Genomic DNA, 54,607 nt, shown 5'->3' on the forward strand with positions numbered 1-54,607 from the left:
AAGCAGCTTGCAGATCTTGCAGGGGCTGCGCGCGCAGATCCTTGCGGCGGGCTACCAGGTCTTGTTCGAATGCGAGACAGACGGCTGCGGCGGTTTTGATTTCCGTTTTGCCATGAAGCTTCTGCCCGAGCCGGAAATGCATGTGGATCTGGGCGATTTTCGCTATCTTGCGGCGGTGCATGGCGACGGGCCGGGGGCCGAGCATCTGGCGCTGGTGGTCAGCCGCTCGACCGCGTCGGGCTTCGTGCACCTGACGCAGGTCTATCCGGCGACCGGAGCGGCGGATGCGCCGGGCGGCACCGAGCCCATGACCGCGCCGGTCGAGGTTGGACCGCTGGCGCTGCTGGAAGGCGTGGAGGCCCCGACCGCCGAGGTCGCGGCACTTGCGGCGCGGCTGGAAACCTCGGGCAGCGCCGCGCTTGACGATCTTGCCTTCGAGACCGGCTCGGCGGTGCTGAGCCCCGGCGGCTACCCGTCGCTGGCCGTGCTTGCGGCGTATCTGGCGGCCAACCCTTCGCGGCGGGTGGCGCTGGTCGGGCATACCGATGCGGTGGGCGGGCTTGATGCCAATATCGCGCTGTCGCGCAAGCGGGCCGAGGCGGTGCGGGTGCGGCTGATCGAGGCGCATGGGGTGAACCCGGCGCAGATCAGCGCCGAGGGTGCCGGATGGCTTGCGCCGCGCGCCTCGAACCTGACCGCTGCGGGACGCGCGCTGAACAGAAGGGTCGAGGTGGTTCTCACCTCGACCTGAGTGGCTGCCCGAGGGGAGCGGGCAGCGGGGAGGATCGGTTGCCGGGGGCTACCAGTTGTCGGGGCCCTTGTCGGCGAAGGTCTGTGCCAGAAAGTCGATGAAGGCGCGCACCTTGGGCTGGGTAAAGCGGCCCGGTGGATAGACCGCGTAGATACCCAGTGTTTCCATCGGCAGGCCCGGCATTGCCTCTTCGACAAGGCCCTGTTTCATCGCTTCGGCATAAAGAAAGCTGGGCAGGTAGGCGATGCCCAGACCCGCAGCGGCGGCGTGCAGCAGGCTTTGGCCATCGTTGACCGTAAGCCAGCCCGCCGAGCGCACCTGCCGCCGCTCGCCCGAGGGCGCGGTGATCTTCCAGACGTTGCCGGCGGCCTGGTTCGAGTAATGCAGCAGCTTGTGAGTGTTCAGATCGTCGATCTTTTGCGGATGGCCGTATTTGGCGAAATAGGCAGGCGCGCCGATCATCCGCTTGGCGGTTTCTGTCAGCTTGCGGGCGCGCAGCGTGCTGTCTTCCAGCTCGCCGACCCGGATCGCCATGTCGAAACCTTCCGAGATGAGCTCCACATAGCGGTTGTTCAGCACCATGTTCACGGTGATGTCGGGAAATTCCTGCAAGAAGTTGCCAAGCACCGGCGAGAGCAGGTTGACGCCGAAATCGGTGGCCACCGAAATGCGCAAGAGCCCCGAGGGCGCGATCTGCATCGAGGTGACCAACGCATCGGCTTCGCCCGCGTCGTTGAGCACGCGGCGGGCGCGGTCGTAATAGGCCAGACCGATCTCGGTGGGGCTGACGCGCCGGGTGGTGCGGTTCAAGAGCCGCGCCCCGAGTCGCGCTTCCAGCGCCGAGACATGCTTGGACACGGCTGACTTCGAAATCCCCATTTTCTTCGCGGCATCGGTAAAGCCTCCCTGATCCACGACGGTGGCGAAGGCTTCCATTTCGGTCAGTCGATCCATTGTACACCCATTCGTAACAGTACGCGCTTGCCTCGGGTATCGACGCCAATTCGGGCGCAAATGGGGCTTGGGCGGGACAATGGCGGGGAATTTGGCGCATGACGGCGGGTCGCGCGCCTTCGCGGCGGTGCAGGGGGGCGCTGCCCCCCCGGCCCTGCGGGCCTCCCCCCGGGGTATTTTCGCGAAGGAGAATGCAGGGGCCGTGACGCCGCGTTGGGGGTGACAAGCAAGCGGGCACCGGGCAGGTTCGAAAGGAATTCGGGAGGACGCCATGAGCCCTTATGCGCAGATGCTTTCGCCGCTTGATCTTGGCCATGTCGTGTTGCCCAACCGCGTGCTGATGGGCAGCATGCACACCGGGCTGGAAGAAACCGGCGACTGGAACCGGGTGGCCGAATTCTACGCCGAGCGGGCGCGCGGCGGCGTTGGCCTGATGGTGACCGGGGGCATGGCACCAAACCGCGAGGGCGGGGTGTTTCCCGGTGCGGCCGGGCTGTTCACGCCCGCCGACATTGCCAACCACCGGCGGGTGACGGACCGGGTGCATGCAGCGGGCGGGCGCATTGCCATGCAGATCCTGCATGCCGGGCGCTATGCCTACGGGCCGGAATGTGTTTCCGCCTCGGCGGTGAAGTCGCCGATTTCACCGTTTCAGCCGCGTGCGCTGGACGAGACGGGGATCGAGAAACAGATATCCGACATCGTCACCGCCGCGGCCCGCGCCCGCGAGGCGGGCTATGACGGGGTCGAGGTGATGGGCTCCGAGGGTTATTTCCTCAACCAGTTTCTGGTGCGCCATGTGAACCGCCGCGACGACCGCTGGGGCGGGTCTTACGAAAACCGGATGCGACTGCCGGTCGAGGTGGTGGCGCGGGTGCGCGCCGCGGTGGGGCGTGATTTCATTCTGATCTACCGCATCAGCCTGATTGACCTCGTGCCCGATGGCTCCAGCTGGGCCGAGGTGGTGCAACTGGCGCGTGCCATCGAGGCGGCGGGGGCGAGTCTCTTGAACACCGGCATCGGCTGGCACGAGGCGCGGGTTCCCACCATTGCCACCTCGGTGCCGCGCGCAGCCTTCACCTGGCTGACCGCGCGGCTGCGCCCAGAGGTGGGGATTCCGGTGATCGCCTCGAACCGGATCAACACGCCCGAGCTGGCCGAGAGCATTCTGGCAAGCGGCCAGGCCGATATGGTTTCGATGGCGCGGCCGTTTCTGGCCGACCCCGATTTCGTCGCCAAGGCGGCGGCGGGGCGGGCGGACGAGATTGCCCCCTGCATCGCCTGCAATCAGGCCTGCCTTGACCATACCTTTTCGGGAAAGATTTCCTCGTGCCTCGTCAACCCGCGCGCCGGGCATGAAACCGAGTTACCCGTTACTCCCGCCGCCGTGCCCAAGGCAATTGCGGTGGTGGGGGCAGGCCCGGCGGGCATGGCGGCGGCGATCACCGCCGCCGGACGCGGCCACCGGGTGACCCTGTTCGAACGCGCCGCCGAGATCGGCGGCCAGTTGACGCTGGCCCGCGAGGTGCCGGGCAAAGAGGAGTTCCGCGGCCTGGTGGGCTGGTTTGCCACCATGATCGCGCGTTCCGGGGTCACGCTCCGGCTCGGCACCGAGGCGGTGCCCGCGGCGCTGGCGGGGTTTGACGAGGTCATCATTGCCACCGGCGTCAGTGCCCGCGACCCCGGCATTGCCACCGACCCCCGGGCCTCGGTACTTGGCTACGCCGAGGTGCTGCGCGGCGCCAGGGTGGGGGCGCGGGTTGCCATTGTCGGGGCTGGCGGGATCGGCTTTGACGTGGCGGAATACCTCACCCAATCGGGCGAAAGCGCCACGCTCCACCCGGCGGAATGGCGGCGCGAATGGGGTGTGGGCGATCCTGCGCTGAGCCCCGGCGGGCTGGCGGAGCCTGCGCCCGCGGCCCCGGCGCGCGCGGTCACCCTGTTGCAACGCAAGCCCGAGAAGCCGGGGCGCAAGCTTGGCAAGACCACCGGCTGGATCCACCGCGCGCAGCTGGCGGCGCGGGGGGTGAAGATGCTGGGTGGCGTGAACTACGAGCGGATTGCGCCCGAGGGGCTGCATGTCAGCTTCGGTGCTGCGCGCGAAAACCCGACGCTGATCGAGGCCGACGCCGTGGTGCTTTGCGCCGGTCAGACCTCGAACCGCGGCCTCGCCGAGGCGCTCGCAGCGCTCGGTCGCCCCTGCCATATCATCGGCGGGGCCGATGTGGCGGGCGAACTGGATGCAAAACGGGCCATCGACCAGGGCACCCGCCTCGCACTTTCGCTTTAGGCTTCTTCAACGCCCAAATACCCCACGGGGGTGCGGGGGTGTGAAACCCCCGCCGCGCCGGCCGATCAGCTGCCCGATTCGAGGCAATGGCGGCGGAAGGCGCGTTTGAGCATGTCTAGCTCGGCGCGCAAGAGGTCAATCTCGGTGCGCAGGTCATCTTCCAGCGGCACTCCGGCGATGATCGAGAAATGCGCCAGAACTTCGCCGCTCGGGGCGTCGGTCAGCAGAAAGGTCTGCACGCCATCGTTCAGCACCTCGGGCGGGATCGGCAGGCTGAGCCGCCAGCGACCGAGGCCGTCAGCCACCGCAACCAGACCTGGAAGCGATCGTTCCAGATGACTGACCGCAAGCCCGGCGGCATCGGGACCAAGCAGCAGCGCCTCCCAGCGACCGGCGCGGATGCGCTGCATTTCCAGCAAATAGCTCATGGCACCCCTCACAAATCGGCGCGCGGGCGGCGCGACAGGGTCAGATCACGAATCACGATCTGGTTCATTTCGGGGCCTTCGAAGATCAGGTCGATCCAGGCCTTGTCCACCCGCTTTTCGTTCATCTTGGTATAGGCGAGATCGAACTCGACCCAGGTATCTGCTTGCTGCAGCGGCAGCTCGCGCACCAGTTGTTCGGTGTTCGGGCCGCTGCGGATGTTGAGTCGGGCAAAGATTTCCAGTGGTTTCTCGACCTCGACCAGGCAGTCGAGCCGGATCAGGTGGTTGCGCCGCAGCCCCTGCACCGCCTCGGATGGCAGATCGAGCACCAGCGACAGGAACGAGCCATCGAAGTGGAACACATCGAGCCGCAGCCCATAGGGCGCAAGGTCGGTTTCGCGGCGGTTGCGAATCTGGTGCGCGGTCAGTTCGCTTGTCGTGCAGTCGTGGAATACGGTCGCTTCATCGCCAAGCATGGCGCGGCTGGCAAGGCCCGAATGCCCGACCGGCACCACCGGGCCGCGCCAAAGCGCGGGCCGCCAGGCCCAATCGGCACCAAGCGGGCGGCGGATCGCATCTGATCCGATCAGCGGCAGGGTCAGGCGCGCATCGGCCACATGCAGCAGCCGGTCGATCTCGCGGCGGGTCTGCACCGCATCGTCGCGCAGGCTGCGCAACAGGCCAAGCCGCATCTGGCTGGCAAGCCGCGATGCGCGGCGCCAGCGCGCCAGCGCGCGGCGTTGCAGCAGGCGGTCTAGGTAAGTCTGGCTTCTGGTATCCATGGTGGCCCGGTGAACGCGCAATCGTTACGCTTGCGGAAACAGTTAGCCCAAATCGTTTCAAATGCGCAAACAGCGCAAGAGGAAAATTGCCCATCCTTGTCGATCGGACCGAGGCAGGCGGCCTCAGCCGGACGCAGCCTGCGCATTTGCCGCCCTGAGCGCTGCGGCAAAGTCGGTTGCCAACATCTTCATCGTGGTGGAGTTGAGCGGCTCATCGGCAAGCCCGAGCACGGTCAGCGAGACGATTCGGCCGCGGATTTCCATCAATCCGCGCCAGGATCGCGCCTGCACCCGATTGGCACCCGAAGCTGCGGTGTCGGTCAACTCGATCAGCAGCACATCGCCCGCAATCTGGCTGCGCACCACCTTGACCGTCGCCGCGTTGCCGCTGCGCGAAAGTGCCGCACGCCCGGCTTCGGAGCGGAAGTAGGTTTCAAGCTGCTTGAATGATTTGGCCAGCGGCGCGGCACCCGGGGTTGCGGCGGTGACCGAAGCGGTCAACACCGCCTTGGCAGGCGGGCGCTCGGCCGTGGTGCTGTGCGAAAGCGAGGCGCAGCTGCCGAGCAGCACGAAGGCATCTGTTCCCGCCTCATGGCTTTGCGCGGTGTCGATGCAGAACCCGCGCGGTCCGGCAATGACCGGGCCGCCAGAGCTGAGCGCCAGCGTGGCGGGTGCCTGGCCGCCACCGAAGGACATTGCGCAGCCAGCGCCGGCAAGGCAAGCCGCGAGTGCCAGCGCCAGACGCACCTTACTGGTCCATGTAAACATGGGTTTCGGCTCTGGCACCCGGATGGGTGACCGCGCCAAAACGGGTCGGGCCGACAAGCTGCGCGTATTTCCAGACAGCGCCGGTGGCGTAATCGGTTTTGCGCGGGCCTTTCCAGTCTGCCTTGCGGGCAGCAAGTTCGGCATCGGACAGCGCCACCGATATTTCGCCCTTGATCGCGTCGATGGTGATGATGTCACCATCTTTCAGCAACGCGATCGGGCCGCCATGGGCCGCCTCGGGGCCGACATGGCCGACGCAGAAGCCGCGCGTGGCACCCGAAAAGCGGCCATCGGTGATGAGCGCCACCTTCTTGCCCATGCCCTGCCCGCTGAGCGCCGCCGTGGTGGAAAGCATTTCGCGCATGCCCGGCCCGCCTGCGGGGCCTTCGTTGCGGATGACCAGCACCTCGCCTTCCTTGTAGCTGCGCGCCTGCACCGCCTCGAAGGCGTCCTCTTCGCATTCATAGACCCGCGCGGGGCCGGTGAACACCTGTTGTGCGGGTGCCATGCCCGCGACCTTCACGATCGCGCCATCGGGGGCGATGTTGCCCTTGAGGCCGACCACACCGCCGGTAGCGGTGATCGGTGCCGAAACCGGGTAGATCACCTTGCCGTCAGGCTCGCCCCGGATCTGATCGAGTTCCTCGCCCATCGTGCGGCCCGAAGCGGTCATGCAATCGAGATGCATCAGCCCGGCCTTGGCGAGTTGCTTGAGCACCACCGGCACCCCGCCCGCTTCGTAAAGGTCCTTGGCCACATAATCGCCGCCGGGACGCAGGTTCACGAAATACGGGGTGTCGTGAAAAATGTCGCAGACATCGAAGAGGTCGAAATCGATGCCGATCTCGTTGGCGATGGCGGGAAGATGCAGCCCGGCATTGGTTGAACCGCCGGTTGCGGCAACCACGCGGGCGGCGTTTTCCAAAGCCTTGCGGGTAACGATATCGCGGGCGCGGATGTTCTTCTCGATCAGGTTCATCACCGCGACGCCGGTGGCATCGCAGAACTGATCGCGCGATTCGTAAGGTGCCGGGGCCCCTGACGAATTCAAAAGCGCAAGCCCGATCGCCTCGGATACGCAGGCCATGGTGTTGGCGGTGTACTGGCCGCCGCAGGCACCCGCCGAGGGGCAGGCCAGCTTTTCCAGAATCGCCAGTTCCGCATCGGACATCTTGCCTGCCGAATGCTGCCCGACCGCCTCGAACACATCCTGCACCACGATGTCGCGGCCATTGAGCCGACCCGGCAGGATCGAGCCACCGTAGATGAAGACCGAAGGCACGTTGAGCCGCACCATTGCCATCATCATGCCCGGCAGCGACTTGTCGCAGCCCGCGATCCCTACCAGAGCGTCGTAGCAATGCCCGCGCATGGTCAGTTCGACCGTATCGGCAATGGCATCGCGGCTGGGCAGCGACGAACGCATGCCCTCGTGCCCCATGGCAATACCGTCGGTGACGGTGATGGTGGTGAATTCGCGCGGCGTGCCGCCGCCCTTCTTGACACCCATCTTCACCGCCTGCGCCTGACGGTTGAGCGCGATGTTGCAGGGTGCCGCCTCGTTCCAGCAGGTGGCAACACCGACCCATGGCTGGTGAATTTCTTCCTCGGTGATGCCCATGGCGTAGAAATACGACCGGTGCGGCGCGCGCGAGGGGCCTTCGGTGACGTGGCGAGAGGGCAGGATTGATTTGTCGAAACGGCTGTTTTTCATCGGCTTGCTCCCGGAATTGCTTGCCCAAGGGCAATAATGCGCCGATGCGGGCGCGGCAAGGAAGATCGCATGGCAAAAGAATTGCTGGCCCGCTCTGGTGCGGTCGCGCCGCGAGAGGCGGCTTGCAGAGCGCGGGCGGCTGCAGCAGTCTGGCGGAATGCAAGAGGTGATCGGCAGAACCCGCGTCAGGCGCGACGACATCGATCCGGCCCGGGCAGAGGCGCTTGCGGCGCTGCTTGGGCGCGGGTTCGATGCGGCCGCGCCGCTGCCGCCCTTTGCGCATCAGCTGTATTTCTGGGACGCCCTTCCCGCAGCGGAACTGGGCCGCGATGGGCACCCGGCGCGGGGCGGGTTCATTCCCGACCTCGGGTTGCCACGGCGGATGTGGGCGGGTGGGCGGCTGGTGTTCGAGGCACCGCTTTATGCCGGGCAGCAGGCGGAAAAGACCACGGTGATCGAGGCGGTAACGCGCAAGCAGGGGCGAAGCGGGCAATTGGCTTTCGTGACCCTGCGCCACGCGATTGCGCAGCGGGGCAGGCTTTGCGTGACCGAGTGGCAGGATCTGGTTTACCGCGCCGATCCGCTGCCGGGGCAGGTGGTGCCCCCGGTGCCGCAGGCTCCCGCAGGCGGCGAAGTGATGCGTTTGCGGTTTTCGCCGGTGGAGCTTTTCCGCTATTCGGCGCTGACCCTGAACGGCCACCGCATTCACTATGACCGCGACTATGCGCGCGGGGTGGAGGGCTATGGCGGGCTGGTGGTGCACGGGCCGCTTCTGGCGCAATGGCTGATGCTGATCGCCGCCGAGGCGCTGGGCGGGTTGAAGCGGTTTTCCTTCCGGGGCGTTTCGGCGGCGCTCGAGGGCGAGGAGCTGCGCTTTTGCCGCGACGGTGGGCGGCTTTGGGTGGCCGCGCAGGACGGGCGGCTATGCATGACCGCCGAAGCGGAATAGGGGGCTTTCTGCCCCCTCTCGCGCGCCGGCGTGCGACCACCACCGAGGATATTTGGACCAGGGCAAGCGCAAAGGCTGTGCGTCTGGCGCGGCATCTGGACTTGCGCGCGCGGGGCGACTATCTCGGGGCGGTCATGGCAGAAAAATCTGATCCCAATTCCAAGACCATTGCCGAAAACCGCCGGGCGCGGTTCGACTATGCCATCGAGAGCGATCTTGAGGCGGGGATCATTCTGACCGGGTCCGAGGTGAAGTCGCTGCGGATCGGGCAGAGCAACATTGCCGAAAGCTATGCCTCGGTCGAGGGTGGCGAGCTGTGGCTGATCAACAGCTATATCGCGCCCTACATGCAGGCGGGGGTCTTTGGCCACGAGCCGAGGCGGCGGCGCAAGCTGCTGGTTTCGAAGCGGGAACTTTCGCGGCTCTGGAACGCGGTGGGGCGCGAAGGCATGACGATCGTGCCGATCGTGATGTATTTCAACGCGCGCGGCCGGGTAAAGCTGAAGCTCGGCATCGCCAAGGGCAAGAAGCTGGCCGACAAGCGCGCCACCGAGGCCAAGCGCGACTGGGACCGCCAGAAGGCGCGGATCATGAAGCGGGGCGGCTAGGGGCTCCGAGTCCCGGGGTTCCTCCGTGCAGGTTTTGCCGCTGCGACAATTTGTGAGATACTTTGCCCGCCAGCGGTCAGGGGCCACCCGTCGGCGCTGCAAAAAGGCCCCGTTGGGAAGGGACAAGGTTCATGGAACAACTCATAGTTTCTCTGGTTTCGGGCGCGGTGGGTGGCACTGCCGTTGGCGCGGTGCTGAAAAAGCTCAGCCTCGGCAGAATTGGCGACGCGGTCATCGGCATTGCGGGTGGCGGGATCGGTGCCTATCTGGCAAGCCTTGTCGGCGTGTCTGGTGAGCTGCTGCCGGGTGCGCTGGATCAGACGGCGGGAAACGGTTTCAACGATGTCATGATGTCGATCGCTTCGGGGGCCGTCGGCGGCGGCGTGCTGCTGGTGGTGGTCGGCGCGATCAAGGGCATGATGGCCAAGTGAGAAGGCCCGGGCGGGGGGCAAGACCGCCGCCGCCTGCCTCAGATCTCCGCCGGGCGCGGTTGCAGCGGCGGGGTGATGCCCGCAGGCAGCGGGCAGGTGTAGGGCGTCGCCGCGAGGCGTGCACGGTGTTCGGCCTGTGCCTCGGTCAGCAGGCCCGGGGTGGTCAGCAGCTTTTCGGCGCAGCGCGACATTGCCTTGGCGGCATGCACGAGACCCTTGTGCGCGGCGGGCGATTTGCCTTGCGCGGTTATCTGCCAGCTATGCCCCGGCGAGCCGATGGCGTGGGTGGCCACCAGCGCCTGCACCAGCGGCACCTTCCAGCTGACATCGGCGACATCGGTGGATCCGATCAGCACCTCGCCATGCGGATAAAGCGGCACGACGTAATCGCAGAGCGGTTCATCGAAGCGGGGCGGCATGGCGATGACCTTGTAGGGGGTGGCGATTTCCTCGCGGGTCAACGTGGCCTGAATGGCGCGCGCATAGGCGCGGTCGGCGGCGTCGAACGGAACGCCGCCAAGCTCTTCAAGCGCTGCCTGCATGGTGGTTTCCATCACCCGGTTGCCAAGCATGTTGGAGACCGCCGAGACCACCTGAATTTCAACCTCGGTGCCGGTCATCAGCGCGGCACCGCGGGCGACGTTCTTCACCCGTTCGACAATTGCCAGCATGTCATGCAGTTGCATCGCGCGCACCAGGTGGCGGACCTTGGCGCGGCCCTGCACCACGTTCGGCGCGGAGCCGCCCGCGTCGAGGTAGGCGTAATGCAGGCGCGCATCCTGCGGGACGTGTTCGCGCAGGTAATTGACCCCGACCGACATCAGCTCTGCCGCATCAAGCGCCGAGCGGCCGAGATGCGGGCTCATCGCGGCGTGGCTGGTGCGGCCGGTGAAGGTAAAGTCGAGCCGCATGTTGGCAAGGCTCAGCGGATCATCGACGCGGGTGACAGGGTTCGGGTGCCAGGTGATCGCGGCATCGACGCCGTCAAAGGCACCATCGCGGACCAGAAAAGTTTTCGCAGCACCCCCTTCTTCCGCCGGGCAGCCGAAATAGCGCACCCGGCCGGGGGTGCCGGTGGCGGCGAGCCAGTCCTTGAGCGCGCAGGCAGCGAGGAGCGCGGCGGAACCGAGCAGGTTGTGGCCGCAACCGTGGCCGTTGCCACCCGCCTCCAGTTCGCGCGGTTCGGCAAGCCCCGCGACCTGGCTGAGGCCGGGAAGCGCATCATATTCGCCGAGGATGGCGATGATCGGGCCGCCAGTGCCAGCCTCGCCCATGACCGCAGTGGGAATGCCCGCGAGGTTTTCGGTGACGCGAAAGCCTTTCTGGCGGAGCATTGCGTTGTGTTCCGCGCAGGATCTGTATTCGGCATAAAGCGTTTCCGGCGTGCCCCAGACCCTGTCGGAAAGGCCGATCAGGTCGGCGGCATGGGCTTCGACACAGTCCCAGATGGCTTCGCTGTTGCGCATGGTCTTTCCTTGGGCAGCTTCGGGTTGGCACGCACCAAACCCCGGCGTGCGGCAAAGTGCAACCGCCATTGCCGCGCCCGGAAACCGCCGCCGCCCTTGCCTCGCGCCGCCCTGCCGCGTAAGGCTTTGGGCCAGAAACAAGAGTGGGCATGGCCATGGATGAACCGAAAACCCTTGTCTCCACCGACTGGCTGGAAGCGCATCTGAAAGACCCCGATCTGCGCGTGCTGGATGCAAGCTGGTACTTGCCGACGGCCGGGCGCGATCCGAAGGCGGAATACGCCAAGGTCCATATTCCCGGCGCGCGGTTTTTCGATATCGACGATATTGCCGACAGCCGCTCGAGCTTGCCTCATATGGTGCCGACGCCAGAGAAGTTCATCAGCCGGATGCGGGCGATGGGCATTGGCGACGGGCATCAGGTAGTGGTTTACGACACCGCCGGGGTGTTTTCCGCGCCGCGGGTGTGGTGGACCTTTCGGCTGATGGGCAAGCACGACATCGCGGTGCTGGATGGCGGGTTTCCGAAATGGCTGGCCGAGGGGCACCCGGTTGAGGACATGCCGCCGATCCTGCGCGAGCGGCACATCACCGTGCAGCGCCATGCCGAACTGGTGAAGAATGTAACGCAGGTTGCCGCCGCCTCGAAGCTGGGCGATCACGAAATCATCGATGCCCGCGCGCCGGGGCGCTTTGCGGGGGTAGATCCGGAGCCGCGGCCCGGGCTGCGTATGGGCCATATTCCCGGCTCGAAAAACGTGCATTTTGCCACCCTGCTGAACCCCGACGGCACGATGAAATCGCCCGAGGCGCTGCGCGCGGTCTTCAAGGCGGCGGGGGTCGATCTCAGGAAACCGGCGATCACCACCTGCGGCTCGGGTGTCAATGCGGCGATGCTGGCACTGGCGCTGGAGCTGGTGGGGCACCGCAACCATGCCGTTTATGACGGATCATGGGCGGAATGGGGCATGTACAACGACCTGCGCGTGGCGACCGCGAAAGCGGCAAGCGAGGCATGATGCTGCACGGTCTCAAGCCGCAGGCGGCCGACAAGATACTGGCGCTGATGGGGATGCTGAAGGCCGATCCGCGGCCGGACAAGATCGACCTTGGCGTCGGGGTTTACAAGGATGCGAACGGGCTCACCCCGATCATGCGCGCGGTGAAGGCTGCCGAGCGGCGGCTTTGGGAAAGCGAGACCACGAAAACCTACACCGCACTGGCGGGCGAGCCTGCCTTTCACGCGGCGATGGCCGCAATGATACTCGGGCCGGGTTACCCCGAGCCGCGGGTGGCGGCGCTGGCCACGGTGGGCGGCACCGGTGCGGTGCGTCAGGCGCTGGAGCTGGTGCGGATGGCAGCGCCCGATGCCACGGTCTGGGTATCCGACCCGACCTGGCCGAACCACCTGACGATCTTGAGCTACCTTGGCATCAAGACGCGGGCCTACCGCTACTTTGACGGCGAAAGCCGCGGTGTCGATTTTGCCGGGATGATGGCGGATCTTGCGCAGGCGACGGCGGGCGATGTGGTGTTGCTGCACGGCTGCTGCCACAACCCGACCGGGGCCAACCTGACGCTGCCGGAATGGGCCGAGGTAGCGGCGCTTCTGGAACGCAGCGGGGCGCTGCCGCTGATCGACCTTGCCTATCAGGGCTTTGGCGACGGGCTGGAGGCAGACGCGGCGGGCACCCGGCTTCTGGCCGCGAGGCTGCCGCAGGTGCTGATTGCCGCGTCGTGCAGCAAGAACTTCGGCATTTACCGCGAACGCACCGGCATATTGCTGGCCGTGACGCCAGACCCCGCGACGCGCGACCTGGTGCAGGGCAATTTCGCCTTTCTCAACCGGCAGAACTATTCCTTTGCGCCCGACCACGGGTCACGCCTTGTAACGATGATCCTGACCGATGCGGGGCTGCGCGCCGACTGGCAGGCAGAGCTTGAGGAGGTGCGGCTGGGCATGCTGGCCTTGCGCGAGCAACTGGCGGCAGAGCTGCGCCGCCTTTCCGGCTCGGACCGGTTCGGCTTTCTGGGCCAGCACCGGGGCATGTTCTCGCGCCTGGGGGCGAGCCCCGAGCAGGTGGAAAAGATGCGGCTGGAAAATGCAATCTACATGGTCGGCGACAGCCGCCTCAACATCGCCGGGCTGAACGCGGCGACGGTGCCGGTGCTGGCAAAGGCGATTATCGCCGCCGGGGTCTGATACCGACTGGCCCGAATGCAATAAAGGCAGGGCTTGCGCCCTGCCTTTGGTCTTTCAGCGCCCCGCGAGGATCAGGCGTGGTAGGCGCTTTCGCCATGCGAGGTAAGATCGAGCCCCTGACGTTCGTCATCGGCGGGCACGCGCAACCCGGTGATCGCCTTGACGATGTAGAGCAGGACCAGTGAGCCGATGCCAGCCCAGGCGATGGTGACCAGCACCGCCTTGGCCTGGATCAACACCTGCGCCGCGATCGAGAAATCTGCGTCGCCGGTGCCACCAAGGCCGGGGGCCATCAGAATGCCGGTGCCGATGGCACCGACCATGCCGCCGATGCCGTGCACGCCGAACACATCGAGGCTGTCATCGTAGTTGAACATCGCCTTGACCTTGGTCACGAAGATGTAGGCGATGGGCGAGACCACGAGGCCAAGCGCGATCGCGCCAACCGGGCCGGTGGTGCCGCAGGCCGGGGTAATGGCGACAAGCCCGGCAACCATGCCCGATGCCGCGCCGAGACCCGAGGCCTTGCCGCGGAAGATCACCTCGACCACCGACCAGGAAACGATCGCGGCGGCGGTGGCGACGAAGGTGTTGAGCAGCGCCAGCGTGGCCCCCGAGGTAGCTTCGAGGTTGGAACCGGCGTTGAAGCCGAACCAGCCAACCCACAGCATCGCCGCGCCGACCATGGTCAGGGTCATCGAATGCGGTGCCATGTTGTCCTTGCGGTGGCCGATGCGCGGGCCGACGACGAAGGCCGCCACCAGCGCGGTGACGCCGGCGTTGATGTGGACCACGGTGCCGCCGGCAAAGTCCACTGCACCCCAGGTGAAGATCAGGCCCGAGGCATCCCAGACCATATGCGCGATCGGGAAGTAGATCACCGTTACCCACAGGATTGTGAACAGGATCACCGCCGAGAACTTGATGCGTTCAGCGAAGGCACCGATGAACAGCGCGGGGGTGATGGCCGCAAAGGTCATCTGGAAGGCGATGAACACATACTCGGGCAACATCACGCCATCGGTGAAGGTGGCTGCCAGCGAATCCGGTGTGACCCCGGAGAGGAAGACCTTGCCCAGGCCGCCCCAGTAGGGCGAAGTGCCGCCGCCGAAGGCGAAGGAATAACCGTAAAGCACCCAGATGATCATCACCACGGCGGTGATCATCGTGGTCTGCATCAGCACCGAAAGCATGTTCTTGGAGCGCACCAGGCCGCCGTAGAACAGCGCCAGGCCCGGAATGATCATGAACAGCACCAGAACCGATGCCATCATCATCCAGGCCACGTCGCCCTTGTCTACGATTGGTGCGGCGGCCTCGACCACCGCCTCGACCGCCGCTTCGGCGGCGGGTGCTGCGTCCTGCGCGAAGGCAGGCAGGGCCAGCGCTGCGAACGCAGCGGCAAGGCCCGGGAGTTTTGCAAATTTCATCATCTCTCTCATGTCCCTTGTTGCGGCTGCCTTTTAGAGCGCCTCGTCATTCACATCGCCGGTGCGCACGCGCACTGCCTGCGCCACGTCCAGCACGAAAATCTTGCCGTCGCCGATTTTCTGGGTGCGCGCGGTGCGGGCGATGGTTTCCACCACCTCGTCGGCCAGCGCATCGGGCACCACGATCTCGAGCTTGACCTTGGGCACGAAGTTCACGGCGTATTCGGCACCGCGGTAAATTTCGGTATGGCCTGACTGCGCGCCAAAACCCTTGATCTCGGATACCATCATGCCGCGCACGCCGATGGTGGTGAGCGCCTCGCGCACCTCCTCGAGCTTGAACGGTTTGATTGCTGCAATGATGAGTTTCACGTCGTCATCCCTTCCTCTGTCGCCCCAGATGCCGCAGGTTTGGGCATCACTGCTGCCAGAGGGCGCGATTTGCAGGTGCAGCACAAGATTTGCGGCAGGTGCAAACGGGTGGGAATCCGCGCAGATCGCACAAGTTTTGCACAAATGGTGGGCGATGCCTAAAATATAGGCAGTTGCAAAAGCGAATCACCCTGCAAAGCCACTCCACATCAGCGCTGTCGGCATGTAAGCTGGCGGGCAAGAAACGGGCGGTGGTGCAGGTAGCAGATGGCACAGATGGGCGGCAGGCGGCCCCTGGTTGCAGATAAACGGTATTCGGCGGCGCGGCCGCAACCCGCGAAGCCCGCGCCGAAACCGGCTGCGGCAAAGCCTTCGCGCGCCCCTGCCCGACGGCGGCGGCACCGCAACCCGCTGGTGGCCGGGGTGGCCTGGCTTTGGCGCGGCATCTGGAGGGTGATCTGGGGCATCGGCTGGCGGCTTGGGCTGGCCGCTGCGCTGATCCTTGCGGGCACGGTATTCTATTTCCAGAGCCAGTTGCCGGAACTGACCGCGCTGCTTGATGCGCGTCAGCGCGGCTCGGTGACAATGCTTGACCGCGACGGCAAGGTGTTCGCATGGCGCGGCGAGACCTTTGGCGGCCAGATCACCGCCGAAACCGTGTCGCCGCATTTGAAAAACGCCGTGATCGCGACCGAGGACAAGCGTTTTTACGGCCATTTCGGCATCAGCCCGCGCGGCATTGCCAGCGCCATCCGCATCAACCTCGCCGAGGGGCGCGGGCCGCTGGAGGGTAACGGCGGCTCGACCATCACCCAGCAGGTGGCCAAGCTTTTGTGCCTTGGCGTGGCCTTTGACCTGGCGAAATGGAAGACCGAGGCCGAATACGAGGCCGACTGCCGCCAGGGCAGTGTCTGGCGCAAGATCAAGGAGATCCCCTTCGCGGTTGCGCTGGAGTTGAAATACACCAAGGACGAGATCCTGACGATCTACCTCAACCGCTCCTACCTTGGTGCGGGGGCGCGCGGGTTCGAGGCGGCAAGCCAACGCTATTTCGGCATTTCGGCGGCCAATGTGACCCCGGCCGAGGCGGCAATGCTGGCAGGTCTGCTCAAGGCCCCTTCACGCTATGCGCCCACCGCCAACTTGCAGCGCGCCCAGGACCGGGGCGCGCTGGTGCTGGGGCTGATGCACGATCAGGGCTATCTGAAGGATGCCGATTACACCTATGCGATGGCGCACCCCGCGCAGCTTTCGCAAGCCGCTGCGGCGCGGGCGGGCGGGTTCTTTGCCGATTGGGTGATGGAGTCCGGCCCCTCGTTCCTGACCCGCGAAACCACCGAGGATGTGATCATTTCGACCACCTTCGACCAGCGCATCCAGACCGCGGCCGAGGCAGCCCTTGCGGCGGTGTTCGGGGCCAAGCTGCGCGAGGGCAGCGAAACCCAGGCGGCAATCGTGGTGATGTCGGCGGATGGCGCGGTGCGGGCCATGGTTGGCGGGCGGCGCACCCCGAACGCGGGCGATTTCAACCGCGCCACGCAAGCGCTGCGGCAGACCGGATCAACCTTCAAGCCGTTCGTCTATGCGGCGGCGCTCGATCTGGGCTACACCCCCGACAGCATCATTCTTGACGCGCCGCTGACCATCAACGTGCGCGGCTCTGGCCCCTGGTCGCCGGAGAATTACGGCAAGGAATATTACGGCGAGGTCACGCTGACCACGGCGCTGGCGCGGTCGCTCAATACTGCTGCGGTGCGGCTTTCCGAGGCGGTTGGGCGCGATGCGGTGCGCGCGGTGGCAAGCCAGTTCGGCTTTGCCTCGACGCTGGCCGATGGCCCGGCGCTGGCGCTTGGCGTTTCGGAATCGACCCTGCTGGAAATGACCGGTGCCTATGCGGGCATCCTGAATGGCGGCACCTCGGTGCGCCCCTACGGATTGATCGAGCTGCGTCTGCAAGGCGAGGATGCGCCGCTGATCGGGCAGGCGGGCGGAATGGGTGAGCGGGTCATCACCCGCGCCGCCGCCGCCGAACTGACCTGGATGATGACGCAGGTGATCGAAGCGGGCAGCGGCGGGCGGGCGCGTCTGCCCGACCGGCAGGCCGCTGGCAAGACCGGCACCACACAGGCGGCGCGCGATGCCTGGTTCATCGGCTTCACCGCCGATTATGTGGCGGGCGTCTGGATGGGCTACGACGACAACACGCCGCTTGCGGGGGTTACCGGTGCCGGGCTTCCGGCGGAAATCTGGCAGGCGGTCATGGTCAACGTGCACGAAGGCCTGCCCGCAACCCCGCTGCCAACGGCTTCGCCCGAAAGCTGGCGCGCTGCCCCCACGGCCCCGCCCGGGCAGGGTGGCAACCAGAACGAAGACCCGATCGGGCGGCTCCTGCGCGAAATCTTTGGTGCCCGCGGCAACTGAGCGGCGCGGCGTTCAGCCGCGCGCGCGCAGATCGGCAATCATCGCATCAAGATCGCCGCGGCGGCGGTCGAGCATGGCACCCATCTCGATGCGCTCGGAGTTGAGCAGATCGACGCCCTCGATCACGATGTTGAAGAAAAGATCGCGCCCGGACGCGCTGGAGACATACCAGAGCAACTCAAACGGGGCCTCGCCTTGCAGATAGGCGACCGAGCGCACCTCGTAGAAGCTTTTCAGCGGCCGCGAGCCGGTGACCTCGATTCGCGCGCCGATGAATTCGCGGAAACGGCGGCCGTATTTGTGCGACAGGTAGATGCCGAAGGCACGGGTGTAGGCGCTCATCTGCGCGGCGGTTGCCTGCCGCGCCGCCGCGCCCAGCGTGGTGCGGGCGATTGTGGTGACATCGGCGTAGCGGGTGAAGATGCCCTCGAAATCGGTCAGCATCCGCGCTTCGGAACGGCCCGAGTTGATGATTTCATGCACCTCGCCCACCGCGCGGTCGATCAGCGCGCGCGCGCTTGCATCATCCAGCGCCGCTGCCGCGCGCGGCAGGATTGCCAGCGCCATGGCACCCGCAAGTGCGCCGCCAAAGCTGCGGCGGGTGAGGCGGCTATTGGGCATAGGGGTCAAATACATCTTCATCGCTTGTTGCTCCCAGCGCGAAGCGGCGATTTTGCAGATAGATCAACCGCGCCTGCGCATAGCTGTCGGCGCTTTCGTTCAGTATTGCCGTTACCGAGCCCGCATAGCGAAGGTTGCCCGCGGTGTTTCCAGTCAGCCGGATCAGGCGCACCTTGTTGTGCTGATGCACCGTAAGCACCGCGCCAAGCGGGTCGATGAACACATCGATTACCCTGCCGAAGGCGTCGCGCTCGGTCGAGGGGCCGATGATGGGAAGCTCGATATAGGCACCTTCGCCGACGCCCCAGACATAGAGGGTTTCGCCAAAATCGGTGTAGTGCTCAGGCAGTCCGAACGAGGTGCCCGCCGCATCGAACAGCCCGCCAACCCCGAAGGTGGTGTTGACCAGCAGCCGGAGCGTGTTCATCACCGCTGGTTCGACGCGTCCCTGAAGCAGCGAGTTGAAGATCTTGTTGGGCAGGCCGAGGTTGCCGGCAAAGTTCGCCGCCACTTTCAGCACCGGTTCCGGCAAGGCAGAATCACCGCCCGCCGCACCTGCCAGCACACCGCTCAGCGCTACGTTGAAGGCATGGGTTTCACGGTTCGCGGTCTCGTAGGGGTCGAAAATACCGCTGGGCATTTCGCGCACGCCGCACCCGGCAAGCAGCAGCGCCGCAAGAAACGGCACCGAAACGCGCGGAATGAAAAGCAGGCGCGGCATCAATAGCCCTCCCTTGCGTGCACGGCTTGATGACAGGCAGAAGTCATCGCGCTGCACACCCCAGAATTGTAGCATATTCCGGCGATGAAAACCCCTCCTTGCCAAAAAAGTCTGGCATGCATGCGCCGGGCCGCTCATATCGAAGCACAAACTCGCGACATGCGCCCGCGGAATGCGCCGGATTCAAAGTTTGCGCAGCAGCTCCAGCGTCGGCCAGGCGTCGGCGGGAAGCCCAAGCCGCATCTGCTCTTTTTGCACCGCCGTACGGGTCATTGCCCCCAGAATGCCATCGACCTTGCCCACATCATGGCCGCGCGCCGCCAGCGCGCGTTGCAGCGCCTTCATGTCTTCAAGGCTCAGCAGCGGGTCGGGGGTGCCGGGCTGATAGGCCGGCGCGCCCAGCAGCCGCGTCGCGTAATAGGCGGCGGTGGTGACATAGGCAAAGCTCTGGTTCCACTCGAAAAGCACGCTAAAATTCGGGTAGGCGATGAAAGCCGGCCCCTTGCGCCCCATCGGCAGCACTACCGAGGCCTTCAGCCCGCGCGCCAGCGACCCTTCGCGCGCGCGCACGCCGCGTTCGGACCAGTCGGCGGTGGAAAGCTGGGTCTCCAGCCCGGTTTTCGACCAGTCGAGACCCTCCGGCACGATGACTTCCTGCAACCACGGCTCGCCTGCCCGCCAGCCGAGGCTCTGCAACATCCTGGCACCCGATAGCAACGCATCGGCGGGTGAGCTGCGCAGGTTCACATGACCGTCGCCATCACCATCAACCCCGTTTCGCTCGATGTCGATCGGCAGCATCTGCACCTGCCCGATTTCGCCCGCCCAGGCACCGACCCCGGCAATATCGAAATCGCCGCGCGCGAAAAGCCGGGCGGCGGCAAGGATTTGCGGGCGGAAAAGTTCGGGTCGGCGGCAATCGTGCGCCAATGTCACCAGCGCATCGCGGGTGTTGTAATCGCCCTGAAACGCCCCGAAATCGGTCTCCAGCCCCCAGAACGCGGTGAGCACACCGCGCGAAACACCGTATTCGGCCTCGGCCCGGTCGAAGATGGCGCGGTATTTCGCGAGGTTCGCGGCCCCGGCCTGCATGCGGTTCTGGCTGACCAGAAGCCGCGAAAATTCGATGAAATCCTTGCGAAAAAAGCTCTGCGCACGGTCGGCGCGCAGCACCCGCGCATCTTGCGTGACCCCGGCAAGGAACCCATCAACCTGCCGGGCGGTCAGCCCCTCGGCGCGGATCTCGGGCTTAAGCGCGGTGACAAAGGCCGAAAAATCGCCACCGCACTGGGCATGGGCGGGGGTGGTAAGCAGCAGCATCGCAAAAGCGGGCGAGAGAAATCGCATGGGAACCTCGTGAGGAAAAACCCGGCCAGACTATCACCCGGCGGTCATCTGGCAACCCGGCGCGCGTGGCCGCAAGGGCACGTTTGCGGCGAATTCGCACAGCGGGCGGGGCTGTTGCTTGATTTTTACAATGTTGGCCACATCGTCATGTGTATCCGCCCCGGAGTCTGACAATGGAAATCTTGCCGAAAGAGCTTCTGACCAAGCTGCGCGCGGCGCAGGACAAAGCCGAGCGTCGGCGTTCGCGGTTGCGGGTGGTGGCGGGCGGGCAGAGCTATACGGTTCTGCGGCGCTGGAAAGGCGGGCTGGCGCTTGACGCCGCGCAGGTTTCACAACTGCGCGGGCTGGTCGCCCTGCACGATGGTGGCCGCCATCTGGCAACCTGCCTGATCGTCGCCTCGGCGGTCGAGGACGGCGAGTTGATCTGCTCGATCAAAAGCGAAATCGCGGTGCGCGACCGTGCCGCGCTTGATTTCGTGCGCGACGAGGCGGCACCCGTGGGCTACCTGCCGCGCGCCTGAAAATTATTGCAGATCGGCAAAGGCCGCCTGCAACCGCGCTACAGCTTCGGACACCAGCTTGCGCGGCGTGGCCAAGTTGAAACGCAGAAAGCTCTCGCCGCCCCGTCCGAAGCTCGGCCCGTGGTTGGCGGCGATCCGCGCCAGCTTTTCGACGCGCCGGGTGAATTCGTCCACCTCCATGCCGGTGCCGGAAAAATCGACCCAGGCGAGATAGGTGGCTTCCAGCGGCATCGAGCGCAGGCCGGGAATGGCGTTCACGCCAGCGTCGAACAGTTGGCGGTTGCCATCGAGATAAAGCCTCAGCGCATCGAGCCAGGCGGCACCTTCGGGCGAATAGGCGGCGGTAGCCATGGCCATGCCGAAGGAATTCGGCGAAATGCCAAGTGCGGCCATCCGCGCGGCAAAGCGGGCGCGAAGCCCGGGGTCGGCGATGATGACATTGCCGATATGGGCACCGGCGATGTTGAAGGTCTTGGTGGTGGCGCTCAGCGTGACCAGCCGCGGGGCAATTTCCGGCGCGGCCAAGGCCATGACCGTGTGGTGCTGGCCGGGCATCAGCAGATCGTGGTGGATCTCGTCGGAGACCAGCACAAGGTCGTGGCGGGTGCAGAACTCGGCGACGCCACGCAGTTCCTCGACCGACCAGACCCGGCCGCCGGGATTATGCGGCGAGCAGAGGATGAGCATCTTTTCGCGCCCGGTCATCTGCGCATCCCAGGTAGCAAAATCCAATTCGTAACGGTTGCCGACCAGCGCCAGCGGGCATTCGACCACCTCGCGCCCGGCGGCGCGGATGACCCGGGCGAAGGCGTGATAGACCGGGGTCATCAGCACCACACTGTCGCCCGGTGCGCTGAAGGCATCAACCGCGATCGCGGTGCCGTTGACCAGGCCGTGGGTGGTAAAGACCCAGTCCGTTTCCACCGCCCAGCCATGGCGGTTCTGCATCCACCAGCGGATTGCGGCGTGATAGGCGGCGGCATCGCCAAAGTAGCCATAGATGCCATGCGCCAGCATCGATTCGAGCGCTTGTTGCACCGCCTGCGGCGGGCGAAAATCCATGTCGGCCACCCACATCGAAATGCCATCGGCGGCGGGCACGCCGAAGATCGGCTCCATTCCATCCCATTTCACCGAATGGGTGCCGAAACGGTTGATGACTTCGTCAAAGTCGGGGGTCTGGCGCATCCGGGGTTCCTTGCAGCGGGGGCTTTCGGTTTTTGGGTTATATCGGCTGTGACGGCGGCGGCAAATGCCGATTGCGCGGCACTTCCTGGCATTGCAAGGCCGCACAGCTTCGCCTAAATCAGCGGCCATGACCCTGCGCCCGATCCTGATTCATCCCGACCCGCGGCTGAAAAAGCTGTGCGACCCCGTGGCGGCAATTGACCGCGACCTGCGCAGGCTGGCCGATGACATGCTGGCGACCATGTATGAGGCCCCCGGCATCGGCCTTGCCGCGCCGCAGGTAGGGGTGCTCCGTCGGCTTTTCGTGATGGATTGCATCAAGGATCACGCTGCGGCACCGCAGCCCATGGTGCTGATCAACCCCGAGGTCACCTGGGTTTCCGAAGCTACGCGGACCTATGAGGAGGGGTGCCTTTCGGTGCCCGAGCAGTTTGCCGATGTCACCCGCCCCGCCGAGGTGCGGATGCGCTGGACCACGCTTGAGGGCAAGGTCGTGGAGGAGCAGTTCGACGGGCTTTGGGCGACCTGCGCGCAGCATGAATTCGACCATCTGAACGGCAAGTTGTTCCTTGACTACCTCGGTCCGCTCAAGCGCCAGATGATCACCCGCAAAATGGAAAAGCTGAAGCGCGAACGCGCCCGCGAGACGTTTTGAGCCTGCTTCCCATCCTCGAATGGCCCGACCCTCGGCTGGCGCAAGCCTGTGCGCCGGTAGCCGAGGTGACGCCAGGGCTGCGCGCGCTCGCCGCCGACATGCTGGAGACGATGTATGCTGCCCCCGGCCGTGGCCTCGCCGGGCCGCAGGTCGGGGCGATGCTGCGCATCTTCGTGATGGATGTGACCTGGAAAGAGGGGCGACCCGACCCGCAGGTGATCCTCAACCCGGTGATCGAGCCGCTGGGCGATGCAGTCTGCACCCGCGCCGAGGGGTGTCTGTCGATCCCCGGCATCTTGACCGATATCACCCGCCCGGCCCGGGTGCGGATGCGCTGGAGCGATCTGGAAGGCGTGGCACATGAGGCAGTGCTGGAGGATTTTGCTGCCGCCTGTGTGCAGCACGAGACCGACCACCTCGACGGCGTCGTGACGCTGATGCGGCTTGCCCCCGAGGCGCGGGCGCGGTCCGAGGCGGAGTATCGCGGGTGAGCGTGCGCGCCTGCCTGCCCTATGCCGACCGCCGCCTGCACCAGCCCGCCGCCCCGGTTGCCGCGATCACCGAAACCGTGCGGATGATCTGGGATGACATGATCGAGACCATGGAGGCGATGCCGGGCGTTGGCCTCGCAGCGCCGCAGATCGGCATCTTGCTGCGGCTGGTGGTGGTGGATGCTTCCGAGCGGCGCGGGCAGGCGGTGCGGATGGCCAACCCCGAGGTGCTGCATGCCTCGGCGCAGCTGCGCAGCCATGACGAGGCGAGCCCCAACCTGCCCGACGTTTCGGCACGGGTCGAGCGGCCGCGCGCGGTGACGGTGCGGTTCCTCAATGCCGCGGGCGAGGTGGAAGATCGCGATTTCGTCGGCCTCTGGGCGACTTCGGCGCAACACCAGATCGACCATCTGGATGGAAAGCTTTATGTAGATCACCTGAGCCCGCTGCGGCGCAAGATGCTGGTGGCGAAGTCGGCGAAACTGGCGCGTGGTTAGCGCCTGCGGCGCGCGCGCAAGGGGGGCCAGCCCCCCTCGGCCCGTGCCGGGCCTCACCCCCCGGGGTATTTTGGCGATGAAGATGGGGCTTGAGTTCCGCCTGCGGCGCATGGCGAAATGGACCGGGCCGCTGACAGGGGAAAACGGATGAAGATCGTGTTCATGGGGACGCCGGAATTTTCGGTGCCGGTGCTGGAGGCTGTGGCGGCGCGCCATGAGGTGGTTGCGGTCTATTGCCAGCCGCCGCGGCCTGCCGGGCGCGGCAAGGCACCGCGCTCCGCGCCGGTGCAACTGCGGGCCGAAGCTCTGGGTCTGGCGGTGCGGCATCCCGCCAGCCTGAAAGGTGCCGCAGAGCAGGTGGAGTTCGCGGCGTTCGGTGCCGATGTTGCGGTGGTGGTGGCTTATGGGCTGATCTTGCCGCGCGCGCTGCTGGAGGCACCGAAGTTCGGCTGTCTCAATATCCACGCCTCGCTGTTGCCGCGCTGGCGCGGGGCGGCACCGGTGCAACGCGCGATCATGGCGGGCGACGCCGAAACCGGGATCTGCATCATGCAGATGGAGGCGGGGCTGGATACCGGGCCGGTGCTGCTGCGCGAGGCAGTGGTGATCGGTGCCGAAGAGACAAGTGGCGAGCTGCATCAGCGGCTTTCGGCGCTCGGGGCGCGGCTGATCGTCGATGCGCTGGCGCATCTGCCCGATCTGGCAGCGGTGGCGCAGCCTGCCGAAGGGGTGAGCTATGCTGCCAAGATCGACAAGGCCGAGGCGCGGATCGACTGGACGCGGCCTGCCGAGGAAACCGCGCGCCAGATTCGCGCTCTCGCACCCTTTCCCGGCGCATGGTGCGATGTTGCCTGCGAGCGGGTGAAGATCTTGCGGGCGCGGGCGGTAGCGGGAAATGCTGCGCCGGGAAGCGTGCTTGGCGGCTTTACCGTGGCCTGCGGCGAGGCGGCGCTGGAAGTGCTGGAGGCGCAGCGCGAGGGCAGGCGGGCGATGACCGCGGCAGAGCTGCTCATGGGGCTGGAATTGCCGGAGCGGCTTGGTTGAGAGGGCTTGATATGCCTGCATCCGCGCCCCCATATCTGGCAAAGCTTTGCAGCGAGGCTTTGCCATGCCGATCATCGCCCTCATCATCATCGGTGCCGCCGCCGGGTTGATTGCCACCCGCACCATGCGGCTTGAGACCGACCTTTTCGCCACCATCGGCATTGGCGTGCTGGGCGCTCTCTTGGGCGGTCTGGTGCTGCGTATCTTGTTGACCATTACCGGCTGGATGGCGGGGTTCGTGGGGGCCGTGCTGGGGGCGATGGCGCTGATCTGGCTCTGGCGCAGCTACGGGCCGCGGCGCTGACATGGCATCAATCCGCGGCATGATGGCCGCCTCGCTCGATGGGTTTGCCGCTGATGCCTCGGGCGGGGTCGGGTGGCTTGCACCCTTCGAAGCTGTCGATTGGGGCTACGCGGGGTTCCTGGCAGAGATCGGCACCGTGGTGATGGGGCGGCGGACCTATGCACAGGCGCTGGAGCTTTCAGCCGAATGGCCCTACCCCGGCAAACGCGCGATTGTCGTGAGCCGCACCCTCAGCCAGCCGCTTGCAGGTGGGGCAGAGCTTTGGTCGGGCGGGCTGCCCGCGCTCGCCGCGCATCTGGGTGCCTCCGGGGGTGGCGATGTCTGGGTGGTCGGCGGGCCGATGCTGCAATCGGCGCTGATCGGCCTCGGGGCGCTGGATCGGCTGGAGCTTGCCGTGGTGCCGCGGCTTCTTGGCGCGGGGGTTCCGGCCTTTGCCAGAGGCGCGCGGCCCGGGCGGCAGCCGCGCCTTGCGGGGCTGCGGCAATTGCCGCTCGGCATGGTGATGCTCGATTACCGCTTCGGCGAACCGGGGCGGGGCGGGCGCGCCTTGTAATCGGGAAGCGACCAGCCAAAGGCGAGGCCGCCCGCGCGCATCGCGAAGGTCACCCCCGCGCAGGCCAGAAGCGCAGGCAGGCCGGGCCAACCGAGCGCGCCCGAAATCAGTGCTGCGGCAGCACCGCAAAACGCCGCAGTCAGGTAGAATTCACCCTTGCGCAGGATCAGCGGCACCTCGTTGCAAACCACATCGCGCATCAGGCCGCCGAAAGACCCGGTCGCCACCCCCATGATCAGCACGATTACCGGGCCGTGGCCGAGGCCGATCGTCACCCCTACGCCCGCAGGCACCGCCACCGCCAGCGCACAGGCATCAAGCCACAGAAGCGCGCGGTAGCGGCTTTCCAGAAGATGCGCGGTAAAGAATACCGCCACCGCCGCCAATGCTGCGATGACCACGAATTCCGGGCGGGCGACCCAGAACACCGGGTCACGGCCCAAAAGCAGATCGCGCAACGTGCCGCCGCCGACTGCGGTCAGGCAGGCGATGAAGATGAAGCCCACAAGGTCAAGCTGCGCCCGGCTGGCGACCAGCGCCCCGGTCAGCGCAAAGACCAGAACAGAGGCGTATTCGAGGGCTACAAGCGGGGTCATGCCACGCGGCCCTTGTAGGGGGCCATTCCGGCGCGCGCCAATTCGTCGGCGCGTTCGTTCTCGGGGTGCCCGGCGTGACCCTTGATCCACATCCAGTTCACCTTGTGGCGGGCTTGCGCGGCATCGAGCCGCTGCCAGAGATCGACATTCTTCACCGGTTTGCGATCGGCGGTTTTCCAGCCGTTCCTTTTCCAGCCGGCCATCCAGGTGGTGATGCCGTTCTTCACATAGGCCGAATCGGTTGTAAGGGTGATTTCGCTGGCGCGCGCCAGCACCTCCAGCGCCGCTATCGCCGCCATCAGTTCCATCCGGTTGTTGGTGGTCATCGCCTCGCCGCCCGAAAGCGTGCGTTCCTTGCGCACCGTGCCGCCGTCGAGCGCGCGGACCAGCACCCCCCAGCCCCCCGGTCCGGGGTTGCCGCTGCAGGCGCCGTCGGTCCAGGCAAAAAGCTCGGTCATGGGTTCTTCAACGTGTAAATACCCTCGGGGGGTGCGGGGGGCAGAAGGCCCCCCGCCTGCTCAGGCGTGCTCGAGTGCAAGGCGCACCCCCAGCGCGGCGAACGAGGCGGCGAAGGCGCGGCGCAGCCATGCCATGACCTGCGGGCGGCTGAGCACCGTTTGCCTTCCCGTTGCGGCAAGCGCGGCGTAGCCCACGAAGGTCGCGAAGGTCAGCGCGGCAAATGCCGCCCCGAGTTCGGCCATCACCATCGGCCCATCGGTCGGTGCCATGAACTGCGGCAGGAAGGCGATGAAGAACATCGGCAGCTTCGGGTTGAGTAGGTTGAGCATGATGCCGCGACCGACAAGCCGCGATATCGGCTGTGCCGCGGCGGGCTTTACCTGCAGGCCGCCGGTTCCCCGCAAGGTGCCCCAAGCCATCCACAGCAAATAGGCGACGCCCGCGTATCTGATTGCCTGAAACAGCACGGCCGAGCTGTGCAGCACTGCCGCCAGCCCGACCAGCGCCACGCCCAGATGCACCAGCGTTGCGACAGTACAGCCCAGCGCCGCCCATATTCCCGCACCCAGTCCCTGACCCAGCGCCACCGACAGTGTGTAAACCACGCCGATCCCCGGCGCGAGACAGACGACAAGCGCCGTCAGCAGGAATTCCCAGCTCATCTTGCCTCTCTCAGTATCCGCGGCACCTTGAATTCCACATCTTCGCGCGCGGTTTCCACCAGCTCGAGCGTCACCGCAAAGCGGTTGCGGAAAGCGGCGATGACGGCATCGACCAGCACTTCGGGTGCGCTTGCTCCGGCGGTCACCCCGACCGCGCCGGGGGTGCCAAGCGCGCGCCAGTCGATATCTTCGGCCCCCTGCACCAGTTGCGCGTAGCCGCAGCCCGCAGCGCGCCCGACCTCGACCAGCCGACGCGAGTTGGACGAGTTCGGCGCGCCGATCACCAGCAGCGCATCGATCTTCGGGGCAATTTCGCGCACCGCGGCCTGGCGGTTGGTAGTGGCGTAACAGATGTCCTCCTTCGCGGGGCCGACGATGGCGGGAAACCGCGCCTGCAGCGCTGCAATCACCGCTGCCGTGTCATCGACCGAAAGCGTGGTCTGGGTGATATAGGCCAGCCGCGCCGGATCGCGCGGGGCCAGCCGCGCGACATCGGCCACGGTCTCGACCAGCAGCACCTCGCCCGCCGGCAGCTGGCCCATGGTGCCGAGCACCTCGGGGTGGCCGGCATGGCCGATCATCACCATTTTCAGGCCCTCGTCGTGGTGGCGCGCCGCTTCGGCATGGACCTTGGAAACCAGCGGGCAGGTGGCATCGACAAAGACCATGCCGCGCGCCGCCGCCGTTGCGGGCACCGATTTCGGCACGCCATGCGCCGAAAAGATCACCGGGCGGTCGGCGGGCACATCGTCAAGCTCCTCGACGAACACCGCGCCCTTGGCGCGCAGGCCATCGACCACAAAGCGGTTGTGCACGATTTCGTGGCGGACATAGACTGGTGCGCCCCATTTCTGCAACGCAAGTTCGACGATCTTCACGGCGCGGTCCACGCCCGCGCAAAAGCCGCGCGGCGCAGCGAGGTACAGGGTCAGTGGCGGCTTCGGCATTGGCGGGTCCGGGCTCTTGGTGCCGTCCAGAGGTAAGGCGGGGCGTGCGCGAGGTCCAGCCCTAGAGTATGACTGGCGCAGATAGAAGCGCCTGACAGACTCCAGCTTGCTGGTTTGCGTCTGTCTTGCGACAAAACCGGTGGCCGCTTTTGCCGGACAGGCTCTAGGCGGAAAAGCCCATTGCCTGCGCCGTCAACCAGCCGACAACCGCATAGCGGCCGGTCTTGGCGAAAGTCACGAACAGCGCAAACAGCCAGATCGGCGTGCGCAACACCCCGGCGACCAGCGTTGCCAGATCGCCCCCGGGTGCCCAGCTCAACAGCAGCACCCAGACCCCCCAGCGCGCAAACCACGCCTCGGCGCGCGCCATCTGCGCGGCAGATGCCGGGAACCAGCGCCGGTTGCGCCAGCGGCTTGCGCCGCGCCCCAGCCCGTAGGTGATGAAAGCACCAAGCGTGTTTCCCGCCCCCGCGATCAGCACCAGCAGCCAGATCGGCCCGACGCCAGAAAGTTGCAGGCCGACAAACACCACTTCGGATTGAAACGGCACCGGCGATGCCGCCAGCATCGCCAGAAGGAACAGACCTGCAAGGGCAGCGGTGGCTTCCATGCCGCCAGTTGACGCAAAGCCGCGGAGGGCGCAAGCGCCCTCCGCTTCGCTCATACCTCTGAGGGCGTTTCCTCATCGCGGTCGAGCCGGGGCTCGCGCGGTGGCCGCCCGATCACGTCGCGCAGCGCGTCAAGTTCGATGAAATTGTCGGCCTGACGGCGCAGCTCATCGGCGATCATTGGCGGCTGGCTGCGGATTGTCGAGACCACCGAGACCCGCACCCCCTGCCTTTGCAGGCTTTCCACCAGCGGGCGAAAATCACCATCGCCGGAAAACAGCACGGCATGGTCAAGCCGGGGCGCAAGCTCCATCGCATCGACGGCAAGCTCGATGTCCATGTTGCCCTTGACCTTTCGCCGGCCCATGCTGTCGGTATATTCCTTGGCCGGTTTGGTGACCATCGCGTAGCCATTGTAGTTCAGCCAATCGACCAGCGGACGGATTGGCGAGTATTCCTCGTTTTCCAGAAGCGCGGTGTAGTAGAAAGCCCGCAGAAGTTTGCCCCTCCGCTCGAATTCCTGACGCAGCAGTTTGTAATCGATGTCAAACCCAAGCGCCTTTGCGGCGGCGTAGAGATTCGAGCCGTCGATGAACAGCGCCAGCCGTTCGTCCTTGTAAAACATCTCATTCCCTTTTTGAATCACGCCGAGTCTCAAAATGCTGGTCAGAAAGGCTTACTGGAAAAAGGACTCGGCTTCAGTCTGTAGCTACAGATAACGGGAAAGCGGTGGCGAATGGTATCTGTCGAAAAAGACAGTAGCACAGTTTTGATCGCGCTCGGTGGCAACCTGCCGGGGCCGACGGGCGACGTGGCAGGCACGCTGCGCGCGGCGCTGCAAATGCTGGCGGCGCGCGGCCTCGCGCTGGCGGCGGTGTCGCGGTTTTTCACCACTCCCGCCTATCCGGCGGGGTCCGGCCCGGATTATGTAAATGCCTGCGCGCGGCTGAGCACAACCCTGCCACCGCTGGCGATTCTGGCGGAACTCCACGCGGTTGAGGCGGCATTCGGGCGGGTGCGGAGCAGCCGCTGGGCGGCGCGCGGGCTTGACCTCGACCTTCTCGCGGTCGGGCAGGCGGTATTGCCCGATGCGGCAACCGCAGCGGCATGGCGTGATCTGCCCCCGGACGAGCAGCTGCGGCGCAGCCCGGACCAGTTGATCCTGCCGCATCCGCGCCTTGCCGAACGCGGTTTCGTGCTGATTCCGCTTGCCGATATCGCCCCCCGCTGGCACCACCCTGGCTTGCACAAAACCGTGGCAGCGATGGTCGCCTGCCTGCCTGAGGCAGAAAAAGCGGCGATTCGGCCGCTTTCTGGCCAGGCAATCAGGGATTCGGCGCTTGTCATCGCACCGCCGACCGCCTAAATAGACGCTCCACCTCCCCCGCTCGACAATGGAGTTGCCGATGGCCCGCGTGACGGTTGAAGATTGCGTTGACAAGGTTCCGAACCGGTTCGAACTTGTCATGCTTGCGGCGCACCGTGCCCGCGAGATTCAGGCTGGCTCGCCGATCACCATCGACCGCGACAACGACAAGAACCCGGTCGTCGCGCTGCGCGAGATTGCCGATGAAACGCAGGCCGCCAGTGACCTGAACGAGCGTCTGATCGCCTCGAACCAGACCCAGATCGAGGTTGACGAGCCCGAGGAAGACCGGATGTCACAGCTCATGTCCGGCGAGCCTGACAGGCCGCGCGATGACGATATGGACGAGGCGCGGATGCTGCGGGCATTGATGGACGCGCAGGGCCGCGACTGAGGCGAGAAACCGGCGGGCAGCAATGATCGATGTTGAAGACCTGATCGCCCTTGTCCGCAACTACAACCCGCGCACCAATGCCGATCTGATCCGAACCGCCTATGACTATGGGCGCAAGATGCACGAGGGCCAGTTTCGCCACTCGGGCGAGCCCTATTATACCCATCCCGTGGCGGTTGCGGCGATATTGACCGAGCAGCGGCTGGATGATGCCACCATCATCACCGCGCTCTTGCATGATACCATCGAGGATACCCGTTCGACCTATTCCGAGGTCGCCAAGCTTTTTGGTGCTGATATCGCCGAACTGGTCGATGGCGTCACCAAGCTGACCAACCTGCAACTGTCGTCGTCGGAAACCAAGCAGGCCGAGAACTTTCGCAAGCTGTTCATGGCGATGTCGAAGGACCTGCGGGTGATATTGGTCAAGCTTGCCGACCGGTTGCACAACATGCGCACGATCCGCTCGATGAGGCCGGAAAAGCAGGCGCAGAAAGCCCGCGAGACGATGGAGATCTTTGCGCCGCTGGCCGGGCGCATGGGCATGCAATGGATGCGCGAGGAACTGGAAGACCTTGCCTTCAAGGTGCTGAACCCGGAGGCGCGCAAATCGATCATCCGGCGCTTCATCACGCTGCAAAAGGAAACCGGCGACGTCATCCCGCGCATCACCGCAGATATCCGCACCGAGCTGGAAAAGGCACATATCGAGGCCGACGTGTTCGGCCGCGCCAAGCGCCCCTATTCGATCTGGCGCAAGATGCAGGAAAAGCAGCTTTCCTTTTCGCGCCTGTCCGACATTTACGGATTTCGCGTCATCACAAGGTCCGAGGCGGATTGCTATGCGGTGCTTGGGCTGATTCATCAGCGCTGGCGCGCCGTGCCCGAGCGGTTCAAGGACTATATCAGCCAGCCGAAATCGAACGGCTACCGCTCCATTCACACCACGGTTTCGGGGCGCGATGGCAAGCGGGTGGAGGTGCAGATCCGCACCCGGCAGATGCATGAGGTGGCCGAGGCCGGGGTTGCGGCGCATTGGTCCTACCGCGATGGCGTGCTGGCACAAAACCCGTTTGCGGTGGACCCGGCGAAGTGGATTGCCACGCTGACCGAGGGTTTCGACGAAGGCGACCACGACGAGTTTCTGGAGAATGTGAAGCTAGAGATGTACACCGATCAGGTGTTCTGCTTCACCCCGAAAGGCGAAGTGGTCAAGCTGCCCAAGGGTGCCACCCCGATCGATTACGCCTATGCGATCCATACCCGCATCGGCAATTCCTGCGTCGGGGCCAAGGTCGATGGCATAAGGGTGCCGCTCTGGTCTCGGCTGAAGAACGGGCAATCGGTGGAAATCATCATTGCCGAGGGGCAGCGCCCGCAGGCGACGTGGCTCGACATCGTGGTGACCGGCCGCGCCAAGGGCGCGATTCGCCGCAGCCTGCGCGAGGCCGACCGTTCACGCTTCGTGAAACTCGGGTCGGAACTGGCGCGGGTGGCGTTCGAGCATGTCGGGCGCAAGGTTTCGGACAAGGCCCTGCGCACCGCCGCCAAGACGCTTGGCCTGCCCGATGCCGACGAACTTCTGGCGCGTCTCGGCTCGGCCGAACTGACCGCGCGCGAGGTGATCGCCGCGATCTATCCCGAGCTTGCGGCCCGCCCGGCCGAAGAGGTTGATGCCCGCCGCCCGTTGGTCGGCCTTGGTGCCGATCAGACATTTCGGCGCGCCGGATGCTGCCAGCCGCTGCCGGGAGAGCGGATCGTCGGGATCACCTATCGCGGCATGGGGGTGGTGATTCACACCATCGATTGCCCGGCACTTGCAGAGCTCGAGGATCAGCCCGACCGCTGGGTTGATCTGCAATGGCAAGAAGGGCGGCACCCGCCCGCCTACACCGTTCGGCTGGCGCTGACGATTGCAAACGGGGCGGGGGTGCTTGGCCATATCTGCACCTTGATCGGCAGCCAGAAAGCCAATATCGCAGACCTGCACTTCATCGACCGCAAGCCCGATTTCTATTCGATCATCATCGAGGTCGAATTGCGCGATGTGGAGCATCTGCACACGCTGATGACGGCGCTTGAGGCCGAAAGCGACGTGGCGCAGATCGAACGGCACCGCGATATGGCGTGCAAACCCTGAGGGGTGGAAGGGAGACGCAGGACTTGGTTTTCAAGAGGCGCGACCGCCGCAGTATCTGGCAGACAGCGCTCGGCTGGCTCTGGCCGCGCGGTGGCTGGAAGCGCGCGCTTCAATATCTGCGCCACCGGCTTGTCCGCCTGCCCGATCAGCCGCACCGGATTGCGCGCGGCGTTGCGGCGGGGGTATTCATTTCATTCTCACCGCTGTTCGGGCTGCACATGCTCGGCGGGGCAGCGATTGCCTGGGCGATGCGCGGCAATGTGATTGCGGCACTTCTGGCCACCTTCGTCGGCAATCCGCTGAGTTACCCGTTCATTGCGCTGGGTGGGATGCGACTTGGCCACGCCATGCTCGGCGGCCACTTCGATGGCGGCATCCGGCATTCGTTCTGGCGCAGCTTTGGTGATGCGACCCACGATCTGCGGCTCAATTTCCTCGCGATGTTCACCGATGCGCCGACCCATTGGGCCTCGTTGGCAACCTTTTTCTACGACATTTTCCTGCCCTATCTGGTCGGCGGCACGGTGCTGGGCGTGGTCGCCGGTTTGGTGGCCTACTACCTGACCCTGCCGGTCATCATTGCCTATCAGCACCGCCGCCGCCTGCGCATCAAGGAGCGGTTCGATGCGCTGAAGGCCAAGCTGATCGCCCGCGCCGAGGACCGCAACGACAATACCCCGAAATCCTGACAGCGCCGTGCCGCAAGCCGTTTGCACAGCCCATTTCCCTTGCCGCGTCGGCGCGCTAGAGTCTGTCTGGCGCAGATAAAAGCGCCAGACAGACTCTAGCTTCCTGGTTCGTCGCCTGTCTTGCGACAAAACCGGATTCCACTTTTGTCGGACAGGCTCTAGTCTGACCGCACCCGAGGGAGCCCGATCCATGCCCAGCACCGCTGCCCGTTTGCGCCTTGGCGTCAACATCGATCACGTGGCCACCTTGCGCAACGCGCGTGGTTCGGCCTACCCCGATCCGCTCCGGGCGGCGCTTTTGGCCGAGGCGGCGGGGGCCGATGGCATCACCGCCCATCTGCGCGAAGACCGGCGACATATCCGCGACGCCGATATTGCGGCGCTGATGGCGGGTCTCACGCGGCCGCTCAACTTCGAAATGGCGGCAGTGCCCGAGATGCAGGATATTGCGCTGGCGCATCGCCCGCATGCCGTTTGCCTGGTGCCCGAACGGCGCGAGGAACGCACCACCGAGGGCGGGCTCGACGTGGCGGGCGACGAGGCGCGGCTGACCGCCTTCATCGCGCCGCTGCGTGCTGCCGGTATCAGGGTTTCGCTATTCATCGGCCACGCGCCCGCGCAAATCGCCGCGGCCGCGCGAACCGGGGCGGCGGTGGTGGAACTGCATACAGGTGCCTACTGCGACCTGCACGCCGAAGGTCGGCTGGCCGAGCGGGACGCCGAACTGGCGGCACTGCGCCAAGGTGCCGCGCTGGCACATGGGCAGGGGCTGGAGGTGCACGCGGGCCACGGCCTCAGTTTTGAAACCGTGGGCCCGGTGGCCGCGATCCCGCAACTGCGCGAGCTGAACATCGGCCATTTCCTGATCGGTGAAGCGGTGTTCATCGGCCTTGGCCCGGCCATTGCCGAAATGCGCCGCCTGATGGATGCCGCGCGCGCATGATCCTTGGCATCGGCACTGATCTTTGCAACATCGACCGTATCGCCGGGGTGCTCGAACGCCATGGTGCGCGCTTTCGCAACCGCGTCTTCACCGAGGTCGAGCAGGCGCGGGCCGAACGTCGCGCCGATGTGGCCGGCACCTACGCCAAGCGCTGGGCAGCGAAAGAGGCCTGTTCCAAGGCGCTCGGCACCGGGCTGCGCATGGGCATATCCTGGCGCGACATGGCGGTTAGCAATCTTGCCAGCGGCCAGCCGGTGATGCACCTGACCGGCTGGGCCGCCGACAGGCTGGCCGCGATGACCCCGCCGGGCCATCTGGCAATCGTGCATGTGACGCTGACCGATGACCACCCATGGGCGCAGGCTTTCGTGGTCATCGAGGCGCGCGCGCTTGCTTGACTTGCCGCCTCGCCCGGCGCAAGAGGTGCGGGATTTATGAAGCAGGAGCAGGCGCAGATGTCATCCAAGGCCTCCGAAGGCATTGTCGAAACGATCAAGACGGTGGTCTATGCGCTGCTGATTGCTGGGGTTTTCCGCACGCTCTTCTTTCAGCCCTTCTGGATCCCGTCAGGCAGCATGAAGGAAACGCTGCTGATCGGCGATTTCCTGTTCGTCAACAAGATGGCCTACGGCTATTCGCGCTATTCCTGCCCCTTCGCCATGTGCCCGTTTACCGGCCGCCTGTTCTCCTCCGAACCCGAGCGCGGCGATGTTGCGGTGTTTCGCCACCCGACACATGGCGATGACCTGATCAAGCGGGTGATCGGCCTGCCGGGCGATACCGTGCAGGTGAAGGCGGGCGTGCTCTACATCAACGGTGCTGCCGTGCCTTCGGTGCCCGCTGGCGTTTTCACCGAGGTCAAGGAACAGCAGGGGCCGCAGGGCCTGGTGCCGCTTTGCGCCAACGACCCGGTGGGACGTGGCAATCTTTGTGAAAAGCCGCGGGCAATCGAGACCCTTCCCGGCGGCGTGAGCCATTCGGTGCTGAACATTTCCGAAAGCGCCGCGGGTGACAATACCGCGCTTTTCACCGTGCCTGCGGGCAACTACTTCTTCATGGGTGACAACCGCGACAATTCGGGCGACAGCCGCTTTCCCGCCGCGGGCGGCGGGCTTGGCATGGTTCCGGCAGAATACCTGATCGGCCGCGCCGACCGGATCATGTTTTCTTCCGCGGGCCGTTCGCTGTTCTATTTCTGGACCTGGCGGAGCGACCGTTTCTTCAAGGCTGTCGAGTGAAGCTTTCGGCTGAAATCGCTGCTTTCCAGAGCCGAATCGGGCATCGTTTTTCCGACCCCGCGCTGCTCGCGCGCGCGCTGACCCATGCCTCGGTCGCCAGCCCCGCCCGGCTCGACAACCAGCGGCTGGAATTTCTGGGCGACCGGGTGCTTGGCCTCGTGCTGGCCGAAACCCTGCTGCAGGCCGATCCCGCCGCCACCGAGGGCCAGCTGGCACCCCGTTTCAACGCGCTGGTGCGCAAGGAAACCTGCGCCGACGTAGCGCGACAGATCGGGCTCGGCGATGTGCTCCGGCTGGGGCGAAGCGAGATGATGTCGGGCGGGCGGCGCAAGGAGGCGGTGCTGGGCGACGCGATGGAGGCGGTGATTGCCGCCGTCTACCTCGACGCAGGCCACGCCGCGGCACGCGATCTGGTACGCAGGCTTTGGGGCCCCCGGGTGGACGAAGTGGCCGAAGACGCGCGCGACGCCAAGACCAGCTTGCAGGAATGGGCGCAGGCGCGCGGCCTGCCGCCGCCGGATTACCTCGAAGTCTCGCGCGACGGCCCCGACCACGCGCCGCAGTTCACCATCGAGGTGCGGCTGGTCTCGGGCGAGGTTGAGCGAGCGGTCGCCGGTGCGAAGCGGCAAGCGGAACAGGCGGCGGCAAAGTCCCTGCTGGCGCGGATGGAGAGAACCGATGGCTGAACCGACACGCGCGGGTTTTGTTGCCCTGATCGGAGAACCCAACGCGGGCAAATCGACCCTGCTCAACCAGATGGTGGGGGCCAAGGTCTCGATCGTCACCCACAAGGTGCAGACCACCCGCGCCCGCATTCGCGGCATCTGCATGGAAGGGCAGGCGCAGATCGTCTTCGTCGATACCCCCGGCCTGTTTCGCCCGCGCCGCAGGCTTGACCGCGCGATGGTCGCCGCCGCCTGGGGCGGGGCGGCCGATGCCGACCTTGTGGTGCTGCTGATCGAGGCGCATCGCGGCCTGACCGAGGGAGTGAAAGCGGTGCTTGAAACCCTGCGCGAGCGGCTGGGCGGGCGCAAGGTGGCGCTTGCCATCAACAAGATCGACAAGGTCAGGGCCGAGAGCCTGCTGCGCCTTGCCGAGGAAATGAACGCGGCTTTCCCGTTCACCAGGACCTTCATGATTTCCGCCGAAAAGGGTTATGGCGTCGCCGATCTGCGGCTCTGGCTCGCCTCGGAACTGCCAGAAGCGCCGTGGTATTACCCCGAAGACCAGATCGCCGATGTGCCGATGCGCCAGATCGCCGCCGAGATCACCCGCGAAAAGCTGACCCTGCGGCTGCACGAGGAACTGCCCTATCAGTTGACCGTCGAGACGGAGAACTGGGAAGACCGCGCCGATGGTTCAACCCGCATCGATCAGCTGATCTATGTCATGCGCGATGGCCACAAAGGCATCGTGCTCGGCCACGGCGGCGAGACGATCAAGAGCATCAGCCAGGCGGCGCGGGCCGAAATCGCGGCTTTCCTTGGCCGCCCGGTGCATCTGTTCCTGCAAGTGAAAGTGCGGCCGAACTGGCTTGAAGAGCCGGAGCGCTATACCGAGATCGGGCTCGACTTCAAGGATGGCAACTGAACCTCGCCTTGCGGCAGATTTCTGGGTGCGCGCCTATCTGGCGCGGCTCGGTCTTGCCAATATCCCCGCCTACATCACCCACCGGGGCGATGCCACCGCAGGCGCGGTGCTGGTCAAATGCGCCACGCTTGACGGTCGCGCGCGCGCCTTGCATCGCAGCTACGATCTTGCCAGCGGCGCTCTGGTCTGGGTGACGCTTGCCGAGGGTCCGGAGGCGGAAGTCGATGCTGCCATCGCCCGCCAGCGCCGCTACGACAGCGACCTTTGGGTGATCGAGATCGAATCGCGCGACGGCCGCACTTTGCTTGATGAGCCGGGGCTTTCCGGCTAGCGGCAAATGCTTCAGCGAAATATCCTGCGGGGGTGCGGGGGTGCAAAACCCCCGACTTGCCTGCGGCAAGGTGCCTCCGGCGGGGATATTTTGGCTGAAGCAAGCTGCAAGGGGGGGGCATGGACTGGCGCGACGAAGGCACGATCCTATCGCTGCGCCCGCATGGCGAGACCTCGGCGATCATCGAGGTTTTCACCGCCGCGCATGGCCGCCATGCGGGCGTGGTGCGGGGCGGCGTGTCGCGCAAGTTCGCGGCGACGCTGCAACCGGGCAGCCGGGTGGCGGTTGCATGGCGCGCGCGGCTCGAGGATCACCTCGGCGCTTTCAGCGTCGAGCCGCTGCAAAGCCGCGCCGGGGTGCTCGCCGACAGGCTGGCATTGATGGGGTTGAATGCAGTTACGTCGCTGTTGCTGTTTGCGCTGCCCGAGCGCGCGCCGCACCCGCCCCTCTTCCGCGCCAGCGAGGCGCTGTTCGATGCGCTGGCGGAGCGGGGCGCAGGCTGGCCGCTTGCCTATCTGCGTTGGGAACTGGGGCTGCTGGAGGAACTGGGCTATGGGCTCGACCTTAGCCGCTGCGCGGTGACGGGCGGGCGCGAAGACCTTGCCTATGTCAGCCCAAAGACCGGGCGCGCGGTCAGCAGAGATGCCGCGGGCGACTGGGCGGAGCGGTTATTGCCGCTTCCGGCCTGCCTCATGGGGCAGGGAGGTGCCAGCGGCGAGGAGCTGGCGCAGGGCCTTGCCACCACCGGCTTTTTCCTTGAACACCGTCTGGCGCGCGATCTTGGCGGGCGGGCGCTGCCCGAGGCGCGGGCGCGCCTGGTCGAGGCAATGGGGCGCGCTATTCCAGCAGGCGGCGGGCAATGACCTGCGCCTGTATTTCGGCGGCACCTTCGAAAATGTTGAGGATGCGTGCATCGCAGAGGATGCGGCTGATCTGGTATTCCAGCGCGAAGCCGTTGCCGCCGTGGATTTGCAGCGCATTGTCTGCCGATGCCCAGGCGATGCGCGCGCCCAGCAGTTTCGCCATGCCCGCCTCCAGATCGCAGCGCTGTCCGTGGTCTTTTTCCCAGGCCGCGAAATAGGTCAGCTGCCGCGCTATCATGATTTCCACCGCCATCATTGCCAGTTTTCCGGCGACGCGGGGGAAGGCGATCAGCGGTTGGCCGAACTGCCTGCGCTCCTCGGCGTATTTCATGCCGACCTCGACCGCCGATTGTGCCACGCCAATGGCGCGGGCGGCGGTCTGGATGCGGGCGCTCTCGAAGGTCTGCATCAACTGCTTGAAGCCCTGCCCCGGCACCCCGCCCAGAAGGTTCTCGCCCGTGACCTTGAAGCCGTCGAACCCGAGCTCGTATTCCTTCATGCCCCGGTAGCCGAGCACTTCGATTTCGCCGCCGGACATGCCGGGGGTGGGGAAGGGGTTTTCGGCGGTGCCGGGGGTCTTTTCGGCGAGGAACATCGAAAGCCCGCGCCAGTCGGTGCTTGCGGGGTCGGTGCGGGCCAGCAGGGTCATCACATGGGTGCGGGCGGCATGGGTGATCCAGGTCTTGTTGCCGGTCACTTCCCAATCGTCGCCTGCCGGCACGGCACGGGTGCGCAGCGCGCCGAGATCCGAGCCGGTGTTGGGTTCGGTGAAGACGGCGGTAGGCAGGATCTCGCCCGTGGCGAGAGCGGGAAGCCATTTGGCCTTCTGCGCCTCGGTGCCGCCGCACAGGATCAGCTCGGCGGCAATTTCGGAGCGGGTGCCAAGGCTGCCGACGCCGATATAGCCGCGCGAAAGTTCTTCCGACACCACCACCATGGATGCCTTGGAAAGGCCGAGGCCGCCGAATTCTTCGGGAATGGTCAGGCCGAACACGCCCATGTCGGCCAGTTCGGTGATGATTTCCATCGGAATCAGCTCGTCGCGCAGGTGCCAGCCATGGGCGTTGGGCACAACGCGGGCGTCGGCGTAGCGGCGGAACTGATCGCGGATCATCTCCAGCTCGTCGTCGAGCCCGCTTGCACCGAAGGTGGCGCGACCGTGGTTGTCCTGCATCAGCGCCACGAGGCGGGCGCGCGCGGCGGGCGCGTTGCCTGCCGTCATCAACCGGGTGGCGGCAGGACCGGGGGCCCAGCTTTGGCCAAGATCGGCGAGGCGCGCGACCTCATTCTGGCTCATTGCGATGCCGCCGGCGATCTGGCACAGGTATTCGCCAAAGCCGATCTGCAGGATCAGCGCCTCCATTTCGCCAAGCTTGGCTTCAGCTTCAAGCCGCGCTGCCCAGGCGTAAAGCTGCGCCAGCGCCTGGCCGTAGGTGGCCAGCCACGCCAGCCCATGCGCCGCCGACTGTTCGGCATCGAGCGCGCGGGCGGAGACCTTGCCGCCGCTTGAGACCCTGGCCTTGACCGATGCGGTGGCGGCGGCAACCAGCGCCGCGACCTCGGGCAGCGCGGCGGCAGCAAGCGAGAGCGCGTCGGGCATAAGCGGGGCGGGGGCGTTGGGCATGGTGGCAGGCTCCTGATGCTGCAAGTGCATCGTGCTTAGGGCCTTCGCATTCGCAGCGCAATAATAATTCGCCGATGGCGCGGCTCACGAAGCATTCTGTCGCTGCCGAATCTGGCTGCGCCTGCCCGCGCCGCGCGATATAGCGACGCGGGAATTGGCGGGAGCGTTGGTATGTTCGGCATGGAACCCTGGGCCTTGGCGCTGGCGCTGGCGGTTACCGGGTTCGCGGGCTTTGTGAAGGGTGCCGTCGGTTTTGCCATGCCGATGATCATGATGTCGGCCTTTGGCTCGTTCCTTTCGGCTGAGACCGCGTTGGCGCTTCTGATATTGCCCACCGTTGTCACCAATATCGCGCAGGCGTTCCGGCAGGGCTGGCGCGCGGCCTGGGATTCGGTGCTGAAATACCGGTTGCACATCGGCATGCTGATGATCTTCATTCCGATCTCGGCGCAGTTCGTGCGGTTCATTCCGCAAGGCTGGATGTATGGCCTGCTCGGGGTACCGATTGTCGGCTTTGCGGCGCTGCAACTGGCGGGCCGCAGCCTTGCGATCAGCATCCGCCACCGGCGCAGGGCGGAGGCGGGGCTGGGCGTCATTGGTGGGCTTTATGGCGGCATCTCGGGGATCTGGGGGCCACCGTTGCTGGTCTATCTGCTTTCGACCGGGGCAGGAAAGGAAGAGACCGTGCGGGTGCAGGGCGTGGTGTTTCTGATCAGCGCGGTGATGCTGCTTGGCGCGCACCTTGCCTCGGGGGTGTTGAACGCCCTTACGCTGCCCGTCTCGGCACTGATGATGGTGCCAGCGATGGCGGGAATGTGGCTGGGTTTTCGGTTGCAGGATCGGCTGAACCCGGCGCGGTTCCGGCGTTGGACGCTGGTCCTTTTGGCGCTGACCGGGCTGAACCTTTTGCGCCGCGCCCTTGGGGCCTGAGGCTCAGGCGGCGACCGGGGCGTGAAACCGCGCCCGCGCGGCGGCAAGCGAAGCGGCCTCGTAGGGGCGCAGTTCGCGCAGCACCGGGCGGCGGTGGGTTGGCAGTTGCCCCAACGCGGCAAGGGCCGCAAGCGCCGTTGTGGCGGCAAGCTCGGGGGCCGCGGCCAGCGCACCGGCATAAAGGCTTTCCATGTGCAGGCCGTCTGCGACAAGCAAGTGGTGGCCCCGCAGAAGAATTCCGTGCCAGGTCAGCACGCCCGGCCGCTCGATATGGCAGGCCGAAACCCCGTCGACCAGATGCCGGGCTTCAACCAGAACAGATTCAGTGCCGAACAGGTATTCAATCGTGGTGTCGTGGGTGGCTATGCGGGTCTGCGGCAGCACCCAGAGATCGCGGCTCCGCCCGAAGCGGCCTGCGCCAAGCCGGATCGGTGCCAGCGCGCCAAGCGCGGGCAGCGCCAGAGAGCCCGACCAGAGCACCTCTTGCGCACCGGCATCGGCGGTTTGCACCCGGTCGCCCGCGCGGATTTCCGCGGCAGGGCGGGGACCATCGGGGGTGTCGATCGGGGTCGAAGGCGCGAAAGCTGCGCCCGGCCCAACCGGCACCGCGCCGTCGTTGAACGCGAGCCACAGAAGCGCGCCACCTTGCGCTGCCGCACCATGCCCCGCCAGCAGCGCAACCAGATCGGCCTGCGGCAGCGGCAGCGGGTTCAGCCCGGCAGCCTGCCGGATTGCGCCGCGATCCAGCGCCTCAAGCGTCAGCAGGCTTTGCCGTGCCGGGGCATCCCAGCCATAGCTCAGCCGGAACTGCCCCCCGGCACCAAAGAGATCGGCGGCCGCCAGCGAAACCGTTGCCAGCGCTTGCCCCTGTCGCTGATGCAGGATCAGCCGCCCGTCACCCGACAGAGCGAGTGACAAAAGCCGCGGCCAGCCTTCGCGGCTTGCCATATGCACCAAGGGCAACGGTCCTTTCTGGCCACGTTCCAGCGCAAATTCCGCAAGCAGGGTGCCGCGCGCCAGAAGCTGCGGCAGCGCCACGCCGGGCAAAGGTTCGCCGCCGGTGCCGCGCTGGCAAAAGCCAAGCCAACCGTGCCGCGCCATCGCCATGCGTTCGCCTGCGAATGCCATCCCTAGGCCGCCTCCGCCCGCGATAACAGCACCTGCGCCTCGAAGCTGCGCAGCGACCTTCGCGCCGCCGGGCTGTAACCTGCACCGGTTTCGGGGTCGAGTTCAGGAAACAGCGCAAGAATTTCCGCAGCCAGCGGCGCGTCGAACGCGCCCATCACCTGCGGCCCCGGCAGGAAGCTTTCCGTGGCCAGCCCTTCGGGCCAGATCACCTGATGGCGGTCAAAAAGGATGTGAACGTATTCCACCATGCCGCCTTCGACGCGGGTCACCGTGGTGCCGTTCACCAGATCCTTGGCGGCTACCAGCACTTCGGCATCACCAAACAGGAGTTCGGCCAGCGGATCGCGCACCAGAACCCGGTGCTGTGGCGAAAGCCAAAGCTCACCATGCGCGCCAAAGCTGCCTGCGGCGATGCGGATCGGGGCAAAGCTGCCCGCCGCAGCCACAAGCCGCCGCCCCGCCCAGCGCAACGGCTGCGCGCCCGCGTCCTGCGTCAGCACCAGATCGCCCGGTTGCAGCGCCTCGACCGGAACCAGGCCACCGGGGGTTGCAATGCGAGTTCCGGCGACGAAGCAGGGCACCTGATTGACCGTGACGTAGGCCACGTCCGAAGGGCCACTGCTGCTGCCAACGGTGTAGGTAAAGTTTACCGCCTCGGTGTCGGCATCGCCCAGTACGGTCAGCGTGCCATCGGCATTGAGGGTGATCTGCTGCCCGGTCGCCAAGGTGATGGTGGAGCCGACACTGACAGCCTGGCCGTTGATATGGGTGATGGTCAGCGTGCTGCCGCCCGGTCCGGTATCGTTGGCAAGCACATCAAGCGTCTTGCTTTGCCCCGGTGCCAGCGTCAGCGTGTCATCATGGGCAATGAGCGCGGTCTGCACGCTGTTGCTTGCGATCAGCACGTTCGAGTCATACTGCGCGTCGCCGACATCGGCGATGCCGATGCGCAGGGTGTTCACCTGCCCCGGTATCACCGTCATCTTCAGCGTCATGGTAACGGTGAAGCCGTCCATCTCGGTGTTGTAGGCGTCGGTGGTGTTGTCGATGTAGAGGTTCTGGTTGTTGGCGCCGTTGATGCCGGTCACCGAGGCATCGCCGTTGCCGATGGTCATTTCCACCGCGACACCGTTGACCCAGACCCCCACCAGGTCGTTGTAGATCGAGTTGATGTATTCGGGGTATTCCTCGGATGCGAACACGAACTGCATGGTCATCGTGTCGCCGGTGGGAATGAAATTGACGGTCAGGATCGACGCGTCATAGGTGTTGGTGCCGGCGAGGGCATTGAACATCGCGTCATTGTTCGGCCCGGTCGTGTCAGTCGAGGTGTTGGTGGCGCGGTTCGGGTCGCCGTTCGATTGGGTAAAGCTCGCGGCGTTGCCGGTTGAAAGGATCACCCCGGTATCGGAAGGCGTCGCGTCGGGAGAGAGCGCATCGCCACGCCCGTAAATGGCCGAAGAGTTCGCAGCCCCGGTGTAACTGGCGGAAACCACCGTAACGCCATCGCCAAAAATCTCATTGGCCATCTGCAACGCCGAGGCGTTGGTCTTATAGGATAATTCGGCGCCTGTCGCCATTTCCGCCCCATCTATAGGAGGCAACGCAAACGATGCTACAGGATCTTGTGTCCTGCTTGCCCTAACATCTTGCCGCTCGGTCGGGGTTCGTTGACCCCATGCGTTTGCCCTGCCTCAGGGATTTTCATTTTTCGTAACGTTATGACGTGGTTATGCCACGTTCCTAACAGTTTCTTAGTGCAATGTGGCATGCCCTGCAATGCGTGCCCCGGAGGCAACAGCACCCTGCCCCCGGTTGCGCGGCTGCCTGCGCCGCGCTAGGGCTTGCGCGAGCAGCCGGGAGCCTCGCAATGCCGATGACCGCCACCGACCCCGTCGCACTGACCGCCGCGCTTGTGCGCTGCCCCTCGGTCACGCCAGCCGAGGGCGGCGCGCTGGTGCTGCTTGAAAACCTGCTTGCTGCGGCGGGTTTTGAATGCAGCCGCGCCGACCGCAACGGCATTTGCAACCTCTATGCGCGCTGGGGCAAGCGTGGTGCCAACCGCAGCTTTGGCTTCAACGGCCACACCGACGTGGTGCCGGTCGGCGATGCGGCAGCATGGACCCGCGACCCGTTCGGCGGCGAGATCGTCGATGGCTGGCTTTGGGGGCGTGGTGCCACCGACATGAAATCGGGGGTCGCGGCCTTTGTCGCCGCCGCCATCGACTTCGTGCACACTACCCCGCCCGATGGCGCGCTGATCCTGACCATTACCGGCGACGAGGAAGGCGCGGGCCGCGATGGCACCCGCGCGCTTCTCGATCACATGGCCGCCGCGGGCGAAAGCATGTCGGTCTGCCTGGTGGGCGAGCCGACCTGCCCGGAAACCCTGGGCGAGATGATCAAGATCGGGCGCCGTGGTTCGCTTAGCTGCTGGTTCACCGCCGAGGGTGTGCAGGGCCACGCCGCCTACCCGCAGCGCGCGAAGAACCCGCTGCACGCGCTGGTCACGCTGCTTGCCCGCCTCACCGCCGAACCGCTCGACACCGGCACCGCGCATTTCGATGCTTCAAGCCTGCAGATCACCACCATAGATTGCGGCAACCCGGCCTCGAACGTCATCCCGGCGCGCGCCGGTGCCACGGTCAACATCCGCTTCAACGATGCCCACACCGGTGCCGGCCTGTCCGGCTGGCTAGCCACCCAGGCGGCGCGGATCGAGGCAGAGTCCGGGGTGAGGATCGGCCTGCGCATCGACATTGCGGGCGAAAGCTTCCTTACCGCGCCGGGTGATTTTGTCGCCATGGTCCGCCACGCCGTCGAAGCCGAAACCGGCCTTGCGCCCGTGCTATCCACCTCGGGCGGCACTTCGGATGCGCGCTTTGTCAAGGATCACTGCCCGGTGCTCGAATTCGGTCTGGTCGGCAAGACCATGCATCAGGTCGATGAACGGGTCGAGGTGGCGCAGATCGTGGCGCTGAAACGCATCTACAGCCGCATCCTCGCGGATTATTTTGCCTGAGGTTTCTCCTTCGCCCAAATACCCTCGGGGGTCCGGGGGGCGAGCCCCCCGGCGCGTGACGCCAAGCTTGGCCTGTGCTAGGGCAAGGCCATGACCCAGATACCCAGCAAGACCCAGATCCTCGACTGGCTCGCCAGCAACCCCGGCGCTTCGGCAAAGCGCGACATCGCCAAGGCTTTCGGGCTCAAGGGGGCCGAGCGCATCGCGCTCAAGCGGCTGCTGAAAGAGCTGGAGGCAACCGGCGATCATGCGCGCCGCCCGGTCGCGGCACCTCTGGCCGCCGACAAGTTTCCGCCCGTTACCGTGCTTGCCATGCTGCCGCCCGACGCCGACGGCGACCAGTTTGCCGAGCCGCTGGAATGGCAGGGTGCCACCCCGGCCCCGCGGGTGCTTTTCGTGTCGGCCAAGGGCGACGCGCCGCTTGCCACGGGCGACCGTTTCCTTGCCCGCATGACCGAGGTCGCAGGCGAGGATTACGCTTGGGAGGCGCGGCTGATCCGCCGCTTTGGAGAGGCCGCGCACCGCGTTGTCGGGGTGTTTCGCAAGGGTGCCGAAGGTTCCCGCATCACTCCGATCGACAAGGGGGCGGACCGCGAGTGGCGGGTGGCGGCGGGTGCCACGCTCGGCGCGCGCGAGGGCGAACTGGTCGAGGCGGAACTGACCGGTCCCAGGGGCCGCATGGGCCTGCCCGCCGCACGCATCATCGCGCGGCTGGGCGACCCTTCTGCACCGCGCGCGGTTTCGCTGATCGCCATTCACCAGCACGGGATTCCCGATGACTTCCCCGATGATGTGATCGCCGAGGCGGACGCCGCCAGCCTCGTGCCCGAAGATTATGGCGATGATCTGCGCGCCTTGCCCTTTGTCACCATCGACCCCTCGGATGCGCGTGACCACGACGACGCCTGCTTTTCCGAGGCCGATGATGACGCGGCCAACGAAGGCGGCCATATCCTCTGGGTCGCCATTGCCGATGTCGCGCATTACGTCCGCCCCGGCACCGCGCTCGACCGCGAGGCGCGCAAGCGCGGCAATTCGAGCTATTTCCCCGACCGCGTGGTGCCGATGTTGCCCGACAGGCTTTCGGGCGACCTTTGTTCCTTGCACGAAGGCGTGCCGCGCCCGGTGCTCGTGGTGCGGATGAAACTGGATAGCGCGGGCAACAAGCTCACGCACCGCTTCCTGCGCGGGATGATAAAATCGGTTGCGTCGCTGAGTTACGAAGAGGTGCAGGAGGCACAAGACGGCCGCCCCAGCCTTCGCTGCGCGCCGCTGATGGCACCGGTCATTGCCCCGCTTTATGCCGCATGGCGCGCGCTTGATCGCGCCCGCGCCGCCCGCCAGCCACTTGATCTTGATCTGCCCGAACGCAAGATCGAGCTGGGCGAGGATGGCAAGGTCAAGTCGGTCGGCTACAAGGCGCGGCTCGATGCGCACAAGCTGATCGAAGAGTTCATGGTGCTGGCCAATGTCGCCGCCGCCGAAGAGCTGGAACACCTGCGCCGACCGCTGCTCTACCGTGTGCACGAAGAACCGAGCCCGGAAAAGCTCGATGCCTTGCGCGAGGTGGCGCAGGCCTCGGGCTTCACGCTGGCCAAGGGGCAGGTGCTGAAGACCGCGCATCTCAACCGGCTTCTGGCGCAGGCCGAGGGCAGCGAGTTCGACGAATTGTTGAACATCACCACCCTGCGCTCGATGCAGCAGGCCTATTACCTGCCGCAGAACCTCGGCCATTTCGGGTTGGCGCTGCGCTCTTATGCGCATTTCACCTCGCCCATTCGCCGCTACAGCGACCTGATCGTGCATCGCGCCCTGATTTCGGGGCACGGTTGGGGCGCTGACGGGCTTTCGCCGGGCGATATCGAAACGCTGGAGGAAACCGCGCAGCATGTCTCGGAAACCGAGCGGCGCAGCATGGCGGCCGAGCGTGACACCACCGACCGCTACCTTGCCGCCTACCTTTCTGACCGGGTAGGCAGCACCTTCAGCGGGCGGATCAGCGGCGTGCAACGGTTTGGGGCCTTCGTGAAGCTTGACGAGACCGGTGCTGATGGCCTCATTCCGATCCGCGAGATCGGGCGCGAGTATTTCCACTATGACCGCGAGGCGCAAACGCTGCGCGGTGCCGATACCGGCCTGACGCTTGGCGTCGGCCAGCGGGTCATGGTGCGGCTGGCCGAGGCGGTGCCGGTGACCGGCGGCCTGATGCTGGTGCTGTTGGAGGTCGAGGGTCGCGCCTTGCCGCAATCAGGCGGCAACCGGCGCGCAAAGCCCGGCGGCCGAAAACTTGCCGCCAGCAAGGCGCGCGAGCGCGGCATCGCCCGCAAAGAGCGGCACAGCCGCAAGTAGGCCCGCCAGCGGCAGCGCCATACGCCAGAAAAAGGCCGGAGCGGTAGCTCCGGCCCGTTGGCGGTTGGCATAGGGGGTGGGTCAGCCGATCGCGGCAGCCCTTACGCCGGCGTCGATATAGGGCAGGTACTGGGCGAAGTTCTTGGCGAACATTGCTACCAGCTTTGCCGCCTGCGCATCGTAGGCGGCCTTGTCTGCCCAGGTCTCGCGCGGGTTCAGCAGACGGGAATCGATGTCGTGCACCGACACCGGCACTTCAAAGCCGAAATTCGCATCGCGGCGGAAGCTCGTGTCGTTCAGCGAGCCGTCAAGGGCGGCGGTCAGCAGAGCGCGCGTTGCCTTGATCGGCATCCGCTTGCCCACGCCATAGGCCCCGCCGGTCCAGCCGGTGTTGACCAGCCAGCAGGTGGCACCATGTGCCGCAACCTTGTCGCGCAGCAGGTTGCCATAGGCCTCGGGGCGGCGCGGCATGAAGGGCGCGCCGAAGCAGGTGGAGAATGTCGGTTGCGGCTCGGTAATGCCGACTTCGGTGCCCGCGACCTTCGAGGTGAAGCCCGAAAGGAAGTGATACATCGCCTGCGCCGGGGTCAGCCGGGAAATCGGCGGCAGCACCCCGAACGCATCACAGGTGAGCATGATGATGTTGCGCGGGTGGCCACCTAGCGAGCTTTCCGAGGCGTTCGAGATATAATGCAGCGGGTAGGCGCAGCGGGTGTTGTCGGTCAGGCTGTTGTCGGCGAAGTCGAGCTCCAGCGTCTCGGCGTCAAAGGTCATGTTTTCCACCACGGTGCCGAACATCGCGGTGGTGGCATAAATTTCGGGCTCGGCGACAGGGCTGAGGTTGATGGTCTTGGCGTAGCAGCCGCCCTCGAAGTTGAAGGTGCCCTTTTCGGACCAGCCATGTTCATCATCGCCGATCAGCACGCGCGAGGTGTCGGCGGAAAGTGTGGTCTTGCCGGTGCCGGAAAGGCCGAAGAAAACCGCCGTATCGCCAGCGTCGCCCACTGCGTGGTTGGCCGAACAGTGCATCGCCATGATGCCCTTGCCGGGCAGGATGTAGTTCATGAGCGTGAAAACGCCCTTCTTGATCTCGCCGGCGTAGGCGGAATTGCCGATCAGGATCAGCTTCCTGGCGTAGTTCATGGCAACCACGGTTTCGCTGCGGCAGCCGTGCCGCGCCGGGTTGGCCTTGAAGCTGGGGCAGTTGATGATGGTGAAATCGTTGATAAATCCGCCAAGCTCGTGCCTGCCGGGACGGCGCAGCATGTGGCGGATGAACAGGCTGTGCCAAGCAAGTTCGGTGATGACCCGGACATCGAGCCGGTGCTCGGGGTCGGCACCGCCGTAGAGGTCCTGCACGAATACCTCGCGGCCTTTCAGATGCGCCAGCATGTCTGCATGGAGCACATCGAAGGCTTCCGGCGACATCGGGTTGTTGTTTTCCCACCAGATTGTTTCTTCAACATCGGGGGTGCGGACAGTGAACTTGTCCTTGGGCGAGCGCCCGGTGTGCTTGCCGGTGGTGCAAAGGAACGCGCCACCCTTGCCCAAGGTACCCTCGCCGCGCTTCAGCGCCGCTTGCACGAGCTGTGGCTCGATAAGGTTGTAGTGAACTGCCCCGAGGCCGGTGATGCCCTGATCTTCCAGGCGGTTTGCCGGGTTAACGCGTCCAATGCTCATCTTTATTGCTCCCGATGCCGTCACGCGGCGGTTCAAAGGGCCAGACCCGGCAGCCCTCGCCCGGGGGCTGCCGATCCGCCCGGCACCAACGCGCCCGCGGATGCCGCCCGTATAACATGCGGCGGAAAAGAAGGAACAGAAGGCGTGTGCCCGGTTAGCGCAACCAAGAGCAGTTTTGCGCAAACAGCCGCCAAGGTGAGGCAAATTAGTCAAAGCTTCGGCTTTTTGCGCTTTGCTGATTCGTTGATGGCGGGCGATTCGCACAGAATGGTTGATTCCCTGCCCCGGAAAGCGGAGTATGTCAAAAAACTACAACAAACCGGACCAGGCAGAGCAGTTAAGGGGCCACAGCATGTCGCGAATCGCACTCGTTGACGACGACAGGAATATTCTGACCTCAGTTTCGATGACCCTTGAGGCTGAGGGATTCGAAGTCGAGACCTACAATGACGGGCAGTCCGCCTATGACGCCTTCGCCAAGCGCCTTCCGGATATGGCGGTTCTCGATATCAAGATGCCGCGAATGGACGGGATGGACCTGTTGCAGCGGCTGCGCCAGCGCACCTCGATGCCGGTGATCTTCCTCACCTCGAAAGATGACGAGATCGACGAGGTTCTCGGGCTGCGCATGGGCGCGGATGACTATGTGAAGAAGCCGTTCAGCCAAAGGCTGCTGGTCGAGCGTATCCGCGCGCTGCTGCGCCGTCAGGACGCGATCGCCACCGGCGAGGTTGCCACCACCGAGGAAACCAAGGTGATGGTGCGTGGCTCGCTCAGCATGGACCCGCTGCGCCATTCGGTGACGTGGAAAGGCAATGAGGTGACGCTGACAGTGACCGAATTCCTGCTGTTGCAGGCATTGGCGCAGCGCCCCGGATTTGTCAAAAGCCGCGATCAGCTGATGGATGTGGCCTATGACGATCAGGTCTATGTGGATGACCGCACCATTGACAGCCACATCAAGCGCCTGCGCAAGAAAATGCGCACCGCCGATGATGATTTCACCGCAATCGAAACACTTTACGGGATAGGCTACCGTTACAACGAAGAATGAGCATGGCGGCGGGGATTGGCTTGGCTAGGTCGAAACACGGGTCGGAAGCCGACGTGGTGCTTGGTGAGGACTGGGTGGCACCCGACGATCTGGCCGATGGCGAACTGCGCCAACACCGGGCGCGGCGAAGCTGGATCTCGCTGAACTCGTCGCCTTTGGCGCGCAAGATCATCACCTTCAACCTTCTGGCGATGGTGGTTCTGGTGGCCGGGGTGCTCTACCTCAACCCGTTCCGCGACAGCCTGGTCTTGCAGCGCGAAAGCGGCCTGGTAGCCGAGGCGCAGCTGATCGCCGACCTGTTCGAGGCGTTGCTGCCCGCGAATGCGGAAACTGGTCTGGCGGCGGGCGGGCCGGTTGACGTTGGTGCCGTTCTCGCCGGTCTTGCGCGCGCAGAGGGGGTCGAGATTCATGTTTTCGATCCTGCGCAGGCATTGATCGGCAGCACGGTTGGCCAGCCCCGCAGCGGCAGCGAGACGGTCGAGGGGCTGGGCGTTGACCAGCGCTCGACCATCATCACCGACCTTCTGAACCGGCTCTGGGATGCGATGGCAGTGCTCTTCGCATCGGACCCTGTCGGCGCGCCCGCGCTTGGCTCGCAAGAGGCGGTGCAGGCGCTGTTGCCGCGGGCTTTGGCAGGCAGCACACAGATTTCGACCGATCGCAGCTCGGGTGGCGAAACCATCTTCGCAGTCGCCACGCCGATCATGCAGGCGGGCCGGGTGGTGGCGGTGGTTGGCATGACCTCGGCAGCGGGAGAAATTGACGATCTGGTGCGGGTCGAACGCGAGCAGGTGCTGCAGATGTTTGTGATCGCCATCATCGTTTCGATCGGGCTCAGCTTTGTGCTTGCCTCGACCATCGCCAACCCGCTGAGCGACCTTGCCGCCGCCGCCGAGATCGGGCGCGACAGGAACGCCCGCAAGATGAACCCGGGCCGGGTGCGCATACCCGACCTGACCGCGCGACCCGATGAGATCGGGCGGCTTTCGGGCGCGATGCGCGGCATGGTGACGGCGCTTTACGACCGGATCGACGCCAACGAACAGTTTGCCGCCGATGTCGCGCATGAAATCAAGAACCCGCTCGCCAGCCTGCGCTCGGCGGTGGCGAGCCTGCACATGACCAAGCGCGACGATCACCGCACCCGGCTGCTGGAGGTGATCGACCACGATGTGCGCCGTCTCGACCGGTTGGTGAGCGATATTTCCAACGCCTCGCGGCTTGACAGCGAATTGGTGAAGGAGGAGGAGGAATCCTTCGACCTGCTGAAGATGATCGGCAATCTGACCGAACACCACGGCACCGAGGCGGCGCGCCGGGGTATCGACTTCATCACCGATCTGCCGCCGCAACCGATCATCATTCATGGCCTGGAAGCGCGTCTGGCGCAGGTCTTTGTCAATCTTATCACCAACGCCCTTTCGTTCTGCGAAGAGGGTGACGCGGTGCGGGTCTGGGCGCGCAAGCGCGAAAACCGGGTGCTTGTGGTGGTCGAAGATACCGGCCCCGGCATTCCCGAGCAGGCACTGACCAAGATCTTCAAGCGGTTCTATTCCGAACGCCCGGCCGGGCAGTTCGGCGAGCATTCGGGGCTGGGCCTGGCGATTTCCAAGCAGATCGTCGAGGCGCATGGCGGCGTGATCTGGGCCGAGAACATCCGACCGACCCATGCCGATGTCACCTCGGAGCCTCTTGGCGCGCGCTTTGTGGTCGGCTTGCCGGTGTGACCGCCACAAGCCTCTGCCTGCACGCGAGCACGGTCGCGCTGGGGGCGCGGGCGGTTGCCATTACCGGTGCCTCGGGCAGCGGCAAGTCGGGCCTCGCATTGCAGCTCATGGCATACGGCGCGCTGTTGGTAGCGGATGACCGCACCTTGATAACCCCGCGCGATGGCAGGCTGATTGCCACTGCGCCAAACCCGATCCGCGGCCGCATCGAGGCCCGCGGGGTCGGGCTTTTGCGGGCAGAAACGCTTGCCGAGGCAGCGCTGGTGCTGGCGGTTGACCTTGATCGAGACGAGACGGAAAGGCTGCCACCAACCCGGCAAGTTGAATGGTGCGGCATTGCGGTGCCTCTTGTGCTGCGGGTGCAAAACGTCCATTTTGCCGCAGCGATCTGGCAATATCTCAAGGCGGGACGGGTGGCGTGACGCAGGCGCGGGGCACCACGGGCGGGCAGAGCGAGGCGACGCAGCGGGTGGTTCTGGTCACCGGCGCTTCGGGTGCCGGGCGTTCCACCTCTATCGCTGCGCTTGAAGATCTTGGCTATGAGGTGATCGACAATCTGCCGCTAAGCCTCGTGCCGCGCCTGCTGGTCGGGCCGCCGATGGGCCGCCCGGTGGCGCTTGGCATTGATGTGCGTAACCGGGATTTCGCCGCCAGCCGCCTGATCGAATTGATTGACCGGCTGACCCGCGAACCGACGCTTGACCTCGAGGTGCTGTTTCTCGACTGCCAATCCGATGAACTGGTGCGCCGCTACCGCGAAACCCGCCGCCGCCACCCGCTGTCACCCGGAACCGATCCGGCGCAGGGCGTGGCGATGGAGCTTGACCTGCTCGCGCCGATCCGGGTGCGCGCCGATGTGCTGATCGACACCACCGGCATGAGCCCGCATGAGCTGAAGGCCGAAATCGCCCGCTGGTTTGCGCTTGGCGATGCGCCGGGCCTGCTGGTTTCGCTCAACTCGTTTTCCTACAAGCGCGGCCTGCCGCGCGGGCTCGACATGATGTTTGATTGCCGCTTCTTGGCCAACCCGCATTGGGTGCCGGAACTGCGCACGCTTGACGGGCGCGCGCCAAAGGTGGCGGCCCATGTTGCTGCCGATCCGCTTTATGCTGATTTCTGCAAACGGGTATGCGAGTTGCTGCTGTTCGTGCTGCCGGCGCATCTGAACGAGGGCAAGAGCCATCTGGCAATCGGCTTTGGCTGCACTGGCGGCCAGCACCGTTCGGTTGTGGTGACCGAGCATATGGCAAAGGCCTTGTCCGAGGCGGGCTGGGCCGTTTCGAAGCGGCATCGTGAGCTGGAGCGCAAGGCCGCAGCCGAACAGCCGGGAAGCGGCGCATGATCGGAATTGTGATCGTGGCGCATGGCGGGTTGGCGCGCGAATACCTCGCCGCGGTCGAGCATGTGGTGGGGCCGCAATCGGGTATCCGCGCCATTGCCATTGAGGAAGAGCATGACCGCGCCGCCAAGCAGACCGAAATTTGCGCCGCTGCCGATGCGGTAGATGCCGGAATGGGCGTGGTCGTGGTCACCGATCTTTTCGGCGGCTCGCCGTCAAACCTGAGCCTGCTTGCCTGCGCGCAGAACGGCCGCGAGATCGTTTATGGTGCCAATCTGCCGCTTCTGGTCAAACTGGCCAAGTCGCGCCACCTTTCGGTGCATTCGGCGGTGCAGGCGGCGCTTGATGCCGGGCGCAAGTACATCAGCAGTTACACCACCGGGGGGCAGCCGGGCCCATGAGCGTGGAGCGGCAGTTGCGGATCGTCAACGAAAAGGGCCTTCATGCGCGGGCTTCGGCCAAGTTCGTCGAATTGGTAGAGGCGCATGATGCCCGCGCGGTGGTGGAAAAAGATGGCGAAAAGGTATCGGGCGATTCGATCATGGGTCTGCTGATGCTGGGTGCCGCGAAGGGCAGCACGATCCGGCTCAGCGCCACCGGGCCCGAGGCCGAAAAGCTGGCCGAGGCATTGGAGCTTCTGGTGGCCAACTGCTTTGGCGAGGGCATGTAGGGCCCTCAGCGTGTCGGCACCGGCACCTCGCCGCTGTAATCGTAGAAGCCGCGTCCGGTCTTGCGGCCCAGCCAGCCCGCCTCGACATATTTCGTCAGGAGCGGGCAGGGGCGGTATTTGGTGTCTGCCAGGCCCTCGTGCAGCACGTTCATGATCGCCAGACAGGTGTCGAGCCCGATGAAATCGGCCAGTTCCAGCGGCCCCATCGGGTGGTTGGCCCCGAGCTTCAGCGATTCGTCGATCGACTTCACGTTGCCGACCCCTTCGTAAAGCGTATAGACCGCCTCGTTGATCATCGGCATCAGGATGCGATTGACGATGAAGGCGGGAAAATCTTCGGCGCTGGCAGCGGTCTTGCCCAGCCGCACCACCACCGCCTTGAGCGCTTCGTAGGTGGGCTTGTCGGTGGCGATGCCGCGGATCAGTTCGACCAGTTGCATCACCGGCACCGGGTTCATGAAGTGGAAGCCCATGAACTTCTCGGGGCGGTCGGTGCGGCTTGCCAGCCGGGTGATCGAGATCGAAGAGGTGTTCGAGGTCAGGATGGTGTGCGGTGCCAGATGCGGCAACAGGTCTTCAAAGATCGCGCGCTTGACCGTTTCGCGCTCGGTCGCCGCCTCGATGATGAGATCGCAAGGGCCAAGGTCAGAAAGCTTCAGCGTGGTGCCGATGCGCGCCATCGCGGCGGTCTTGGCCTCGGCGGTCACCTTGCCGCGCGCCACTTGCCGTTCAATGTTCCTGTCGATCAG

General features: G+C 65.5%; 58 protein-coding genes (2 of these 58 running past the window's edge). 35 read left to right on the forward strand and 23 right to left on the reverse strand.

Annotated features, from left to right (window positions below; translation table 11 throughout):
* Positions 1–751 carry the 3' portion of an OmpA family protein gene (locus Q8J98_RS10545; RefSeq protein ID WP_305294307.1) on the forward strand. It extends 236 nt beyond the left edge of the window, so the window shows 751 of its 987 coding nt (coding positions 237–987); its start codon lies beyond the left edge, outside the window; it ends in the stop codon at positions 749–751.
* A gap of 48 nt (positions 752–799) precedes the next feature.
* Here the strand turns inward: Q8J98_RS10545 and Q8J98_RS10550 are convergent, their stop codons facing one another.
* Entirely contained in the window at positions 800–1,705 is a 906-nt protein-coding gene (locus Q8J98_RS10550) for a LysR family transcriptional regulator (protein ID WP_305184857.1), read from the reverse strand.
* 271 nt (positions 1,706–1,976) lie between these two features.
* On the opposite strand from Q8J98_RS10550, the gene Q8J98_RS10555 reads away from it, so the two are divergent.
* Positions 1,977–3,995 (forward strand): FAD-dependent oxidoreductase, encoded by a 2,019-nt coding sequence (locus tag Q8J98_RS10555; protein ID WP_305294308.1) that lies wholly within the window; start codon positions 1,977–1,979, stop codon positions 3,993–3,995.
* Positions 3,996–4,060: 65 nt separating this feature from the next.
* Here the strand turns inward: Q8J98_RS10555 and Q8J98_RS10560 are convergent, their stop codons facing one another.
* From Q8J98_RS10560 to ilvD, 4 genes are all read right to left on the reverse strand, one after another.
* Positions 4,061–4,423, reverse strand: a complete 363-nt coding sequence (locus Q8J98_RS10560) for a hypothetical protein (RefSeq protein ID WP_305294309.1) — start codon at positions 4,421–4,423, stop codon at positions 4,061–4,063.
* Positions 4,424–4,431: 8 nt separating this feature from the next.
* Positions 4,432–5,205 (reverse strand): DUF6478 family protein, encoded by a 774-nt coding sequence (locus Q8J98_RS10565; protein WP_305294310.1) that lies wholly within the window; start codon positions 5,203–5,205, stop codon positions 4,432–4,434.
* Positions 5,206–5,328: 123 nt separating this feature from the next.
* Positions 5,329–5,973 carry a hypothetical protein gene (locus Q8J98_RS10570; protein ID WP_305294311.1) on the reverse strand — a complete coding sequence of 215 codons (645 nt, stop codon included), beginning with the start codon at positions 5,971–5,973 and terminating at the stop codon, positions 5,329–5,331.
* Positions 5,954–7,687, reverse strand: a complete 1,734-nt coding sequence (gene ilvD / locus Q8J98_RS10575; protein WP_305294312.1) for a dihydroxy-acid dehydratase — start codon at positions 7,685–7,687, stop codon at positions 5,954–5,956. Before ilvD ends, Q8J98_RS10570 begins: the two co-directional genes overlap by 20 nt.
* 157 nt (positions 7,688–7,844) lie before the next feature.
* On the opposite strand from ilvD, the gene Q8J98_RS10580 reads away from it, so the two are divergent.
* The 3 genes from Q8J98_RS10580 (at position 7,845) to Q8J98_RS10590 (ending at position 9,675) form a co-directional block, all read left to right on the forward strand.
* Positions 7,845–8,636: a MaoC family dehydratase N-terminal domain-containing protein gene (locus Q8J98_RS10580; protein WP_305294313.1), complete on the forward strand. Its 792-nt coding sequence runs from the start codon at positions 7,845–7,847 to the stop codon at positions 8,634–8,636.
* A gap of 134 nt (positions 8,637–8,770) precedes the next feature.
* On the forward strand, positions 8,771–9,244 hold the full coding sequence (smpB, locus tag Q8J98_RS10585; protein WP_305294314.1) for an SsrA-binding protein SmpB: 474 nt from the start codon (positions 8,771–8,773) through the stop codon (positions 9,242–9,244).
* A 131-nt stretch (positions 9,245–9,375) separates the two neighbouring features.
* Positions 9,376–9,675: a hypothetical protein gene (locus tag Q8J98_RS10590; RefSeq protein ID WP_305294315.1), complete on the forward strand. Its 300-nt coding sequence runs from the start codon at positions 9,376–9,378 to the stop codon at positions 9,673–9,675.
* A gap of 38 nt (positions 9,676–9,713) precedes the next feature.
* Here Q8J98_RS10590 and Q8J98_RS10595 read toward each other — a convergent pair whose 3' ends face one another.
* Complete coding sequence (locus tag Q8J98_RS10595; RefSeq protein WP_305294316.1) at positions 9,714–11,141, reverse strand: amidohydrolase; 1,428 nt, start codon at positions 11,139–11,141, stop codon at positions 9,714–9,716.
* A gap of 149 nt (positions 11,142–11,290) precedes the next feature.
* Between Q8J98_RS10595 and sseA the strand changes: the two genes are divergently transcribed.
* Positions 11,291–12,160, forward strand: coding sequence for a 3-mercaptopyruvate sulfurtransferase (gene sseA / locus Q8J98_RS10600; RefSeq protein WP_305294317.1), 870 nt, complete (start codon positions 11,291–11,293; stop codon positions 12,158–12,160).
* The gene (locus tag Q8J98_RS10605) at positions 12,160–13,344 is read left to right on the forward strand and encodes an amino acid aminotransferase (RefSeq protein ID WP_305294360.1); all 1,185 of its coding nucleotides are present in this window, start codon (positions 12,160–12,162) and stop codon (positions 13,342–13,344) included. Before sseA ends, Q8J98_RS10605 begins: the two co-directional genes overlap by 1 nt.
* A 71-nt stretch (positions 13,345–13,415) precedes the next feature.
* On the opposite strand, the gene Q8J98_RS10610 is transcribed toward Q8J98_RS10605, so the two are convergent.
* Positions 13,416–14,777 carry an ammonium transporter gene (locus Q8J98_RS10610; protein ID WP_305294318.1) on the reverse strand — a complete coding sequence of 454 codons (1,362 nt, stop codon included), beginning with the start codon at positions 14,775–14,777 and terminating at the stop codon, positions 13,416–13,418.
* Positions 14,778–14,807: 30 nt separating this feature from the next.
* The gene (locus Q8J98_RS10615; RefSeq protein WP_305184869.1) at positions 14,808–15,146 is read right to left on the reverse strand and encodes a P-II family nitrogen regulator; all 339 of its coding nucleotides are present in this window, start codon (positions 15,144–15,146) and stop codon (positions 14,808–14,810) included.
* Between the two features lie 267 nt (positions 15,147–15,413).
* On the opposite strand from Q8J98_RS10615, the gene Q8J98_RS10620 reads away from it, so the two are divergent.
* Positions 15,414–17,567: a transglycosylase domain-containing protein gene (locus Q8J98_RS10620; RefSeq protein WP_305294319.1), complete on the forward strand. Its 2,154-nt coding sequence runs from the start codon at positions 15,414–15,416 to the stop codon at positions 17,565–17,567.
* Positions 17,568–17,579: 12 nt separating this feature from the next.
* Here Q8J98_RS10620 and Q8J98_RS10625 read toward each other — a convergent pair whose 3' ends face one another.
* From Q8J98_RS10625 to Q8J98_RS10635, 3 genes are all read right to left on the reverse strand, one after another.
* Complete coding sequence (locus Q8J98_RS10625) at positions 17,580–18,188, reverse strand: phospholipid-binding protein MlaC (RefSeq protein WP_305294361.1); 609 nt, start codon at positions 18,186–18,188, stop codon at positions 17,580–17,582.
* The gene (locus tag Q8J98_RS10630; RefSeq protein WP_305294320.1) at positions 18,178–18,909 is read right to left on the reverse strand and encodes a VacJ family lipoprotein; all 732 of its coding nucleotides are present in this window, start codon (positions 18,907–18,909) and stop codon (positions 18,178–18,180) included. The genes Q8J98_RS10625 and Q8J98_RS10630 overlap by 11 nt, the downstream gene beginning before the upstream one ends.
* A gap of 183 nt (positions 18,910–19,092) precedes the next feature.
* Positions 19,093–20,256: a lytic murein transglycosylase gene (locus Q8J98_RS10635; RefSeq protein WP_305294321.1), complete on the reverse strand. Its 1,164-nt coding sequence runs from the start codon at positions 20,254–20,256 to the stop codon at positions 19,093–19,095.
* A 173-nt stretch (positions 20,257–20,429) separates the two neighbouring features.
* Between Q8J98_RS10635 and Q8J98_RS10640 the strand changes: the two genes are divergently transcribed.
* Complete coding sequence (locus Q8J98_RS10640) at positions 20,430–20,777, forward strand: hypothetical protein (protein WP_305184874.1); 348 nt, start codon at positions 20,430–20,432, stop codon at positions 20,775–20,777.
* Between the two features lie 3 nt (positions 20,778–20,780).
* Here Q8J98_RS10640 and Q8J98_RS10645 read toward each other — a convergent pair whose 3' ends face one another.
* Positions 20,781–21,965, reverse strand: coding sequence for a MalY/PatB family protein (locus Q8J98_RS10645; RefSeq protein WP_305294322.1), 1,185 nt, complete (start codon positions 21,963–21,965; stop codon positions 20,781–20,783).
* Positions 21,966–22,092: 127 nt separating this feature from the next.
* Here Q8J98_RS10645 and def (Q8J98_RS10650) point away from each other — a divergent pair, with 127 nt between their 5' ends.
* From def (Q8J98_RS10650) to Q8J98_RS10675, 6 genes are all read left to right on the forward strand, one after another.
* Positions 22,093–22,620: a peptide deformylase gene (gene def, locus Q8J98_RS10650; protein ID WP_305184876.1), complete on the forward strand. Its 528-nt coding sequence runs from the start codon at positions 22,093–22,095 to the stop codon at positions 22,618–22,620.
* Positions 22,617–23,111, forward strand: coding sequence for a peptide deformylase (def, locus tag Q8J98_RS10655; RefSeq protein WP_305294323.1), 495 nt, complete (start codon positions 22,617–22,619; stop codon positions 23,109–23,111). The genes def (Q8J98_RS10650) and def (Q8J98_RS10655) overlap by 4 nt, the downstream gene beginning before the upstream one ends.
* Positions 23,108–23,608, forward strand: coding sequence for a peptide deformylase (gene def, locus Q8J98_RS10660; RefSeq protein WP_305294324.1), 501 nt, complete (start codon positions 23,108–23,110; stop codon positions 23,606–23,608). The genes def (Q8J98_RS10655) and def (Q8J98_RS10660) overlap by 4 nt, the downstream gene beginning before the upstream one ends.
* A 147-nt stretch (positions 23,609–23,755) precedes the next feature.
* Positions 23,756–24,652, forward strand: coding sequence for a methionyl-tRNA formyltransferase (gene fmt / locus Q8J98_RS10665; RefSeq protein WP_305294325.1), 897 nt, complete (start codon positions 23,756–23,758; stop codon positions 24,650–24,652).
* 64 nt (positions 24,653–24,716) lie between these two features.
* Complete coding sequence (locus Q8J98_RS10670) at positions 24,717–24,956, forward strand: GlsB/YeaQ/YmgE family stress response membrane protein (protein WP_305294326.1); 240 nt, start codon at positions 24,717–24,719, stop codon at positions 24,954–24,956.
* A 1-nt stretch (position 24,957) separates the two neighbouring features.
* Positions 24,958–25,509, forward strand: coding sequence for a dihydrofolate reductase family protein (locus Q8J98_RS10675; RefSeq protein WP_305294327.1), 552 nt, complete (start codon positions 24,958–24,960; stop codon positions 25,507–25,509).
* On the opposite strand, the gene Q8J98_RS10680 is transcribed toward Q8J98_RS10675, so the two are convergent.
* From Q8J98_RS10680 to Q8J98_RS10705, 6 genes are all read right to left on the reverse strand, one after another.
* On the reverse strand, positions 25,467–26,105 hold the full coding sequence (locus Q8J98_RS10680) for a trimeric intracellular cation channel family protein (protein ID WP_305294328.1): 639 nt from the start codon (positions 26,103–26,105) through the stop codon (positions 25,467–25,469). The two genes, Q8J98_RS10675 and Q8J98_RS10680, sit on opposite strands and share 43 nt — an antisense overlap.
* Positions 26,102–26,563 (reverse strand): ribonuclease HI, encoded by a 462-nt coding sequence (gene rnhA, locus Q8J98_RS10685; protein ID WP_305294329.1) that lies wholly within the window; start codon positions 26,561–26,563, stop codon positions 26,102–26,104. Before rnhA ends, Q8J98_RS10680 begins: the two co-directional genes overlap by 4 nt.
* A 60-nt stretch (positions 26,564–26,623) precedes the next feature.
* Entirely contained in the window at positions 26,624–27,226 is a 603-nt protein-coding gene (locus tag Q8J98_RS10690; protein ID WP_305294330.1) for a LysE family translocator, read from the reverse strand.
* Positions 27,223–28,173 carry a 4-hydroxy-3-methylbut-2-enyl diphosphate reductase gene (ispH, locus tag Q8J98_RS10695; RefSeq protein WP_305294331.1) on the reverse strand — a complete coding sequence of 317 codons (951 nt, stop codon included), beginning with the start codon at positions 28,171–28,173 and terminating at the stop codon, positions 27,223–27,225. Before ispH ends, Q8J98_RS10690 begins: the two co-directional genes overlap by 4 nt.
* 163 nt (positions 28,174–28,336) lie before the next feature.
* On the reverse strand, positions 28,337–28,783 hold the full coding sequence (locus Q8J98_RS10700; protein WP_305184887.1) for a YqaA family protein: 447 nt from the start codon (positions 28,781–28,783) through the stop codon (positions 28,337–28,339).
* Positions 28,784–28,833: 50 nt separating this feature from the next.
* On the reverse strand, positions 28,834–29,406 hold the full coding sequence (locus Q8J98_RS10705; protein ID WP_305184888.1) for an NYN domain-containing protein: 573 nt from the start codon (positions 29,404–29,406) through the stop codon (positions 28,834–28,836).
* A 111-nt stretch (positions 29,407–29,517) separates the two neighbouring features.
* Between Q8J98_RS10705 and folK the strand changes: the two genes are divergently transcribed.
* The 11 genes from folK to recO all read left to right on the forward strand — a co-directional run bounded on the left by folK (position 29,518) and on the right by recO (position 38,335).
* Positions 29,518–30,147: a 2-amino-4-hydroxy-6-hydroxymethyldihydropteridine diphosphokinase gene (gene folK / locus Q8J98_RS10710; RefSeq protein WP_305294332.1), complete on the forward strand. Its 630-nt coding sequence runs from the start codon at positions 29,518–29,520 to the stop codon at positions 30,145–30,147.
* Between the two features lie 40 nt (positions 30,148–30,187).
* A complete protein-coding gene (gene rpoZ / locus Q8J98_RS10715; RefSeq protein ID WP_305184890.1) occupies positions 30,188–30,541 on the forward strand; it encodes a DNA-directed RNA polymerase subunit omega in 354 nt (117 codons plus the stop codon).
* Between the two features lie 22 nt (positions 30,542–30,563).
* Positions 30,564–32,681 carry a bifunctional (p)ppGpp synthetase/guanosine-3',5'-bis(diphosphate) 3'-pyrophosphohydrolase gene (locus Q8J98_RS10720; protein WP_305294333.1) on the forward strand — a complete coding sequence of 706 codons (2,118 nt, stop codon included), beginning with the start codon at positions 30,564–30,566 and terminating at the stop codon, positions 32,679–32,681.
* Positions 32,682–32,704: 23 nt separating this feature from the next.
* The gene (locus Q8J98_RS10725; protein ID WP_305294335.1) at positions 32,705–33,370 is read left to right on the forward strand and encodes a DUF2062 domain-containing protein; all 666 of its coding nucleotides are present in this window, start codon (positions 32,705–32,707) and stop codon (positions 33,368–33,370) included.
* 190 nt (positions 33,371–33,560) lie between these two features.
* On the forward strand, positions 33,561–34,313 hold the full coding sequence (locus Q8J98_RS10730; protein WP_305294336.1) for a pyridoxine 5'-phosphate synthase: 753 nt from the start codon (positions 33,561–33,563) through the stop codon (positions 34,311–34,313).
* A complete protein-coding gene (acpS, locus tag Q8J98_RS10735) occupies positions 34,310–34,711 on the forward strand; it encodes a holo-ACP synthase (RefSeq protein ID WP_305294337.1) in 402 nt (133 codons plus the stop codon). The genes Q8J98_RS10730 and acpS overlap by 4 nt, the downstream gene beginning before the upstream one ends.
* 57 nt (positions 34,712–34,768) lie before the next feature.
* A complete protein-coding gene (lepB, locus tag Q8J98_RS10740) occupies positions 34,769–35,551 on the forward strand; it encodes a signal peptidase I (RefSeq protein WP_305184896.1) in 783 nt (260 codons plus the stop codon).
* Complete coding sequence (gene rnc, locus Q8J98_RS10745; protein WP_305294338.1) at positions 35,548–36,237, forward strand: ribonuclease III; 690 nt, start codon at positions 35,548–35,550, stop codon at positions 36,235–36,237. The genes lepB and rnc overlap by 4 nt, the downstream gene beginning before the upstream one ends.
* On the forward strand, positions 36,230–37,141 hold the full coding sequence (gene era, locus Q8J98_RS10750) for a GTPase Era (protein ID WP_305184899.1): 912 nt from the start codon (positions 36,230–36,232) through the stop codon (positions 37,139–37,141). Before rnc ends, era begins: the two co-directional genes overlap by 8 nt.
* A complete protein-coding gene (locus Q8J98_RS10755; protein WP_305184900.1) occupies positions 37,131–37,472 on the forward strand; it encodes a DUF1491 family protein in 342 nt (113 codons plus the stop codon). The genes era and Q8J98_RS10755 overlap by 11 nt, the downstream gene beginning before the upstream one ends.
* Before the next feature lie 119 nt (positions 37,473–37,591).
* Positions 37,592–38,335, forward strand: a complete 744-nt coding sequence (gene recO / locus Q8J98_RS10760; RefSeq protein ID WP_305294339.1) for a DNA repair protein RecO — start codon at positions 37,592–37,594, stop codon at positions 38,333–38,335.
* Here the strand turns inward: recO and Q8J98_RS10765 are convergent.
* Positions 38,310–39,959 carry an acyl-CoA dehydrogenase family protein gene (locus tag Q8J98_RS10765; RefSeq protein ID WP_305294340.1) on the reverse strand — a complete coding sequence of 550 codons (1,650 nt, stop codon included), beginning with the start codon at positions 39,957–39,959 and terminating at the stop codon, positions 38,310–38,312. The genes recO and Q8J98_RS10765 overlap by 26 nt on opposite strands.
* Before the next feature lie 171 nt (positions 39,960–40,130).
* Here Q8J98_RS10765 and Q8J98_RS10770 point away from each other — a divergent pair, with 171 nt between their 5' ends.
* Complete coding sequence (locus Q8J98_RS10770; protein WP_305294341.1) at positions 40,131–40,889, forward strand: sulfite exporter TauE/SafE family protein; 759 nt, start codon at positions 40,131–40,133, stop codon at positions 40,887–40,889.
* Between the two features lie 3 nt (positions 40,890–40,892).
* On the opposite strand, the gene Q8J98_RS10775 is transcribed toward Q8J98_RS10770, so the two are convergent.
* Both Q8J98_RS10775 and Q8J98_RS10780 read right to left on the reverse strand, forming a co-directional pair.
* A complete protein-coding gene (locus Q8J98_RS10775) occupies positions 40,893–42,017 on the reverse strand; it encodes a Hint domain-containing protein (protein ID WP_305294342.1) in 1,125 nt (374 codons plus the stop codon).
* A gap of 2 nt (positions 42,018–42,019) precedes the next feature.
* Positions 42,020–43,597, reverse strand: a complete 1,578-nt coding sequence (locus tag Q8J98_RS10780; protein WP_305294343.1) for a choice-of-anchor L domain-containing protein — start codon at positions 43,595–43,597, stop codon at positions 42,020–42,022.
* Between the two features lie 296 nt (positions 43,598–43,893).
* Here Q8J98_RS10780 and dapE point away from each other — a divergent pair, with 296 nt between their 5' ends.
* On the forward strand, positions 43,894–45,039 hold the full coding sequence (gene dapE, locus Q8J98_RS10785) for a succinyl-diaminopimelate desuccinylase (protein ID WP_370868081.1): 1,146 nt from the start codon (positions 43,894–43,896) through the stop codon (positions 45,037–45,039).
* A 90-nt stretch (positions 45,040–45,129) separates the two neighbouring features.
* Complete coding sequence (gene rnr, locus Q8J98_RS10790) at positions 45,130–47,388, forward strand: ribonuclease R (protein ID WP_305294346.1); 2,259 nt, start codon at positions 45,130–45,132, stop codon at positions 47,386–47,388.
* A gap of 81 nt (positions 47,389–47,469) precedes the next feature.
* Here the strand turns inward: rnr and Q8J98_RS10795 are convergent, their stop codons facing one another.
* Positions 47,470–49,068 carry a phosphoenolpyruvate carboxykinase gene (locus Q8J98_RS10795; RefSeq protein ID WP_305294347.1) on the reverse strand — a complete coding sequence of 533 codons (1,599 nt, stop codon included), beginning with the start codon at positions 49,066–49,068 and terminating at the stop codon, positions 47,470–47,472.
* Positions 49,069–49,420: 352 nt separating this feature from the next.
* Here Q8J98_RS10795 and Q8J98_RS10800 point away from each other — a divergent pair, with 352 nt between their 5' ends.
* The 6 genes from Q8J98_RS10800 to Q8J98_RS10825 are packed head-to-tail and all read left to right on the forward strand — an operon-like array spanning position 49,421 to position 53,858.
* A complete protein-coding gene (locus Q8J98_RS10800; RefSeq protein WP_305184910.1) occupies positions 49,421–50,122 on the forward strand; it encodes a response regulator transcription factor in 702 nt (233 codons plus the stop codon).
* Between the two features lie 2 nt (positions 50,123–50,124).
* Positions 50,125–51,849: a sensor N-terminal transmembrane domain-containing protein gene (locus Q8J98_RS10805; RefSeq protein WP_370868079.1), complete on the forward strand. Its 1,725-nt coding sequence runs from the start codon at positions 50,125–50,127 to the stop codon at positions 51,847–51,849.
* On the forward strand, positions 51,846–52,271 hold the full coding sequence (locus Q8J98_RS10810; protein ID WP_305294349.1) for an HPr kinase/phosphorylase: 426 nt from the start codon (positions 51,846–51,848) through the stop codon (positions 52,269–52,271). The genes Q8J98_RS10805 and Q8J98_RS10810 overlap by 4 nt, the downstream gene beginning before the upstream one ends.
* Positions 52,268–53,191, forward strand: a complete 924-nt coding sequence (rapZ, locus tag Q8J98_RS10815) for an RNase adapter RapZ (RefSeq protein ID WP_305294351.1) — start codon at positions 52,268–52,270, stop codon at positions 53,189–53,191. Before Q8J98_RS10810 ends, rapZ begins: the two co-directional genes overlap by 4 nt.
* On the forward strand, positions 53,188–53,589 hold the full coding sequence (locus Q8J98_RS10820) for a PTS sugar transporter subunit IIA (protein WP_305184916.1): 402 nt from the start codon (positions 53,188–53,190) through the stop codon (positions 53,587–53,589). The genes rapZ and Q8J98_RS10820 overlap by 4 nt, the downstream gene beginning before the upstream one ends.
* On the forward strand, positions 53,586–53,858 hold the full coding sequence (locus tag Q8J98_RS10825; protein ID WP_305184917.1) for an HPr family phosphocarrier protein: 273 nt from the start codon (positions 53,586–53,588) through the stop codon (positions 53,856–53,858). The genes Q8J98_RS10820 and Q8J98_RS10825 overlap by 4 nt, the downstream gene beginning before the upstream one ends.
* 5 nt (positions 53,859–53,863) lie before the next feature.
* Here the strand turns inward: Q8J98_RS10825 and Q8J98_RS10830 are convergent, their stop codons facing one another.
* Positions 53,864–54,607, reverse strand: the 3' portion of a protein-coding gene (locus Q8J98_RS10830) for a 3-hydroxybutyryl-CoA dehydrogenase (RefSeq protein WP_305184919.1). Its footprint extends 132 nt past the window's final position; the window shows 744 of its 876 coding nt (coding positions 133–876); its start codon lies off the right edge, out of view; its stop codon occupies positions 53,864–53,866.

Source organism: Phaeovulum sp. (genome assembly GCF_030684035.1).
In the GTDB taxonomy this organism is placed as follows: Bacteria; Pseudomonadota; Alphaproteobacteria; order Rhodobacterales; family Rhodobacteraceae; genus UBA6213.

Coding starts and splice junctions, on each gene's coding strand:
- Q8J98_RS10550 (WP_305184857.1), bottom strand. CDS start 1,705: ATGGATCGACTGACCGAAATGGAAGCCTTCGCCACCGTCGTGGATCAG.
- Q8J98_RS10555 (WP_305294308.1), top strand. CDS start 1,977: ATGAGCCCTTATGCGCAGATGCTTTCGCCGCTTGATCTTGGCCATGTC.
- Q8J98_RS10560 (WP_305294309.1), bottom strand. CDS start 4,423: ATGAGCTATTTGCTGGAAATGCAGCGCATCCGCGCCGGTCGCTGGGAG.
- Q8J98_RS10565 (WP_305294310.1), bottom strand. CDS start 5,205: ATGGATACCAGAAGCCAGACTTACCTAGACCGCCTGCTGCAACGCCGC.
- Q8J98_RS10570 (WP_305294311.1), bottom strand. CDS start 5,973: ATGTTTACATGGACCAGTAAGGTGCGTCTGGCGCTGGCACTCGCGGCT.
- ilvD (WP_305294312.1), bottom strand. CDS start 7,687: ATGAAAAACAGCCGTTTCGACAAATCAATCCTGCCCTCTCGCCACGTC.
- Q8J98_RS10580 (WP_305294313.1), top strand. CDS start 7,845: ATGCAAGAGGTGATCGGCAGAACCCGCGTCAGGCGCGACGACATCGAT.
- smpB (WP_305294314.1), top strand. CDS start 8,771: ATGGCAGAAAAATCTGATCCCAATTCCAAGACCATTGCCGAAAACCGC.
- Q8J98_RS10590 (WP_305294315.1), top strand. CDS start 9,376: ATGGAACAACTCATAGTTTCTCTGGTTTCGGGCGCGGTGGGTGGCACT.
- Q8J98_RS10595 (WP_305294316.1), bottom strand. CDS start 11,141: ATGCGCAACAGCGAAGCCATCTGGGACTGTGTCGAAGCCCATGCCGCC.
- sseA (WP_305294317.1), top strand. CDS start 11,291: ATGGCCATGGATGAACCGAAAACCCTTGTCTCCACCGACTGGCTGGAA.
- Q8J98_RS10605 (WP_305294360.1), top strand. CDS start 12,160: ATGCTGCACGGTCTCAAGCCGCAGGCGGCCGACAAGATACTGGCGCTG.
- Q8J98_RS10610 (WP_305294318.1), bottom strand. CDS start 14,777: ATGATGAAATTTGCAAAACTCCCGGGCCTTGCCGCTGCGTTCGCAGCG.
- Q8J98_RS10620 (WP_305294319.1), top strand. CDS start 15,414: ATGGCACAGATGGGCGGCAGGCGGCCCCTGGTTGCAGATAAACGGTAT.
- Q8J98_RS10625 (WP_305294361.1), bottom strand. CDS start 18,188: ATGCCCAATAGCCGCCTCACCCGCCGCAGCTTTGGCGGCGCACTTGCG.
- Q8J98_RS10630 (WP_305294320.1), bottom strand. CDS start 18,909: ATGCCGCGCCTGCTTTTCATTCCGCGCGTTTCGGTGCCGTTTCTTGCG.
- Q8J98_RS10635 (WP_305294321.1), bottom strand. CDS start 20,256: ATGCGATTTCTCTCGCCCGCTTTTGCGATGCTGCTGCTTACCACCCCC.
- Q8J98_RS10640 (WP_305184874.1), top strand. CDS start 20,430: ATGGAAATCTTGCCGAAAGAGCTTCTGACCAAGCTGCGCGCGGCGCAG.
- Q8J98_RS10645 (WP_305294322.1), bottom strand. CDS start 21,965: ATGCGCCAGACCCCCGACTTTGACGAAGTCATCAACCGTTTCGGCACC.
- def (WP_305184876.1), top strand. CDS start 22,093: ATGACCCTGCGCCCGATCCTGATTCATCCCGACCCGCGGCTGAAAAAG.
- fmt (WP_305294325.1), top strand. CDS start 23,756: ATGAAGATCGTGTTCATGGGGACGCCGGAATTTTCGGTGCCGGTGCTG.
- Q8J98_RS10670 (WP_305294326.1), top strand. CDS start 24,717: ATGCCGATCATCGCCCTCATCATCATCGGTGCCGCCGCCGGGTTGATT.
- Q8J98_RS10675 (WP_305294327.1), top strand. CDS start 24,958: ATGGCATCAATCCGCGGCATGATGGCCGCCTCGCTCGATGGGTTTGCC.
- Q8J98_RS10680 (WP_305294328.1), bottom strand. CDS start 26,105: ATGACCCCGCTTGTAGCCCTCGAATACGCCTCTGTTCTGGTCTTTGCG.
- rnhA (WP_305294329.1), bottom strand. CDS start 26,563: ATGACCGAGCTTTTTGCCTGGACCGACGGCGCCTGCAGCGGCAACCCC.
- Q8J98_RS10690 (WP_305294330.1), bottom strand. CDS start 27,226: ATGAGCTGGGAATTCCTGCTGACGGCGCTTGTCGTCTGTCTCGCGCCG.
- ispH (WP_305294331.1), bottom strand. CDS start 28,173: ATGCCGAAGCCGCCACTGACCCTGTACCTCGCTGCGCCGCGCGGCTTT.
- Q8J98_RS10700 (WP_305184887.1), bottom strand. CDS start 28,783: ATGGAAGCCACCGCTGCCCTTGCAGGTCTGTTCCTTCTGGCGATGCTG.
- Q8J98_RS10705 (WP_305184888.1), bottom strand. CDS start 29,406: ATGTTTTACAAGGACGAACGGCTGGCGCTGTTCATCGACGGCTCGAAT.
- folK (WP_305294332.1), top strand. CDS start 29,518: ATGGTATCTGTCGAAAAAGACAGTAGCACAGTTTTGATCGCGCTCGGT.
- rpoZ (WP_305184890.1), top strand. CDS start 30,188: ATGGCCCGCGTGACGGTTGAAGATTGCGTTGACAAGGTTCCGAACCGG.
- Q8J98_RS10720 (WP_305294333.1), top strand. CDS start 30,564: ATGATCGATGTTGAAGACCTGATCGCCCTTGTCCGCAACTACAACCCG.
- Q8J98_RS10730 (WP_305294336.1), top strand. CDS start 33,561: ATGCCCAGCACCGCTGCCCGTTTGCGCCTTGGCGTCAACATCGATCAC.
- acpS (WP_305294337.1), top strand. CDS start 34,310: ATGATCCTTGGCATCGGCACTGATCTTTGCAACATCGACCGTATCGCC.
- lepB (WP_305184896.1), top strand. CDS start 34,769: ATGTCATCCAAGGCCTCCGAAGGCATTGTCGAAACGATCAAGACGGTG.
- era (WP_305184899.1), top strand. CDS start 36,230: ATGGCTGAACCGACACGCGCGGGTTTTGTTGCCCTGATCGGAGAACCC.
- Q8J98_RS10755 (WP_305184900.1), top strand. CDS start 37,131: ATGGCAACTGAACCTCGCCTTGCGGCAGATTTCTGGGTGCGCGCCTAT.
- recO (WP_305294339.1), top strand. CDS start 37,592: ATGGACTGGCGCGACGAAGGCACGATCCTATCGCTGCGCCCGCATGGC.
- Q8J98_RS10765 (WP_305294340.1), bottom strand. CDS start 39,959: ATGCCCAACGCCCCCGCCCCGCTTATGCCCGACGCGCTCTCGCTTGCT.
- Q8J98_RS10770 (WP_305294341.1), top strand. CDS start 40,131: ATGTTCGGCATGGAACCCTGGGCCTTGGCGCTGGCGCTGGCGGTTACC.
- Q8J98_RS10775 (WP_305294342.1), bottom strand. CDS start 42,017: ATGGCATTCGCAGGCGAACGCATGGCGATGGCGCGGCACGGTTGGCTT.
- Q8J98_RS10780 (WP_305294343.1), bottom strand. CDS start 43,597: ATGGCGACAGGCGCCGAATTATCCTATAAGACCAACGCCTCGGCGTTG.
- dapE (WP_370868081.1), top strand. CDS start 43,894: ATGACCGCCACCGACCCCGTCGCACTGACCGCCGCGCTTGTGCGCTGC.
- rnr (WP_305294346.1), top strand. CDS start 45,130: ATGACCCAGATACCCAGCAAGACCCAGATCCTCGACTGGCTCGCCAGC.
- Q8J98_RS10795 (WP_305294347.1), bottom strand. CDS start 49,068: ATGAGCATTGGACGCGTTAACCCGGCAAACCGCCTGGAAGATCAGGGC.
- Q8J98_RS10800 (WP_305184910.1), top strand. CDS start 49,421: ATGTCGCGAATCGCACTCGTTGACGACGACAGGAATATTCTGACCTCA.
- Q8J98_RS10805 (WP_370868079.1), top strand. CDS start 50,125: ATGGCGGCGGGGATTGGCTTGGCTAGGTCGAAACACGGGTCGGAAGCC.
- Q8J98_RS10820 (WP_305184916.1), top strand. CDS start 53,188: ATGATCGGAATTGTGATCGTGGCGCATGGCGGGTTGGCGCGCGAATAC.
- Q8J98_RS10825 (WP_305184917.1), top strand. CDS start 53,586: ATGAGCGTGGAGCGGCAGTTGCGGATCGTCAACGAAAAGGGCCTTCAT.